Source organism: Streptomyces sp. NPDC033180 (genome assembly GCF_055577645.1).
This window is the reverse complement of sequence record NZ_JBVIPU010000011.1, coordinates 227,428-283,158: the sequence shown is the minus strand read 5'-3', so window position 1 is coordinate 283,158 and position 55,731 is coordinate 227,428. Positions and strand designations below refer to the sequence as shown.

Here is a 55,731-nt window from a genome sequence, read left to right as displayed (position 1 = left end):
TCACCGTACGGTACGTAGGGGACCGAATACCCCGTATGTGCGTCCCTACCGGTGGCCCGCCGACTATCCCCGCAGATCCACCAGCAGCGGTGGCGCGTGCTCACCCCGTACGTCCGTCAGGGAGAGCACGGCGTGACCGGGTGGCAGGGAGTGGGCGAGGTCGGACGCGGACCAGCGTTCGCGCTCGACCTTGCGCACGGTGACGGCGTCGGTCGTGACCGCCTTGCCGGTGACGAGCTTGCGCAGCGAGTGCAGCGCTCGCGTCATGGGCTGATCGGCGAAGACGGTGTGCTGGGCGACTTCCTTGGTCTCGATCCACTCGGTGCCCCAGGCCTCGGTGAAGCGGCGCCCGTCCCAGGTCGTCACGCCGGAGAAGGCCATCCGGCAGCCGACCGCCGCGTAGAGCGGCCCCTGGAGCGGCTCCGGCACCTCGCCGATGGTGCGCAGGCCGAGCACGACGCCGGCGTTCAGCGACCGCAGCCGCTGGATGGCGCGCACGCTCTCGGTGGTGAGGGTGCGCGCGGCGTCGTCCAGGATCAGGCAGGTGAAGTGCGGCCGCCGGGCACGGCCGCGCACGACGTACGCGAACTGGGCGAGCAGCAGCCGGGCGAGGAGCCTGGACGCCTCCTCGTGGCCGTGCTCCGGCAGGTCCACCCGGACCCTGAGCGGGTGGTGGACGACGGCGCGCATCGAGAAGGGGTGTCCGTCGCCGCCGGGGTCGAAGAAGTCGGCGAAGGCGGGCCGGTCGAGCAGACCGAGCCGGTCGGCCAGGGCGGGGCCCGGGTCGTTGGGGGTGCCGGACTGCCGGATACGGGCGTCCAGTTCGCGGCGCATGGCGGTGTGTTCGCCCGCGGCGAGGCCTGTCTGGAGGTCGGCGAGGCCCGTGGGGTCCCCTTCGAGCAGTTCGCGAAGGACGGGAACGGAGGGGAAGCGTCCGTGGAGGAGGCGGTAGGGGCCGAGGAGTTGGGCGAGGGTGGTGGCGGCACGCCGCGTGTCGACGGCTTCGAGGTCGCCGATCAGACCTTCGGCGAGGAAGGCCGCGGCCTCGTCCGCGTCGGCGCAGTCCGCGTACAGGTCGAGGTCGTGCACGGACGCCGGATCGCCCGGCTTGACCACGACGTCGTACGCGTCGTCGGTGCCGAGCGCGGCGCCCACGGCGACGACGGCGCACTGCCCGGTGAGGGCGCCCAGGGCGAGCGACTCGGCCACCGGGCGCATGAGCCGTCCGGTCTTGCCCGCGCCTGAGGGGCCCACCGCGAGCAGCGAGGTGCCGAGCACGGCGGGGTCGAGGGCGGCCTCGGCGTTGCGTACGGCGTAGGGGTTGCGGTCGTCCTTCGCGTACCGGCCGATCCTGACCTGGCCGACGAGCAGGTCGTGGACGGCGGTGCGAGCGGGCAGGTCGCGCTGGCCGGAGGGGTGGGCCCAGGCGGCGCAGCCGTGCCGGGCGACAGTGTCCACGAAGGTGGCGAGCGCTCCCGGGTCGGGGGCCGCCGTGCGCCAGGCGTGGTCCACGCGGGCGCAGTCGACGTCGTTCATGCGTCCGCTGACCAGCTCGGCGGAGAGCAGGTCTGCGGCCTTGTTCTGGCCCGCCGCGCGCAGTTCGGGCCAGTGGGCGCGCGCGGGGGCGCCGGCGGGGCGCGGAGGGGTGACGCGCGGCCGGGCCGCCGCGGCCTTGCGGTCGCGGACCGCCTCCCACCACCCGCCGATCCGGGCGAAGGGCCACAGCACCGCGAGGGTGATCAGGACGTACAGGACATCGGTGAGCACGCGCGATTCGAAGACTTCGTAGCCGCCCGCGACGAGCGCGATCAGAGAGAAGACGGGGTCGGCGACCGGCAGCGGCCGCGCGTCGAGCCCGAGGGCGCTCGGCCAGACGTAGACCAGGGCCGCCACCGCCCCTACCGAGGCGAGCACGGCGCGGGACGGCTGGGGACGCCGGGTCACGAAGTGCCGGATCGCGTCGGGCCATGCACCGAGCCGTCCGACGGTGTACACCACCGCGCCGAAGACCACACCGTCGTAGACGACCCGGGCGTCCTCGGCCTGCCGCTCCTTTGGCTGGGCGCTGCCGCCCCACCACCACTCGCCCGGCGTGAACAGCTTCAGGGGGGCCCACTGATAGGGGATGCTGCCTTGCCGCCACAGCGACCAGAACAGCAGACCGAGCACGGTGGAGATCGCCATCCCGACGATCAGGCGCCGATCAGCGCCTTCGGTCGCGGCCTCGGGCTCGGGGGGCCGGTAGCCGTAGCGCCAGATGCCCGGCGCCGTCTCGGGCCGCGGCGCGGCGAACCAGTCGGCGACGGACGAGGCGCTGTCGCCGCCCGGTGCCCGGCGGGGCATCGGTGGCGCCGCGGGGACGGCGGGCGCCGCCGGACGCGGCACCGGTGTGGCGTGCGTGCCGCGAGCGTCGTGCGTGCCTTCGGAGTCCATGGCCCTTGCCCCCTGACCTGCCGGTCTGTCGGTTCAGCCGTCAATCTAGTGCCCCCACAGGGGTAGTTCACCGGATACGCGGCCGGGACCTGCGGCAATAGCGCGGTGCGGGGCCGGTGAACCGGGTGGGACACGGCTTCCTTGCTCCGCACTCCGATCCACCGCCCTCGGTCGCTATGTCCACCACGGACAAACCGCCACACCCAACAACTCCCCCGTGGAGCATGCCCGCGTCCGCCCTGCGCCCCTAACCTGCGAAAGAAAGAGCATCGAAAGCAAGCATCGAGCGTCCGCCTCGCCCCACCCCCAGGAGCACCCCATGACCGCACTTCCGCAGGAGCGCCGCGTCGTCACCGCCATTCCCGGGCCGAAGTCCCAGGAGCTGCAGGCCCGCCGTACCGCCACGGTCGCCGGCGGCGTGGGTTCCGTGCTGCCTGTCTTCGCGGCGCGCGCGGGTGGCGGCATCATCGAGGACGTCGACGGCAACCGCTTCATCGACTTCGGCTCCGGCATCGCCGTGACGTCGGTGGGCGCCAGCGCCGAGGCCGTCGTACGCCGTGCGACCGCGCAGCTCGCCGACTTCACCCACACCTGCTTCATGGTCACGCCGTACGAGGGGTACGTCGCCGTCGCCGAGCAGCTCGCGGAGCTGACGCCGGGTGACCACGAGAAGAAGTCCGCGCTCTTCAACTCCGGCGCCGAGGCCGTCGAGAACGCCGTCAAGATCGCCCGTGCGCACACCAAGCGCCAGGCCGTCGTCGTCTTCGACCACGGCTACCACGGCCGTACGAACCTCACGATGGCGCTGACCAGCAAGAACATGCCGTACAAGAACGGCTTCGGGCCGTTCGCGCCCGAGGTCTACCGCGTCCCGGTCGCGTACGGCTACCGCTGGCCGACGGGCGAGGAGAACGCCGGACCCGAGGCCGCCAAGCAGGCCATCGACCAGATCAGCAAGCAGGTCGGCGCGGAGAACGTGGCCGCGATCATCATCGAGCCGGTGCTCGGCGAGGGCGGCTTCATCGAGCCCGCGAAGGGCTTCCTGCCCGCGATCGTGGAGTTCGCCCATGACAACGGCATCGTCTTCGTCGCGGACGAGATCCAGTCCGGCTTCTGCCGTACGGGGCAGTGGTTCGCGTGTGAGGACGAGGGCATCGTCCCCGACCTGATCACGACGGCCAAGGGCATCGCGGGCGGCCTGCCGCTCGCCGCCGTCACGGGCCGCGCCGAGATCATGGACGCCGCGCACTCCGGCGGCCTCGGCGGCACCTACGGCGGTAACCCGGTGGCCTGCGCCGGTGCGCTCGGGTCCATCGAGACCATGAAGGAGCTCGACCTCAACGGCAAGGCGAAGGCCATCGAGGCGACGATGAAGGCCCGCCTGAACGCCATCGCGGAGAAGTACGACATCGTCGGCGACGTCCGCGGCCGTGGCGCGATGATCGCCATCGAGCTGGTCAAGGACCGCGCCACGAAGGAGCCGAACCCCGAGGCGACGGCCGCGCTGGCCAAGGCCTGCCACGCGGAGGGGCTGCTCGTCCTCACCTGCGGCACGTACGGCAACGTCCTGCGCTTCCTGCCGCCGCTGGTCATCGGCGACGACCTCCTGAACGAGGGCCTGGACATCATCGAGGCCGCGTTCGCGCGCGTCTGATCACATCCGAGCAGTAGCGCTCACGGGAGCCGGGATCACCCCAAAGGGGGAAGATCCCGGCTCCGTATGTATCCGCACATGCCCTGACGTGTGTGTACAGCGGGCGGTGGCAGGCCCGTGACCTGGGGTGACCGTCAGGGCCTGTGAAGAACGTGTGCGGGACCCATGCCGGGTTGCCGTTCCGCCTGTCGGCCCGACACCACCTGACGTACGGTTTCTGCAGATGAGAGAAACACCCCGCCCACAGGGGACTGTGGGCGACACCGGGACGGAGCCTCCCCAGCCCCGTCCTGGTCGTGCCCTCGCGCACACACCCGGAGCTTCTGGCTTCGGAACTCCTCACCGATCGGATGGCCGCCCGCCCCAAACCCCCCGGGGCGCGCGGCACACCGGTCAGGACGGCCGCCTCGGAACTACCCCCCCTGTTCCGGGGCGGCCGACCGTTTTCCTCTTCTGCCTCTGCGCGCTGCTCTTCGCGCTCATCACCTGGCAAGTGCTCGCCGACGGCCCCCTCCGCCACGCGGACGAGCGGCTCGGCCCCTGGATCACCGGAAGCCGCCTGCCGGACGGCGCCGCCGAACTCCTCGCCGATCTGGGCGGGGTCGCCGTCGCCGCGCCGTTCCTCGCCGTCGCCATCGCCTACGCGGGATGGCGCGGCCACCGGGCCGGTAGGTTCCGCTGGTGGCTGGCCCCGGTCACCGCCGCCGTGGCCTTGGCCGCGGTCCCGGTGCTCGTGATCCCGCTCAAGGAGCTCATCGGCCGCACGGGTCCCCCCGGCATGGACGGCACCGGCTACTACCCGTCGGGGCACACCGCCACCGCCATGGTCGCCTACGGCGGGGCCGCGCTGCTCCTGCTGCCGTACCTGCGCGGCACGTACGCACGGCGTGAACTGGTCATCGCCTGCGCCCTGTTGAACTTCGGGGTCGGGCTCGGCCTCGTGCGCCGCGGGTATCACTGGCCGCTGGATGTGGTGGCCAGTTGGTGTCTGTTCGGGATGGTGCTGCAGGTGGTGGTGCTGGTCGTGGCGCGGTACGGCCGCCGCCCCGACTCTCCGGACTCGACGGACGCGACGGACGCGGCGGACATGGCGGTAGGCCCGCAATCGGAAAGTCCCCCTCAGTGATAGCGACCTGCGCGTTCCCGGTTCGTCTCCCGCGCAGGCCACGGTTTCTCCACGCTGCGTCTGCTCAGGTCTGACCGTTTCACCGGCTGCGTGCTCCGAGCCGGGCCAGTGCGGCGGCGCTCGGCCTGTCCGGTTCAGCCTGGTACATGACCAACCGCAGAGCGGTTCCCGGCAGCAGCAGGGTTTGGCGGATCACCTCCAGGTCGCCCAGTTCGGGGTGGCGCACCACATTGCGCAGCGTGGGTACCGGTCGTTACGTCGTGATCGCGCCAGCCGGCCGCGAATTCCACGCTGTGGGCGGCGAGTTCGTTGATCAGCTCGCCGAGCATGCGGTCGGCGGGGTATCGGACGCCGGACGCCCGCAGCTGCGCGGCGAACTGCCGGGCGAACTCCCCTTCCACGCCCTGCGCCGCCCAGCGCCCACACCCGCACCCGCACCCGCACCCGCACCCGCTGGGCGAACGGATCCGTCGGCACGGCTGCCTGCTCACCGGACCGAGGGCACTGAGTCACGCGGACGCGGCGGCGACCATCGCCACCGGCGCTGGCCGACCGGGGCGGCACCGACGTACTGGGCCTGACCGGCCGCCCGCCGCGCACGTTCACCGCATTCGTCCACCAGCATGCGCGGGAGTGGGCGGTGGCTCAGCCGAAGTAGCCGTCGAAGTTCTTCGAGAACTCCCAGTTGTTGTACCGGTCCCAGTTGATCGACCAGGTCATCAGGCCGCGCAGGCCCGGCCAGGTGCCGTGCGTCGTGTACGAGCCGCAGTTGGCGTTCTTCGTCAGGCAGTCCAGGGCCTTGTCGACCTCGGTCGTGGGGACGTGGCCGTTGCCCGCGTTCGTGGAGGCGGGCATGCCGATGGCCACCTTCTGCGGAGGCAGCGCGGGGAAGACGTTGTTCGCGTCGCCCGCCACCGGGAAGCCGGTGAGCAGCATGTCGGTCATCGCGATGTGGAAGTCCGCGCCGCCCATCGAGTGGTACTGGTTGTCGAGGCCCATGATCGGTCCCGAGTTGTAGTCCTGTACGTGCAACAGCGTGAGGTCGTCGCGCAGGGCGTGGATCACCGGCAGGTAGGCGCCGGCGCGGGGGTCCTGGCCGCCCCACTTGCCGGTCCCGTAGAACTGGTAGCCGAGCTGCACGAAGAAGGTCTCGGGGGCCATCGTGAGCGTGAAGCCGCTGCCGTACTTGGACTTGAGGGTCTGGACGGCCGAGATGAGGTTCACGATCGACGGGGTCTTCGGGTTCTTGAAGTCCGTGTCGTCGGCGTTCAGCGACAGGGAGTGGCCCTCGAAGTCGATGTCCAGGCCGTCGAGTCCGTACTCGTCGATGATCGCGGAGACGGACCGTACGAAGGTGTCGCGGGCCTGCGTCGTCGTCAGCTGGACCTGGCCGTTCTGACCGCCGATGGAGATCAGGACCTTCTTGCCGGCCGCCTGCTTGGCCTGGACCGCGGCCTTGAACTCCTCCTTGGTCTCGACGCCGGGGCATTCGGACTGCGGACAGAGGCTGAAGCGGATGTCGCCGGAGGTGGCGGAGGTCGGTTCGCCGAAGGCGAGGTCGATGATGTCCCAGCTGTCGGGGACGTCCGCGAGCCGGGTGTACCCGGACCCGTTGGCGAAGCTGGTGTGCAGATAGCCGACGAGGGTGTGATCGGCGGCTGCCTGCCGCGCGGACCCCGTAGCGGGACCCGTCGAAGGGCCCGCCGATGCTTCGGTGGCGAGCGGGCCGGACGCTGCGAGCGCGCAGGCCGTGACCACGGCCACGGGAAAGCGCCTCAGGTAACGCGACAAGGAACGGTCCACAACTGCCTCCGGACATGGGGGATGGAGGGTGGATCGCTCAATTTGGTCCAGACCAATCGGCTTGTCAAGGCCCCGTCAAGAATCGGGTGAGTCTCACGAGTCTCCGTCCCGCGGAGGAGCCAGTTGCGCCGCCGCCTCGTGCATCGCGAGTTCCAGAAGTGCCGGATCCGTCAGCGTTCCCGACCCGTCGGGCGGGACGAGCCAGCGGACCCCGCCCGTGGAACGCCCCGGGTAGGGGACCACGATCCACGTGCCGCTCCCCGCGCCCCGTACGCCCGTGCCGATCCAGCGGGCCACCGTGCCCGCCGGGACGAAGAACCCCATGCGGGAGTCGCCGAAGTCCGCGAGCACCGGACCGGGACGGTCGACGCAGCGGGTCAGGACGTCGAGCGTGGGGTAGCCGAGATCGCCGGGAAGGATGAGTACGTCCCAGAGCCTGCCCGCGGGAAGGAGCGCGACCCCCAGGGGATTGCGCTCCCACTCCCAGCGACAGGCCTCCGGATCCGGTGCCACCAACACCAGCCATTCGACCGCGGACCTCGCTCCCGAACCCGAGCCAGCCATGGCGGGACCTCCCTCTCTCCTGTGTTGCGGCTGTGCCTGTCACAGGAGAGAGGGCGTTCGGTCCCGAGCGTTACGCGGGTTCCGGGAACTTGTTGACGAATCGTCGACAGGGGCCCGTTTCAGCCCCGGAGCAGGTCAGCTGTCGAAGCCGAGGCCCAGCTTGTCCATGGTCTTCAGCCACAGATTGCGCCTGCCGCCGTTCTCATCCGCGCGGGCCAGGGACCACTTGGTAAGTGCCACACCCGTCCACGCGAACGGCTCGGGCGGGAACGGCAGCGGCTTCGTGCGCACCATCTCCAGGGACGTGCGCTCGGTGCGCTCGCCGGAGAGCAGGTCCAGCATGACGTCGGCGCCGAAGCGCGTCGCCCCGACACCGAGCCCGGTGTAACCCGCCGCGTACGCGACGCGCCCCGCGTGGGCCGTACCGAAGAACGCCGAGAAGCGCGAGCACGTGTCGATCGCGCCGCCCCACGCGTGCGAGAAGCGGACACCCTCCAACTGCGGGAAACAGGTGAAGAAGTGGCCCGCGAGCTTCGCGTACGTTTCGGGACGGTCGTCGTGCTCGGCGCGCAGCTTGCCGCCGAAGGGGTAGATCGCGTCGTAACCGCCCCACAGGATGCGGTTGTCGGCGGAGAGCCGGAAGTAGTGGAACTGGTTGGCGCTGTCGCCGAGCCCCTGGCGGTTCTTCCAGCCGATGGACTCCAGCTGCTCCTCGGTCAGCGGCTCCGTCATGAGCGCGTAGTCGTAGACCGGGACGGTGTAGGAGCGGATGCGCTTGACCAGCGACGGGAAGATGTTCGTGGCGAGTGCGACCTGGCGGGCGCGGATGCGGCCGTACGGGGTTCTCACGGCCATCCCGGCGCCGGACGAGACGAGTTGGAGCGCGGGCGTGTGCTCGTAGACGCGTACGCCCTTCTCCAGGCAGGCGCGCTTGAGACCCCAGGCGAGCTTCGCCGGGTGGAGCATGGCGACGCCCTCGCGGTCCCAGAGGCCGCCGAGGAAGGTCGGCGAGTCGACGTGCGCGCGCAGGGCGTCCGCGTCGAGCAGCTCGGAGCCGCCCGCGAGGCCGTGCTCCGCCATCTCCTCGTACATCTCGTGCAGTTCGGCGAGCTGGTGCGGCTGCGTTGCCACGTCGATCTCGCCGGTGCGCTCGAAGTCGCAGTCGATGGAGTAGCGCCTGACGGCCGCCTCGATCTCGTCGAGGTTGCGGGCGCCGAGCTCCTCCAGCTTGCCGATCTCGTCGGGCCAGCGGGACAGGCCGTTCGAGATGCCGTGCGTGAGGGACGCGGCGCAGAAGCCGCCGTTGCGGCCGGAGGCGGCCCAGCCCGCCTCCCGGCCCTCGACCAGGACCACATCGCGGTCCGGGTTCCGTTCCTTGGCGATCAGCGCGGTCCACAGGCCGCTGTAGCCACCGCCGACCACGAGCAGATCGCACTGCTCGTCGGCGGTGAGGGCGGGCTCGGCGCGGGGTTTGCCCGGGTCGTCCAGCCAGTACGAGACCGGCTGGGCGTCGGAGAGAGACGTGGTCCAACGGGTCATGGCGCTCGGGGCCATGATTTCCACTCCTTCAGAAACGTAAAGGCGTTACTACGCCTGCTTGTTGCGGCGCTTTCCGACGATCATGCCGCCGAGCACCAGGAGAACGGCGACAAGGAACATCGCCGTACCGATCACATTGATCTGAACGGGCGTACCGCGCTGTGCCGATCCCCAGACGAACATGGGGAAGGTCACGGTGGAGCCCGCGTTGAAATTCGTGATGATGAAATCGTCGAAGGAGAGCGCGAAGGCGAGCAGTGCGCCCGCCGCGATGCCCGGCGCGGCGATCGGCAGCGTGACCCGGACGAAAGTCTGCACGGGGCCCGCGTAGAGGTCCTGCGCGGCCTGCTCAAGGCGCGGGTCCATGGACATCACGCGCGCCTTGACGGCCGTCACCACGAAGCTGAGGCAGAACATGATGTGGGCGATGAGAATCGTCCAGAAGCCGAGCTGCGCGCCCATGTTGAGGAAGAGCGTGAGCAGCGAGGCGGCCATGACGACCTCGGGCATCGCCATCGGCAGGAAGATCAGCGAGCTGACCGAGCCGCGCGCCCGGAAGCGGTAGCGGACCAGCGCGAAGGCGATCATCGTGCCGAGCACGGTCGCGCCGATCGTCGCCCAGGCCGCGATCTGCAGGCTCAGGCTGAGCGAGCCGCACATGTCGGCGACCCCGCAGGGGTCCTTCCAGGCGTCGAGCGAGAAGTCCTGCCAGGCGTAATTGAAGCGCCCCTTCGGCTTGTTGAAGGAGAACACCGTCACGACGACGTTGGGCAGCAGCAGATACGCGAGCGTGAGCAGACCCGCGATCACGACGAATTTGCCGCGGAGCCAGCGGAAGAAGGCAGCCATCAGACGAGATCCTCCGTCCCGGACTTACGGATGTAGACGGTGACCATGACGAGGATCGCCGCCATGAGGATGAAGGAAAGGGCCGCGGCCGTCGGGTAATCCAGAATGCGCAGGAACTGCGTCTGGATGACGTTGCCGACCATGCGGGTGTCGGTGGAGCCGAGCAGATCCGCGTTCACGTAGTCGCCCGCCGCCGGAATGAACGTGAGCAGCGTGCCGGAGACGACACCTGGCATGGAGAGCGGGAAGGTCACCTTGCGGAAGGTCGTGGACGGCTTCGCGTAGAGGTCCCCCGCCGCTTCGTGCAGCCGGCCGTCGATGCGCTCGAGGGACGTGTAGAGCGGCAGGATCATGAACGGCAGGAAGTTGTACGTGAGTCCGCAGATCACCGCGAGGGGTGTGGCGAGGAGCCGGTCGCCCTCCGTCCAGCCGAGCCAGCTGGTGACATCCAGGACGTGCAGCGAGTTCAGGGCGCCCACCAGGGGCCCGCCGTCCGCGAGGATCGTCTTCCACGCCAGCGTACGGATGAGGAAGCTGGTGAAGAACGGCGCGATGACCAGGACGAGGATGAGATTGCGCCAGCGGCCCGCCCGGAACGCGATCAGATACGCGAGCGGATAACCGAGCAGTAGACAAAGAATCGTGGCGGCGCCCGCGTACAGGACCGAGCGCAGGAACTGCGGGTAGTAGTCGCTCAGCGCGTCCCAGTAGGTGGCGAAGTGCCAGGTGACCTTGAAGCCGTCTTCCAGAGAGCCCGTCTGGACGGACGTCGATGCCTGGTAGACCAGCGGCAGCGCGAAGAAGACGACGAGCCACAGGATGCCGGGGAGCAGCAGCCAGTAGGGGACGAGACGGCCGCGCTTGCGGACCTTGCGCGGCGGTGCGTCCGGATCTTTCGTCGGCGGCGCGTCGGTGAGGGTGGTGGTCATGCGGAGGCGTCCTCCTCGACCTTCTCGACGCCCGCTTCGATGTCCTGGGCGGCGTCCAGGCCGAAGGTGTGCGCGGGGTTCCAGTGCAGGACGACGTCGACGCCGGGGACCAGGCGGGTGTCGCGCTCGATGTTCTGGGCGTAGACCTCGAACTCGTCGCAGATCGGGCTGTTGACGACGTACTGCGTCGACACCCCGATGAAGCTGCTGTCGGCGATGCGGCCCGTGATGCGGTTGCGGCCCTCGGGGATCTGCCCCGCGTCGTCGGCGTGCGTGAGGGAGATCTTCTCGGGGCGTACGCCGAGGATGACCTTGCCGCCGGTGGTGGTGGGCGCCGTACATCGCGCGGCGGGCAGGGTGAGCTTGCCGTCGCCCGCCTTGAGGGTGAGGTCGTCGCCGCTGCGGCCCGCGATCTCGGCCTCGATGAAGTTCGACGTGCCGAGGAAGTTGGCGACGAAGGTGGTGCGGGGGTTCTCGTAGAGGTCGGCGGGGGCGCCGAGCTGCTCGACCTGGCCCGCGTTCATCACGGCGACCTGGTCGGCCATCGTCATGGCCTCCTCCTGGTCGTGCGTGACGTGGATGAAGGTGATGCCCACCTCGGTCTGGATGCGCTTGAGTTCGAGCTGCATCTGGCGGCGCAGCTTGAGGTCGAGGGCGCCGAGCGGCTCGTCGAGGAGCAGCACCTTGGGGTGGTTGATCAGGGCGCGGGCGACGGCGACGCGCTGCTGCTGGCCGCCGGAGAGCTGGTGCGGCTTCTTGCGGGCCTGCTCGCCGAGCTGGACGAGGTCGAGCATGTCGCCGACCTTGCCCTTCACGGACTTGATGCCGCGGCGGCGCAGGCCGAAGGCGACGTTCTCGAAGATGTCGAGGTGCGGGAAGAGCGCGTACGACTGGAAGACCGTGTTGACGGGCCGCTTGTACGGCGGCAGCGCCGTGACGTCCTGCTCGCCCAGGTGGACGGTGCCCGTGCTGGGCTCCTCAAGTCCCGCGATCATGCGGAGCGTGGTGGTCTTGCCACAGCCGGACGCGCCGAGCAGCGCGAAGAAGGAGCCCTGCGGCACGGTGAGGTCGAGCGGGCGGACGGCCTTGAAGGAGCCGTACGTCTTGCTGATCCCGGTGAGGCGGACGTCGCCGCCGTGTTCTGTAGCAGTCGTCATGGTGCGTCCAGGGGGTCGAGGGGAGACAGGGGGACTACGAAGGGGCGTGGGAGCGCCGCCTAGGAACCGGTCAGCTTGGCGAACTTCTCCTCGTACGCCGTCTCTTCCTTCGGCGTCAGCGAGCGGAACCCGCGGGACTTCGCGGCCATCTCCTTGTCCGGGAGGATCAGCGGGTTGTCCGCGGCGTCCTTGTCGAGCTTCGCGAGCTCGGGGCGCACACCGTCCACGGGGCACACGTAGTTGATGTACGCGGCGAGGCGCGCGGCGGGCTCGGGCTCGTAGTAGTAGTCGATGAGCCGTTCGGCGTTGCGCTTGTGGCGTGCCTTGTTCGGGACGAGCAGGTTGTCCGTGGACGTGATGTAGCCCTGGTCCGGGATGTGGAAGGCGATGTCGGGGTTGTCGGCCTGGAGCTGGACGATGTCGCCCGCCCAGCCGAGGCATGCCGCGATGTCGCCCTTGGAGAGGTCCGCCGTGTAGTCGTTGCCCGTGAAGCGGCGGATCTGCTTCTTGTCGACGGCCTTCTGGAGGCGGGCGATGGCCGCGTCGAAGTCGTCGTCGGTGAACTTCGAGGGGTCCTTGCCCATGTCGATGAGCGTCATGCCGACGGTGTCGCGCATCTCGGAGAGGAACCCGACGCGCCCCTTGAGCTTGGGGTTGTCCAGGAGCTGCGAGACCGAGGTGATGTCCTCGCCGTCGGTCGCCTTCTTGTTGTACGCGATGACGGTGGAGATGCCGGTCCAGGGATACGAGTAGGCCCGCCCCGGGTCCCAGTCCGGGTTGCGGAACTGGGCGGCCAGGTTGGTGTACGCGTGCGGCAGGTTGGCCGGGTCCAGTTTCTGGACCCAGCCGAAACGGATGAGCCTGGCCGCGAGCCAGTCCGTGACGCAGATGAGGTCGCGTCCGGTGTCCTGGCCCGCCGCGAGCTGCGGCTTGAGCTTCCCGAAGAACTCGACGTTGTCGTTGATGTCCTCGGTGTACTTGACCGTGATCCCGGTGCGCTTGGTGAAGGCGTCCAGGGTGGGGCGACGTTCGTCGTCGTCGACGTCCATGTACTCGGTCCAGTTGGAGAAGGTGATCCGCTTCTCCTTGTCCGAGTGGTCGTCGGACGACACGTCGCCCTGACCCTTGCTCGCTGCCGGGATCCCGCAGGCGCTGAGGGCGCCGAGACCGCCGACGGCGAACGCCCCACTCGTGCCGGCTCGCAGCAGAGAGCGGCGGGTGAGGGAGGCCCTGCCGTTCCTGAGGCTGCGGTGCATGGCGGCCAGTTGGGCCGGGGACTGGGGGTCGGGCTCGTACTGCTCCATGCGCTTGGTTGCCCTTTCGGGAGGATGGGCGGCCACTGGTCGGGCGGCCTTCCAGCTGTCGGCTATCGGTCCCCGAAGACGGTGCGGTGCCAGTCCTTGCGGACGACCGCGGTGTTGTCGAACATGACGTGCTTGATCTGGGTGTACTCGTCGAAGGAGTAGGCGGACATGTCCTTTCCGTAGCCGGATGCCTTGTATCCGCCGTGCGGCATCTCGCTGAGGATCGGGATGTGGTCGTTGACCCACACGCAGCCCGCCTTGATCTCACGCGTTGCGCGGTTCGCGCGGAACACGTCGCGGCTCCAGGCGGAGGCGGCGAGTCCGTAGGGGGTGTCGTTGGCGAGCCTGATCCCTTCGTCGTCGGAGTCGAACGGCAGCACCACGAGAACGGGCCCGAAGATCTCGGCCTGCACGATCTCGCTGTCCTGGGCGGCGTCGGCGATCAGGGTGGGCTTGTAGAACGCCCCGGGGTGTGCGAGGGCCTCACCGCCGGTGACCACGCGCGCGTAGGTGCGTGCCCGGTCGACGAAACCGGCGACGCGGTCGCGGTGGACGTGCGAGATGAGCGGCCCGAGGTCGGTGTCGTCGGCGAAGGGATCACCGAGTCGCACGCTTTCCATGAGCTCGGCGACGCCCTCCACGAAGGCGTCGTACAGCGGCCGCTGCACGTACGCGCGCGTGGCGGCCGTGCAGTCCTGCCCGGTGTTGATGAGCGCGCCGGCGACCGCGCCGTGCACGGCTGCTTCCAGGTCGGCGTCGTCGAAGACGACGAAGGGCGCCTTGCCGCCGAGCTCAAGGTGCAGGCGCTTCACGGTGGAGGTGGCGATCTCGGCGACGCGCTTGCCGACGCCGGTGGACCCGGTGAAGGAGGTCATGGCGACGTCGGGATGCCCGACGAGCCGCTCTCCGGCATCCCGCCCGGCCCCGCTGATGATGTTGACGACACCGTCCGGGATGCCCGCATCGGTGGCCGCCTGCGCGAACAGGAGCGAGGTGAAGGGGGTGAGCTCGGCGGGCTTGAGGACGATCGTGTTGCCCGCGGCGATGGCGGGAAGCACCTTCCACGCGGCCATCTGGAGGGGGTAGTTCCAGGGGGCGATGGAGCCGACGACGCCGATGGGCTCACGCCGTACGTAAGAGGTGTGGTCGCCGCTGTACTCCCCGGCCGACTGGCCCTGGAGGTGGCGGGCGGCTCCCGCGAAGAAGGCGACGTTGTCGATGCTGCCCGGTACGTCGAACTCCCGGCTGAGCTTGATGGGCTTGCCGCACTGGAGCGACTCGGCCTGCGCGAACTCCTCGGCGCGCTCGGCCAGTACGCCGGCGAAGCGGTGCATGGCGTCGGAACGCTCGCCGGGGGTCGCGCCCGCCCACTCGGGGAAGGCCTGCGCGGCGGCGGCGACAGCGGCGTCGACGTCCTGCTCGCCCGCGAGTTGATAGCGGTGGACCTCGTCGCCGGTGGCCGGGTCGACGACGGCGTGAGAGCGCCCTGAGGTGCCCTCGGTCAATCGTCCCGCGATGTACTGCGCGCCTTCCGCGAAGTGGTCCTGCGCCTGGAAGTTGTGCATGACGCTCTCCTCCGCCGTCGTCCCCGTCCCAGGGGGTCGGCGTAGCTCCAGATCGATTTGAGTGCCGATCCTGGCAGAGCGGTGGTACTCCAACAAGTGATTCCGTTGTTGCCTTTTGGTTACGCGACGGAATCTGTCGACCAGGTGTCGAGTCCTCCTGGAAAACCCAGGACGAAGTGTCAGTGGTGCGTGCCAGACTCGCGTGCATGGAGAAGATCGACTCGGTGAACACGCTGGTCGCGGCGGTCCGGGCGGGCGAGCGCGTGAAGTACCTGCACTTCTGGGGCCACCGGCCCCGGCGGGACGGGACGCTCGGTTCGAGCTGCCTGAGTCAGTGGTGGCTGTCGCCCTTCACCGTGGCCGGTGTGGAGTACGGGACGGCTGAGCACTGGATGATGGCCGCCAAGGCCCGCCTCTTCTCCGACGCGGAGGCGGAGGCCGCGGTCCTCGCCGCACGTACGCCCGCGGAGGCGAAGAACGCGGGGCGCCTGGTGCGGGGCTTCGACGAGGCGATATGGGAGCGCGAGCGCTTCGGGATCGTGGTCGAGGGCAGCGTCCACAAGTTCGCGTCGACCGAAGCACTGCGCTCGTTCCTGGCCGGCACGGGGTCGCGGGTCCTGGTCGAGGCGAGCCCGATGGACCGCATCTGGGGGATCGGCCTGGCGGCCGACGACGAGCGCGCGCAGGATCCGGAGAAGTGGCTCGGGCCGAACCTGCTGGGCTTCGCGCTGATGGAGGCCAGGGAAAGGCTCCGCTAGTTGCGGGCTTTGCGGGCCTCCACGCCACCTTGAGCGGCGCCACGCGTGTGCACGTCGCTCACCCCCGGCACCGCCGGGCCATCAGGTGGGTGGGCGGGGAACATCCGCCGCGAAGCGGCGGCTCAGGACTCCGGAGGAAGGCGCCCCCTCCCGGCGAAAGCAGCTCAGTGGCCCGCGGCCACGGAGGCCGAATAGCTGCCGCCCTCCGAAGCCGACCCGTCCTCCTCGAACACGTCGTCCGGCACCACGATCAGCACCACCAGCAGGGCCACGCCCAGGACGATGCCCGCGATCCCGCAGATGATCCCGGCCAGCGCCTGGCCGGGGTTCGTCGCCTCCCCGCGCCGCGCCCTGCTGCGCCCGATCGCCCCGAAGATGACCGCCAGGATGCCGAGCACGATCGCCACGGGCCACAGACAGAAGACGACGGCCGCGATGATCCCGAGGACCAGCGCGGTCACGCCCATTCCGTTGGCGGGGGCCATCGGCATCGCGGGCCAGCCGTATCCGGGCGGGCCCTGCCCCTGGTAGCCCGGGTAGCCGGGATATCCGGGATGACCCTGGTGCCCGGGGTGCCCCTGGGGCCCGGCATGCCCCTGGTACCCGGGGTGCCCCTGCGGCCCGGGGTATCCGTACGGCACCTGCCCAGGCCCTTCGGGCCCGATCGGAGGCGGCGGCACCGGCTCCCCCGAAGCAGCCGCACCCGACGGCGGCGGCGACTGAGGCGCCGCCCACGGGTCCCGCTTCTCCAACGGGACGGGCGCCCCCTGCGGGCCTTGCGAGCCGTACGGTCCCTGCGAAACCTGCGAGCCGTACGGACCCGGCGCCCCATGCGGGGCCGCGTCCTCGGGCGCCGCCCAGGGGTCCCGCTTCTCCGACGGAGCAGACGCCCCCGACGCGCCCTGGGCCCCTTGCGGTCCCTGGGCCCCGTGCCAGCCCTGCGGGCCGTGCGGTCCCTGCACCCCGCTCGCTCCCTGCGCCCCCTGCGCTCCCTGCGACCCCCGCGGAGCCACGTCCTCAGGTGGTGGCGCCCACGGGTCCCGTTCGGGATGGGCGTCCGGTGCGGGCCCCTCGGACTGGGACATGGCGGGTCACCTCTTTTCTACGTTCCGTCATGCTACGGCCCCCGCCCTCGGCCGAGGGCCCGCAGCCTACGATGATTCCGACCCACCCGATCAGCCGATCAATTCCGTTCCTGGGGAGGAAACCGTGACCGACCACCGCACCGCAGAGCAGCCACGCGACCCGCATGCCTTCATCGCAGGACTGCCCAAGGCAGAACTGCACGTGCACCACGTCGGCTCGGCGTCTCCCCGCATCGTCTCGGCCCTCTCCGCCCGCCACCCCGACTCCAAGGTGCCCACGGACGTCGAGGCCCTCGTGGACTTCTTCCAGTTCACGGACTTCGCCCACTTCATCCAGGTGTATCTGTCGGTCGTCGACCTGGTCCGCACTCCGGACGACGTACGCCTACTCACGTACGAGATCGCCCGCGACATGGCCCGGCAGAACATCCGCTACGCCGAGCTGACGGTCACCCCCTACAGCTCCGTGCGCCGCGGCATCGACGACCGCGCCTTCATGGACGCCATCGAGGACGCCCGCAAGTCCGCCGAGGCAGACCTCGGTGTCGTACTGCGCTGGTGCTTCGACATCCCCGGCGAGGCGGGGCTCGAATCCGCCGAGGAGACGGCCCGGCTCGCGACCACCGACAAGCTGCGCCCCGAAGGCCTGGTCTCCTTCGGGCTCGGCGGCCCGGAGATCGGCGTACCGCGGCCGCAGTTCAAGCCGTACTTCGACCGCGCGATCGCGGCGGGCCTGCACTCCGTCCCGCACGCGGGCGAGACCACCGGGCCCGGCACCATCTGGGACGCCCTCACCGACCTGCGCGCCGAGCGCATCGGCCACGGCACGAGCGCCGCCCAGGACCCGGAGCTCCTCGCCCATCTCGCAGAGCACCGCATCCCGCTCGAGGTCTGCCCGACGTCGAACATCGCGACGCGCGCCGTCGCCACCCTCGACGAGCACCCGATCAAGCAGTTCGTCGCCGCCGGGGTCCCGGTCACCATCAACTCCGACGACCCGCCCATGTTCGGCACCGACCTCAACAACGAGTACGCGGTCGCGGCCCGTCTCCTCGACCTCGACGAGCGGGGCATCGCGGCCCTGGCGAAGAACGGCGTCGAGGCGTCGTTCCTCGACCCGGCGGGCAAGGCGAAGATCGTCGCGGAGATCGACACGTACACGCGGACCTGGCTCGCCCCCTAGCGCGGCACCACAATGGGCTCATGCGCACCGTGACAGCCGTGGCCCACCGAGGCGATCCCTACCGCGTCCGCGAGAACACCCTCCCGTCCCTGCGCTCCGCGCTCGACCGGGGCGCGGACGCGGTGGAGATCGACGTCCGGCTCAGCCGTGACGGCGTCCCCGTCCTGCTGCACGACGCGACTCTCAAACGTCTGTGGGAACTCGACCGCCCCTTGGCCGCGCTCTCCGCGGACGAGGTACGCGGCCTCACCGACGGCGGCGTACCCACGCTCGAAGAGGCCATCGCGGCGACCGGAGGACACCGCCTCATGGTGGATCTGCCGGGCGCCACACCGGAGTCCGTACGCGCGGTCGTCGGCGCCATCGCCGACTGCGGGGCTTCGGAGCGGGCGTACTACTGCGCCGGCGCCCGGACCATGCTCACGGTGCGCGCGGCGGACCCCGCCGCCGAGATCGCCCTGACCTGGACGACCCTGGCCCCGCCGCGCCACGCCGTGCTCGAGGCGATCAGGCCCCGCTGGCTCAACTACCGCTTCTCGCTGCTCCGGCGCGAACTGGTCGCGCAGGTACAGCGCCAAGGACTGCTCGTCTCGGCCTGGACCCCGGACACCAAGCGCTCGATGCGCCGCCTCATCGACATCGGCGTCGACTCGATCACGACCAACCGCGTAGACACACTGCACTCCCTCAGGGCGGAGGCCGACGGCGCACTCTCGTAGCCGGGCGCCCCCTCAACTAGCTTGTGGTGCATGGGGAACAGCGACGACGACAAGCGGGAAGAGCCGCTCTTCGTGTACGAACGCGACGAACGGGGCTACCGCGGCCACCGCTTCAATCCGCGGCATCCCGTCGGCCGCATGCTGACCATCGCGCTCCTGGTCGGCATCGTGCTGGTCATCCTGCTGATGGCGAAGTGACGGACCCGGCCCGAGGGGCACCCGCGGCATGGGCGAACGGTGGCGCGATGGCCTGCGCGTCCCCCTCCTCGCCCACCCAGAGCCCGATGAACAGCGCCGCTGTCGCCTCCACCAGACCGGCCCGCTCCAGGCCACCCGCGGCAAACAGCACACACCCGACGTCCTTCACCCGTTGCCGTACGACATCGAGCGCGCCCTCGTCGTCCCCACACACCGGGACCGCGAGCGGCCGGCCGTCGAAGACCGGTGGGTCCATCCGCCACACGTCCTCGTGGCAGAGGTTGAACGCCTTGACGACATGCGCTCCGGGAGCCGCGTCGGCAAGCCGCCGTGCGGCCGACGGCCCGCCCCGCCGCACCCATCCGCACGGCGAGCTCCGCCGCCCGGCCCCCGCCGCGCCCCCCGATCAGCACCTCGTGCCCCGCGCGCGCCCAGTGCGTGCCGAGCGCGCCCGCCATGCCGCCCGTACCGATGCCGCCTATACGCATGTGTGTCTCCTTCTCGTCCCATGCCCCGGCCACCGGGGTACGGGAGGACAGTAGGAAAGCGCTCGGGCACCATTCGGTACGTGCCGAACGACGACCTGCTCGCCGACAGCTGGAACGCGGTGGCGCTCTGGGCCCTGCGGCACGGCCCGCGCCGCCCGGGTGAATGCGCGGCCAGATCGACGGCATCAGCCCCGCCTCGCGTCGAGTACGAACTCACCGACCTGGGACGTACGTTGCTCGCCCCGATCGAAGCCTTCGGGGCGTGGGCGTTCGACCACGGCGACGAGGTGATGGCCGCACAGGAGCACGCCGACCGCGCGGCCGCCGACGCCCCCTAGGGGGAAACCCGTCAACGCCCCTGATGCGCAGGGGTTCTGGTCCCTCAGGGAACACCGGGACCCCATCCTCCCCAGTGAGGATCCACCCCCGCAGGCAAGGTCACCAGGATGGGCAGCACCTCTTCCGTCCCGCATCCCACCTGGAGTCGCGCCGTGCGCTTTCCCGCCCGTACCTCTCTCGCCGCCGCCCTCGTCATCGGCCTCACCGGCGCAGCGACCGTTCCCGCCCTCGCGGATGCGCACGCCCCTGCCGTCGCGGTTTCCACTCAGGGCTCCGCGCCGAACGGCAAGGCACTGCGCGCCGCGATCAAGGGGCTGCCGAACGCCGACGCGACCGCCGCCCTGGTCCGCGTCGGCGGCACGGACGGGACCTGGCGCGGCAGTTCCGGCGTACACGACCTGGTCACGGGGCGTAAGGCCGACCCGCACGGGCGCTTCCGCGCCGGGTCGACGACCAAGATCGTGACCGCGGCCGTGGCGCTGCAACTGGCTGCCGAGGGTGACCTGGACCTCGACAAGCCGGTGCAGCACTACATGCCGGAACTGTTCCCCAGGCAGGAGCGGGATCCGAAGAAGAGGTTCGAGCCGATACCCGTCCGCAGCCTCCTCAACTACACCAGCGGGCTGCGGTCGGGCGACGGCTTCGACGACGAATTCGCCCACCGCTACGACACGTTGGACTACCGGAAGGTCGTCGCTTCGGCCATCTCCAAGGGGCCCGAGCACGACCCCGGCGACCAGCAGCACTACCGCAACATCGGCTACACCGTGCTCGGCATGCTGATCGAGCGGCTCACCGGGGACTCGTACGCCCATCAGGCCGAGCGGCGGATCTTCCGGCCGCTCGGCATGCGCGACACGTACTTCCCCGGCGCCGACCTCCGCATCCGCGGTCCGCACAACCGCGGCTACCAGAGCGTGAAGCAGCCGGACGGGACCACGCGGCTTGTCGACGTCACCGAGTGGAACCAGTACGACCGCTTCGCGGCGGGCGACATGATCTCCTCCACCGCCGACCTGGAGGTCTTCACGCAGGCGCTGTTCGGCGGAGAGGTCGTGCCCCGGCCCCAGTTGAAGGAGATGTTCACCCTGCCGAAGCTGGCACCGGACGTCCCGGAAGCTGTCTTCGGAGCGGGCCTCCAGCGGATGCAGCTGGACGACGACACCGTGGTCTGGCTCAAGACCGGCTCCCGCTACGGCTACACGAACATGATCGCCTCCACCGAGAACGGCTCCCGGACTCTCGCCTACTCGGTCAACGCGACCGACGCCAAGGGGAAGGACATGAACCCGATCGCCGAGCGGATCGCTCTGACGGCCATGGACCGGGGCTGAGGCGGAGCTGAGGCGGGGCTGAGGCGGGGCTGGGTGCCGCGCTTACGCGACGCCCGTCATGCTCGCGAAGACCGTGACGTTGTTGGGGTAGTAGTTGCGGTCCGCGTCGAACTCCCCGCCGCAGGTGATCAGGCGCAGCCCCGCGTGATCGATGTTCTTGTACACGTCCAGGGTGGGGAACTCCTTCTTCGGGTACTCCTCGACACGGTCCACCGCGAAGGTGGCCGTCTTCCCGTCCTCGCGCGTCACCTCGATCGTGTCCCCGGCCTTCATCGTCTTCAGCTTCTTGAAGACGGCGTCCGCGCCGTTCCAGGTGACGTGTCCGGCGATCACCGCCGGGCCCTTGGAGCCGGGGGTGGGGCCCGGCTCGTACCAGCCCGCCAGATCGGGATCCTTCGGCGTCGTCATCGCCCCGTCCCCGCCCTGCCCCAGCGTCTCCAACGCGCTCGACATGCCGAGGGAGGGAATGGCGATCCGCTGCGGGACGGACCGGCCCAGGGGCGCGTCGGCCTGGCCCGCTCCCGTCTCCGTCTCCGTCTCCGCCCCCGTCTCCGGTGGCCGGCTGTCCGCCGTCCCGTCCTGCGCCGCGCTCTGCCGGGGGGCCGCCTGCGAGGCAGCGGTACTGTCCTGACCCGCGCATCCAGCCACCATCAGAGCCGCCGCGACGGCCGCGATCGCAGCGGCGGACGCACGCCTGACCCCGGCCCACGCTCCCCGGACCGAGCGGCTCACGCGGCGCTCCCGGTCTTCACGGTCACGGCACCGGACGCCATCCGCCGACGTGCGAGAACGAGCACACCGGCGGCGGCCGCGGCGGCAGTCCCGGCAGCACCGACCACGACCCCGGAAGGCGTGCCGTCCTCGGCGCCGCCGCTGCCGGTCTCGACCCCGCCGATGGGCACGGACCCGACGGCCGCGCCCTTGACCACACCGCAGTTGGTCGGAGCGGTGGCCTCCTGGGGCAGCTTCGGGTCGAGTTCGCTCTTGCCCGCGCCCTCGAAGTCGTACTTGCCGTTGTCGTTGGGGTCGATGCCGTGCTGCACGATGTGCAGGTCCTTGATGTGCTCGACCACGTCCTGCCCCACGGTGATGGTCCGCTTGTAGGAGACCTTGCCCTGCGCGTCGGCCACCGGCATCCGGTCCACGGCGAGGCCACTGCCCGCGTCGGTGCCGCCGGACTCGGTCAGTGAGATGTTGATGTCCCCGTAGTGGACGGTGGCCTCGGTGTTGTCGAGGATGCCGTCGCCGTTGGTGTCGTCACCGTCGTCGGGGCACTGGAAGTCGTGCCCGTCGGTGGACCCGTGCAGGTGCTGCGCCGATGGCTGTCCCGGCACCATGCCCTCGGACTTGATCCACACGGTCAGGGCGTTGCCGCGCAGGCTCAGGAGGGCCGTTCCCGTGGAGCCGGAGTCGTTCAGCGGCGCCAGGTCGATCTGGTAGGCCGGAGGGTCCGCCGCGAACACCGGGGACGAGACGACCACGGTGAGGAGAGCGGCGGGCAGAGCGGCGAACGCCGCGAGAAGGCCGATTCGCTTGGGCATCACGTTCGTTCCTTTCGGTTACCCATGAAACGCAACGAGACTCGTGGGTGTTCAAATGGAGCACGGAGAGCGGAAAGGGAGCGTGGTCGTGACGACCGGGTGGGACTGGAGCCGCGGCGAGACCCTGCTGCGCGTCGACGACCCCGCCGACTGGGACGCCGCGTACGAACGCGCTGAGTCGCGTCTCGGCACCGCAGCCATCGGGCTGGCTTTCAACTGCCCGCTGGCAGACGCCTCGCCGCGCATCGTCAGGGCGATGCGGCTGGCGGACCGCGGCCAGCGCGGGTTCGCGTTCACCGCGGCGGGCACGGCGGCCCGCCTCAACGGCGAACTGACGCCAGAGCTGTACGCCGCGCTCCGCGCCGAAGGCCACCGCGGCCTCGCCGAGACCGCTGTCGACGACACCCTGACCTTCGTGCCGTTCCAAAAGCTGCCGCTGTGGTTCAAGTGGCGGAAGGTCGCGTCGAAGGTGCGGGACAAGCTGAAGACCTGGCGGCTGAACGTCACGTACGCGATCGAGGACGCCCGGAACTCCCTGCGTCGACGCCGGTCCTGAACACAAGCCCCGCTACAACCCCGCGATCGCGTTCCACCGCTTCGCGAACTCCGTGCGCTCCTCCGACGTGATGTCCCGCGCGATCGCGAGCCGCTTCCGCATCGCGTCGTCCGGGAAGATCAGCGGGTCCTCCGCGAGGGCCGCCAGTTCCTTGTCCTTCGACGAGGCGAGGATGTCGCGGGCCGCGGGGACCGGGCAGACGTAGTTCACCCAGGCGGCGAGCTCAGCGGCCACCTCGGGCTCGTAGTAGTAGTCGATGAGCCGTTCCGCGTTCCGCTTGTGGCGGGCCAGGTTGGGGATCATCAGGGATTCCGCCCACAGTTCGGCGCCCTCCTGCGGCACCACGAACTCGATGTCCGGGTCGTCGGCCTGGAGCTGGATCACGTCGCCGCTGTAGGCCTGGCAGGCCAGGACGTCGCCGCTCGACAGGTCCTTGATGTAGTCGTTGCCGGTGAAGCGGCGGATGTGCTTCGACGCCACCAGCTTCTCCACCCGGTCGCACACCGCGTGGAAGTCGTCGGCCTTCCACTGGGTGATGTCGACCCCGTCGCCCTGCATGAGCAGCGCGAACGACTCGTCGAGCCCGGAGAGCAGCGTGACCCGGCCCTTGAGGTCGTCGGCCCACAGATCGGACACGTGCTTGATCTCCCGGCCGAGCCTGCGCTTGTTGTACGCGATGCCGGTGATGCCGGACTGCCAGGGGACGGTGTGCCCCCGGCCCGGGTCGAAGTGGGGCGAACGCAGCAGCGGGTCCAGGTACCTGGTCACGTTGGGCTGGTGCGCGCGGTCCATTTCCTGGACCCAGCCCAGCCCCACGAAGCGGGCACACATCCAGTCGCTGATGACGATGAGGTCGCGGCCGGTCTCCTGGTGGTTCATCAGGGACGGGCTGATCTTGCCGAAGAACTCGTCGTTGTCGTTGATCTCCTCCGTGTAGCGGACGTCGATGCCGGTCCGCTTCTCGAAGGCGTCGAGCGAGGGCCGCTTCGTCGAGTCATCGTCGTCGGTGTCGATGTACAGCGGCCAGTTGGCGAAGGCCAGCGTCCTGTCCTGCCGGGAGCGGTCCGCGGCGGCGCGCTCGCCGGGGCCTATGTACGCGGCGGGCACGCCACAGCCCGCGAGCGCGCTGACGGCCGCGCCGCCGCCGATGGCACGCAGCAGGGACCGGCGGGAGACTCGGGAGACTGAGGAGGCACTGGGGTTCGCTCGCACTCCGGCAGCATGCGCCTGCGTGTCCCGTACAGGCAATGGACGCTGCGTCGAGCCGAGCGGTCGGGAAGCGACACCCTGTCGATCGCACCTGGCCAACCCGCTGCCGGTCACCCCGGCTCCAGCCACCCCGCCAGGTCCCCCGCGGTGATCCGCTCCAGCGGCGAGGCGTCGACAGGCCCCGGGTAGAGCCGGTACACCGTGCCGGACGCGACAGCCTCCGCGCCCTCCAACTCACCGTGCAGGAGCGCCAGAAGAGAACGGCGGCCCGCGAGCTCCGGCTCGGCCCGCAGCTCGTCCGGCTGCCAGCCGTCGCGGACGCGCAGCGCGAAGTCGGCGCGCGGCTCGTCATCGGCACGGCGGTAGCCCCACAGGACATGGCCACGGCCGCGCACGTACACGGGTCCTTCGGTGCGGGCGGCCGCCGTCCAGCAGGCGAGGTCCCACAGGGTGGCCCGGCCGCACGGCTGGAAGGTGTCGAGCAGGTCGTTGCCCATGCGGCCGAGCTGCTTGCGGTAACGCCACACGTCGTGGTTGCCGTCGCCCGTGGCGAGGGTGACGTCGGCCCACCAGGCGCGGCGCGTCCGCAGGTCGACGATCATCGGCACGCGCAGCGCGGCGTCACCGGCGAGGTCGAAACGCTGACGGACCGTGCGCGGCTCGTACACGGCCCGCTTCGTGCCCTGCACCGCCATGAACCCCGCGAAGGCGTCCGGGAGTTCATCGAAGGGCACGTTGTTGTACGAGAGGACCGCGGGCACCACGAAGCGCACCCCCACGTGGGCAAGACGCGGCAGGTCCAGGTCCAGGTACTCGGTGGCGCCGTTCGGGGCGGGCGCCGATGTCAGGTCCCCGGAGTGCCGGGCGCCGCCCGCGTACGTCAGGTGCGTGTAGTCGCACAGGCCGACGAAGCGCCACAGGTCGTCGTAGAGCGCGACGGACAGGTCGAGGTCGACGCGCACACCCTTGGGCTGCAGCCAGTGCAGGAAGAGCCGCACGGTCTCGCTGTCCGCGGGCATGGGCAGCGAGCTGCCGCGCGGCACCGCGACCAGCGAGGCCGCGGACGCGCGCTCGGCGAACGGCACCGGCAGGTCGGCCAGCGAGGCGTCCAGGACGGCCACGTCGTACCGCTCGCCCTCCGGTTCCCGAGCGGCGAGCCGCCGCACGGCCTCCGCCTCGATCAGCTCACCGGCCCGTCCCGCCACCCGGTACGGCAGCGGCGGCCGCTCGTCGTCGACCGCGTAGGCCTTGGTGACGCGCCCGCGCGGGAAGAAGACTCGGCGGTGCCCCGGCACCGCACGCACCTTCATGCGGCCGTACGCACCGAGCAGCGGTCCGGGACCGGAGCGGGGCAGGACCTCGGCAAGCGCCTCGCCCACGGCCTCCGGCAGGGTCGTCGAACCCGAGCGGGCCAGCAACACGTCGAGCCGGCGCAGGAGTTCACCGGGGCGCTCGCGCAGCAGCCCCGCCGCGGCCGTGGTGTCCCAGCGGCCGATGGCCTCCTCGACGCGCCCCTGCCAAGTGGAGATCCGCAGCCGGTCGCCTTCGATACGGACGTCCTCGTGGCGTGCGGCTTCGGCGAGCAGCACCTCGGAGAGCGTGCTGTCGTCGATGCGGGTCCCGCGCAGGACGGCGAAGGCGAGCGCCACGCGCGCGTGGCGGTGGGCCTGCTCGAAGGGGTGCAGGATCTCACCGACCCGCTTCCAGGCGCGCGGGTTGCGGGCCATGTCCTCGGTGAGGCGTCGCAGGTCGAACCCGTCGAGCAGGGCGAGGAGTTCACGGCGTACGGGACGCGAGAGCCCGCGCAGACGCGGCAGTTCGAGCAGGTCGGGGTCGCCGCCGGACCGTACGACGAGGATGCGCAGCACGTCGGTCGCGGTATCGGCGTGCCGCGTGACCAGCGGGCGCACGTCAGGCACGTCGAGCAGCGGCGCGAGGGCGAGCGCCTTGCTCTCGCGCAGGGGAATCGCGTCCGGAAGCCAGTCGGCGGCGTCGGCCGGGTCCAGCTGCCCCAGAAGCAGCACCAGGTCGTCGTGGTCCTGGGGGTTCAGAGGCGTACGGCGGGCGAGCAGGGCGGCGAGCTCGGCGGCGGCGTCACCCGGCGCCGCCAGGCTCAGCGCGCGCAGGATCTCGCCGCCGTCGCCGCCGAGCCCCGCGCCGGTGTCGAGCCAGGGGTCGGTGGGCCCGTCGGTCTCGTAGCGGTTCTCGCAGATGGCGCAGGCGTACCAGACGCAGCAGTCGTCGCAGCAGCCGTAGTCCTCCTTCTTGCGGTGGCAGTCGTCGCACAGCAGATGCGCGCACGGCGAGAGCGCACGGACGCGGACCTTGGTCCCCGCGCAGTTCATGCAGGGCTGGTGCGGCTGGGCGGCGAGATGCGCGACGACGACGGAGGTGTAGCGGTCGTACGCGTGTTGGTACGGGATCTCGTCGGGGAAGCGCCGGAACAGCGGGGCATGGTGGCGGTCGGAGCCCATCAGCGCGTCGACATCGGCGAGGAGCCGCATGCCGGTCGCGGCGAGGTCGCCGACGGAGAGCGCGGTGAGCGCGCGGCGCAGCGGGGCGGTCAACAGGTGTCCGCGGTCGGCGAGTTCGGCTTCGAGGACGACCACGGCGGCGCCGGTCACAGCGGCGTCGGTTGCGGCGGACCTCGGGGCGCCGGAGGGGACGTACACACTCTGCCGGCGGCGCAGCAGCAGCCCGGCGAGGTCGTCAGCCGTCGTCATCATCAGGTCCCACCCCCGTAGGTACAGAAAAGGCGGGGGCGGAGAGTGCGTGCGCTACGGATCTTTTGCAGAGAAGAGAAAGAAGGAAGCACACAACGGAGCCGCCCCCGCGTACCTGACAGTACGCGGGGGCGGCGGGGCCGGGCATCCCAATTAGCCCGGGGGCGAGGAGACTCAGCCCTCGATCGACGTCATGACGTGCTTGATGCGCGTGTAGTCGTCGAAGCCGTAGGCCGAGAGGTCCTTGCCGTAGCCGGACTTCTTGAAGCCGCCGTGCGGCATCTCCGCTACCAGCGGGATGTGCGTGTTGATCCAGACGCAGCCGAAGTCGAGGACCTTGGCCATGCGCATCGCACGCGCGTGGTTCTGGGTCCAGACCGAGGAGGCCAGGGCGTAGTCCACGCCGTTCGCGTACGACACGGCCTGCGCCTCGTCCGTGAAGGACTGGACGGTGATGACCGGGCCGAAGACCTCGTTCTGGATGATCTCGTCGTCCTGCTTGAGGCCCGAGACGACGGTCGGGGCGTAGAAGAAGCCCTTCTCGCCGACCCGCTGGCCGCCCGCCTCGACCTTGGCGTGCGCCGGAAGGCGGTCGATGAAGCCGGAGACCTGCTTCAGCTGGTTGGCGTTGTTGAGCGGGCCGAAGAGCACGTCCTCGTCGTCCGGCTGGCCGGTCTTCGTGTCGGCCGCGGCCTTGGCGAGCGCGGTCACGAACTCGTCGTGGATGGACTCGTGAACGAGCACGCGCGTGGCCGCCGTACAGTCCTGGCCGGCGTTGAAGAAGCCCGCCACCGAGATGTCCTCGACGGCCTTGGCGATGTCGGCGTCGTCGAAGACGACGACCGGCGCCTTGCCGCCCAGCTCCAGGTGGACCCGCTTGAGGTCCTTGGACGCGGACTCGGCGACCTGCATGCCGGCGCGCACGGAGCCGGTGATGGAGGCCATCGCCGGGGTGTGGTGCTCGACCATCGCGCGGCCGGTGTCACGGTCGCCGCAGACGACGTTGAAGACGCCCTTGGGGACGATCGAGCCGATGATCTCGGCCATCAGGACGGTCGACGCGGGGGTCGTGTCCGAGGGCTTGAGGACGACGGTGTTGCCCGCGGCGAGCGCCGGGGCGAACTTCCATACGCCCATCATCATCGGGTAGTTCCAGGGCGCGACCTGCGCGCAGACGCCGATCGGCTCGCGGCGGATGATGGAGGTCAGACCCTCCATGTACTCGCCGGCCGCGCGGCCTTCGAGCATCCGGGCCGCGCCCGCGAAGAAGCGGATCTGGTCGACCATGGGCGGGATTTCCTCGGACCGGGTGAGCCCGGTCGGCTTGCCCGTGTTCTCGACCTCGGCCGCGATGAGCTCCTCGGCGCGCTCCTCGAAGGCGTCGGCGATCTTCAGCAGGGCCTTCTGACGCTCGGCGGGCGTCAGGTCGCGCCAGGCGGGGAACGCGGCGGCGGCCGCGTCCATGGCGGCATCGACGTCGGCCTGCCCCGACAGGGGCGCGGTGGCGTAGGACTCGCCCGTGGCGGGGTTGACCACCTCGGTGGTCCGCCCGTCGGCGGCGTCCCGGAATTCGCCGTTGATGTAGTTACGCAGACGGCGCAGCTCGGTGGTCACTTCCGGCCCTCCAGTCAGATGTCCAGTGGATGAGACACCCACCCTAGTCGTTGTACCGACGCTTTCAACATACCCGGAGGCCCATAACTGCGAAATCCGTGACGTTCGAAGCTCCAGACAACGAATTTCATCGATCTGACCTTGCGGAACTGTCGAGTCCTGTGCACCATGGGGTCGTGGCCAGTCGCAGCGCAGATTCCAGCAGTTCCCGACACGGGAACGGTTCTTCGTCCATCGACGCCGTCTCCCTGGCGATCATCGAACAGCTTCAGGAGGACGGACGCCGTCCGTACGCCGCCATCGGCAAGGCCGTGGGCCTGTCCGAAGCGGCCGTGCGGCAACGCGTCCAGAAGCTGCTCGACCAGGGCGTGATGCAGATCGTCGCCGTCACCGACCCGCTCACCGTGGGTTTCCGACGCCAGGCGATGGTCGGCATCAACGTCGAGGGCGATCTGGATCCCGTCGCGGAGGCGCTGACGGCCATGGCCGAGTGTGAGTACGTGGTGATGACCGCGGGCTCCTTCGACCTGATGGTGGAGGTCGTCTGCGAGGACGACGACCACCTTCTCGACGTGATCAACAAGCGCATCCGCGCCCTCCCCGGCGTGCGCTCCACCGAGAGCTTCGTCTATCTGAAGCTCAAGAAGCAGACCTATATGTGGGGAACCCGATAGCCGTGAGCAAGGACCTCAGCCGAACCGCGTACGACCACTTGTGGATGCACTTCACCCGCATGTCGGACTACGAGAACGCACCCGTGCCCACCATCGTGCGTGGCGAAGGCACCTACATCTACGACGACAAGGGCAAGAGGTACCTCGACGGCCTCTCCGGCCTGTTCGTGGTCAACGCCGGACACGGTCGTCACGAGCTCGCCGAGACCGCCTACAAGCAGGCTCAGGAGCTGGCCTTCTTCCCGGTGTGGAGCTACGCCCACCCGAAGGCCGTCCAGCTCGCGGAGCGCCTCGCGGACTACGCGCCCGGCGACCTCAACAAGGTCTTCTTCACCACCGGTGGCGGCGAGGCCGTCGAGACCGCGTGGAAGCTGACGAAGCAGTACCACAAGCTCACCGGCAACCACACGAAGTACAAGGTCATCTCCCGCGCGGTCGCCTACCACGGCACCCCGCAGGGCGCCCTGTCCATCACCGGCCTGCCCGCGCTCAAGGCCCCCTTCGAGCCGCTCGTCCCGGGCGCGCACAAGGTGCCGAACACGAACATCTACCGCGCCCCGATCCACGGCGACGACCCCGAGGCCTTCGGCCGCTGGGCCGCCGACCAGATCGAGCAGGAGATCCTCTTCGAGGGTCCCGAGACGGTCGCGGCCGTGTTCCTCGAGCCGGTGCAGAACGCCGGTGGCTGCTTCCCGCCGCCGCCCGGGTACTTCCAGCGCGTGCGCGAGATCTGCGACAAGTACGACGTGCTGCTCGTCTCTGACGAGGTCATCTGCGCCTTCGGCCGCCTCGGCACGATGTTCGCCTGTGACAAGTTCGGCTACGTCCCGGACATGATCACCTGCGCCAAGGGCATGACGTCGGGCTACTCCCCGATAGGCGCCTGCATCATCTCGGACAAGCTCGCCGAGCCGTTCTACAAGGGTGACAACACCTTCCTGCACGGCTACACCTTCGGCGGCCACCCCGTGTCCGCCGCTGTCGGCCTCGCCAACATCGACATCTTCGAGAAGGAGGGCCTGAACCAGCACGTCCTCGACAACGAGGACGCGTTCTACCAGACCCTCCGCAAGCTGCACGACCTGCCGATCGTCGGCGACGTCCGCGGCAACGGCTTCTTCTACGGCATCGAGCTCGTGAAGGACAAGGCCACCAAGGAGACGTTCAACGACGAGGAGACCGAGCGCGTCCTGTACGGCTTCCTCTCCAAGGCGCTGTACGAGAACGGTCTGTACTGCCGCGCCGACGACCGTGGCGACCCGGTCGTCCAGCTCGCCCCGCCGCTGATCTCCACCCAGGAGACCTTCGACGAGATCGAGGGCATCCTGCGCCAGGTCCTCACGGAGGCCTGGACGAAGCTCTGATCCGCAGGGCTCTGATCCCCAGAGCCCATAGTGTGATCGAGTGATCAACACCGGCCCCGGGGGCGCCCGTTCGAGTGAGAACGGGCGCCCCCGGGCCGCGTCGTTTCCAGGCAGCGCGGCCTGGATCCCTAGCGTGCCCAGTGACCGATCGGCCCCGCCTTCGTTCCCCCGTACGGGGGAGGCAAACTGATCTGAACCGAGGTGTACGTGATGGTGGCCCCGCCGGACAACGACGTGCTGTGGGCACGCGCCCTCCACGTGACACACAACGGCTCGCCCGCGCTCACCGGCGTATCGCTCGGTGTCCGCGAGGGCGAGATCCTCGCCGTCACCGGCCCGCGCGGCAGCGGCAAAACGACTCTCCTGCGCTGTCTGTCCGGACAGCTCCTGCCCCACGAGGGCGAGGTCTGGTTCAACAGCACGCCGGTGCACACGATGGGCCCCGTGATCCGCGAACGCCTGCGCCGCGACCGCTTCGGCTGGATCGACCCGGAGCCGCACCTCGTGCCCGAGCTCACTGGCTGGGAGAACGTCGCGATGCCGCTGATGCTGCGCGGCGCCTCGCACCGCGTCGCCAAGACCACGGCCCAGGAATGGCTCGACCGGCTCGACATCGGTGACTGCGCCCGCAAGCGGCCGCACGCGCTGCTCCAGGCCCAGCGCCAGCGCATCGCCATCGCCCGCGCCCTGGTCACCATGCCGTCCGTGATCTTCGCCGACGAGCCGACCGCCCCGCTGCACCGCGCCGACCGCGCCCACGTCCTTCGTACGCTGACGACCGCGGCCCACTCCCACGGCATCACCGTGCTCCTCGCCACGCATGACGCGGAGGTCGCCGCCCTCGCCGACCGGACGGTCACGCTGCTCGACGGGAGGCGCGTGAACACGGTGCATCTGCCGGGGACGGACGAGATCGCGTCGGCGGAGGGTGGCGCGGACACCCCCGAGGCCCCGGGCCCTGCCTCGGCCGAGGGCTCCGGCAAAGCGGCCACCGAGGGCGATTCCGACGATGCGGAAGGCCGGGCCGCGTGCTCGCTCTCCGTCTAGCCCGCGGGGCCCATCCCCTGGTCCAGCTGCGCAGGCTGCTCGTCGCCGCGGCCTCGGCCGGCACCGGCTTCCTGCTCCTGTGCACGCTGGGGTACGCGATGAGCCACCCGGACGCGTCCGGCGGAGCCGTGCTGCGCCTCTCCTGGTGCGTCGCGCCGATCGCCGCCACCGTGTACTTCGCCGTCACCGTCGCGCGCACCGACCCGGGCACCCGGCCGCGCTCCGGGCTCTCCGCGGTAGGGCTCGGTCCTGCCAGGCTCACCGTGCTCGCGACGATCTCCACAGCCGTGGCGTGCACGCTCGGCTCGATGATCGCGCTCCTGCTCTTCCTGCACCTGCGCGGCGACCTGACGGGCCTGCCCTTCGACGGCGCCTCGACCGAACTGCTCGCCGCCGGGCAGCCGTTGCCCCTCCCCGCGGCGCTCACCCTGCTCGCCCTGGTCCCGCTGACCGCCTCCGCGGCCAGCGCTGCCGTACTGCGGCCCCGGACCGCGAAGCCCGGTGGCAAGCGCGGCACCGAACAGAAAGAACCGGCGGACCCGAACGCACCGGCCGCCCCGCCGAGCGGGCTGCCCTGGGGGGTCGCGCTCCTCGCGGCGGGCCTCGCCGTCGAGACGTACGCGAGCCGCTCCCCCGGCACTTCGGACCTGCGAATGCCGGGCGGTCTGACCGGCAGCCCCGCGGGTGTGCTCGCCGGGTGGGCACTCACGGCGCTCGGCCTCGCCATCGCCGGGCCCGGCCTCACGTATCTGTGCGGGCGGATCCTGCAGGCGGCCAGGCCCGGCGCGATGCGGCTCCTGGCCGGGCGGGGGCTGCAGGAGGAGGCCCGGCGGATCGGACGGCCGCTCGGGGTGCTCTGTGTGGTGGGCTCCGGGGCGTACGCGGCGCTCACCCTCTACTCCGGTGACCGGCCCGGGGTCGGCCCGCTGACCACGCTCGGCTCGCTGCTCGTCGCGGGCTGCGCGGTCCTCACCCTGGCCACGGCCGCGATCGAGGCCAAGCACGCGCGCTCGGACACGACGTCGGCGCTGCTCCAGCTCGGGGCACCGGCGTCGATGCTGCGCGGCACCGCCGTACTGCGGGCAGGCGCGCTCGCGGCCGTGTTCGGTCCGCTGACCTGGATCGTCGCGGAGCTGGCCGCGGTGCCGCTCGCCGGCTGAGGAGCCCTCGTCGGACGCCGCGGAAAATCTTCCGCGAGGGGCGATGAGTTCTGCGTCGAACGTGCGTCTACCCCTCCGTAAGCCGCGGAACGCACGCGCCACGCAGAACTCACGCAGGACTCACAGCATCGGGAGACGTTTCATGTACCAGCAGATGATCTTCGTGAACCTCGCCGTGAACGACGTCGACAGCTCGAAGAAGTTCTTCACGGAGCTCGGCTACACGATCAATCCCCAGTTCTCGACGGACGACTGCGCCTGCGTCGTAATCAGCGACACGATCGTCGCGATGCTGCTGAGCAGGCCGCGCTACCAGGACTTCACGAAGAAGCAGATCGCGGACTCGACGACGACCAGCGAGACGCTGCTCTGTCTGAGCGCCGAGAGCCGCGAGAAGGTCGACGAGCTGGTCGACAAGGCCGTGGCGGCCGGCGCCACGGCGGGCAGGACGCAGGACTACGGCATGATGTACGGCCGCGCCTTCGACGACCTGGACGGCCACACCTGGGAAATCATGTGGATGGACGAGTCCGAGGTCCAGGGCTGAGGGTCCGAGGGGTCGGGGGCGGGTCCGAGGGGTCGGGGGCGGGTCCGAGGGGTCGGGGGCGGGCCCGAAGGGGGTCGGGGTGGCGGGCCCGAAGGGTCGGGGCTGAGGCGGCCAAGGGGCTGATTGACGAGCCCGAGGGGGCGGGGTGAGGGGCCCGAGGGTTCAAGGCGCGCGGTCAAGCGACCGGCTGACGAGCCCGAGGGGCGGGGTGACGAGCCCGACGGCCCAGGGCTGACAGGCCCGAGGGACCGGCCTGACAAGCCCGCCGACCCAGGGCTGACAGGCCCGAGGGCCCGGGGTGACAAGCCCGCCGACCCCGGGCCGACGGGTCCGAGAAACCGGGGTGACAAGCCCGACGGCCCAGGGCTGACAGGCCCGAGGGCCCGGGGTGACAAGCCCGCCGACCCCGGGCCGACGGGTCCGAGAAACCGGGGTGACAAGCCCGCCGACCCCGGGCCGACGCGACCGAATGACCGGCCTGACAAGCCCGCCGACCCCGGGCCGACGCGACCGAATGACCGGTCTCACAAGCCCGCCGACCCCGGGCCGACGCGACCGAATGACCGGTCTCACAAGCCCGCCGACCCCGGGCCGACGCGACCGAATGACCGGCCTGACAAGCCCGCCGACCCCGGGCCGACGGGTCCGAGGTCAAGGGCTGACGGCCGACGCCCCGCTCCCGGCTCCCGGCTCCCGGCTCCCGGCTCCCGGCTCCCGGCTCAGCCTGCTTAGCATGGGCGGATGCAGCCGACTCCCGAACCCGCATCCGCCCCCAGGCCCTCACCCCGACTCCCGGGCGGCGACCGCGAGATCGAGTCGCTCGACGAGTTCGACGCGATCGCGGCGAGCGGCTCACTCGCCGGGTGCCGCGTCCAGTCCATAGACCTGACGGCTCGTACGTCCGCGTTGCGGGCCTGCGACGCCACGGGGACGGTGTTCCTCGGTTGCCTCATGGAGCCGAGCGCGGCGGACGCGATGCGGGCCGCAGGGGCGCTGGTGTTCCCACCCGTCCCCGGCCTGCCGTTCGACCCGTACCGCGGTCTTCTCCACACGCCGGAAGAACTTTTCGCGGGACTCAACGAGGGTGGCTACGAGGCGACTCCTGACGCCCGTGCGTACGAGTGGTTCCAGGAGACCAAGGCCGACGGCGACGTCTTCTCCTCGATGCTCCGCGCGATCCACGACGACTCGATCTCGGACGCCCTCGACGAACTGCTCGTCAGCGCACGGGTGGTGGGCGTGATGGGCGGCCACGCGATGGCCCGCGGCACTCAGGCGTACGAGGGCGCGGCCCGGCTCGGCCGCTCGCTCGCCCGAGCCGGGTTCACGGTCGCCACAGGGGGCGGCCCCGGCGCGATGGAGGCGGCGAACCTGGGCGCGTACGCGTCCGTGTTCCGTGACGAGATGCTGGACGAGGCGCTCGAACTCCTCGCCAAGGCACCGTCGTTCACCCCGTCGGTCACCGAGTGGGCACGGGCGGCGTTCGACGTGCGCGAGCGCTGGCCGGCCGGCGGCGCGTCGGTGGGCATCCCCACGTGGTTCTACGGCCACGAGCCGCCGAACGCCTTCGCCACCCACCTGGCCAAGTACTTCGCCAACGCCACCCGCGAAGACGGCCTCCTGGCCCGCTCGAACGCGGGCGTGATCTTCCTCCCGGGCGCGGCGGGCACGCTCCAGGAGATCTTCGACGCGGCCACCCCGAACTACTACGAGTCCCGCGGCGAACCGGCCCCCATGATCCTGGTGAACCGCGAACACTGGACGGAACGCCTTCCGGCATGGCCGCTGCTGCAGGCGCTCGCGCGGGGCCGCTCGATGGAGTCGAGGATCGCGCTGGTGGACGGGGTGGAGGAGGCCCCGGACACACTGCACGGCTTCAGCACGTCCGGCGCCTGAGGACGAACTCGGCGGAGCCGGTGACCACAGGGCGTACGAGGCCCGGCGCACCACCCAACCCGTCCAGCGCCTCAGGACGAACTCGGCGAAGCCGGTGATGACGGCACGCAAGGCAAGGCTTCGGCGCACCGGCACCCACCCGACACACACCCCCGCACCCCCACCCAGCCCGAGGCTCCGGCGCAGCCGGTTTTCGGGAAGGGGCGGGTTTGGGGAAAGATCACGCAAACGAAGCCCGCTCCAGCCAGAAGTCCAGCAACTCCCGCTCCCCCAGCACCTCCACGGCCCCACCGTCCAACGGCCGCCGCCGATAGAACGCGAGCAGCACCTCGGTCAGCGGCCCCCGCAGAGCAACCGTCGCCTTCTCATGCCCCCGCCGCCAGCTGAAGCCTTCCTCACCGAACTCGATGAGCCACTCGGCGTTCAGCTCCGAAGGCGCATCAGTCGCGTGGAGATGAATGCTCCGCCCCGCCCCGCGCAACTCGGCGGCACTGTCCCCGGGGTCGGACCGCTGCACGTACCGCACGATCTCCAGCCACTCGTCAATCGCGTCGGCGGCGACATCCGGCGCAACCACATACGGAACGCCCGCGGCAATCGCCGCGTCCGCCCGATGCACCGCCACCTCATGCGTCATGCGCCGCGCCCAGAACCCGGCGTCGTGACGATCGGACCAGGACCACACCGACGTACCGGCCTGCGCTCCAACCATCGTCCCCACAAAGAGCTCGGCAGTCTCCGCCAGCCACGCGTCGAGGTCCGCGGGATCGTCCCCCTCCGGACCACGGATTCCGGGGACCTCCTCCTCCGGGATGTCCCCCGTGGCCCGCGTGCCCACCAGCCGCTCGGCCCAGCGCACGGCGCCACCCACATGCCGGGCGAGGTAGCCAAGGGTCCACTCCGGGCACGTCGGCACGGTGGCCGTCAGGTCGGCCCCGACCAGCGTTTCCCTCAAGAGGCCCAGCTGGAGAGCGACTTCGGCGCGGTGGCGGTCGTACTCCAATGTCGTCATGGGCGAAACCCTAGGCAGAACCCCGGGCCACCCACACCTCAATTACACGCGGCCCACGCCGGACCAGAACCGTGTCTGCCCGGAAAGACGTCAGCCCAGCACCACAACATCCCCCACATCAAACGCGACCCCCACCGTCTCCCCCACCCCAGGCGCATCCCGCAGCGCACAGGCCGCCTCGAGCCGCGGCCCCACCCCAGGCTCCAGATGAACGGCGACATGCGTACCCCGGAAGGTACGCGCCGTCACCACGCACGGCAGCCCCTCATCAGCGGGCACGAGCCGCACCCCGGCCGGCCGCACCAGGAGCCGGCACCGCCCGTCCGCCGCGCCCCCAGCCGCGCCCCCAGCGCCCTCCGACACCGGAACCTTGCCCCAGGCGGTGTCGGCCACGTCGCCGGCCACCATCGCGTCGACGATGTTGTCGAAGCCGAGGAACCGCGCGACGAACTCGTCCACCGGCTGCCGCCAGACCTCAAGTGGCGTACCGGACTGGGCGATTCGCCCCTCCCGCATCACCACCACCCGGTCCGCGAGCGCGAACGCCTCGCCCTGGTCGTGCGTGACCGCGAGCACCGTCGTACCCAACTCGTCGAAGAGCTCACGGAGTTCGACGACAAGGCGCTCCCGCAGCGAACGGTCGAGCTGCCCGAGCGGCTCGTCCAGCATGAGCAGGCGCGGCCTCGGCGCGAGCGCACGCGCGAGGGCGACCCGCTGTTGCTCGCCGCCCGAGAGCGAGGCGACGGCCCGGCGGTGCGCACCCGGAAGGCCCACGAGTTCGAGCAACTCGGCCACCCGGTTGGCCTGTTCACCCCGCGAAGCGCCGTGCATCCGCAGCCCGAAGGCGACATTGCCCGCCACGTCGCGCTGCGGGAAAAGCTGGTGGTCCTGGAACATCAGACCGACCCCACGCTTGTGCGCGGGCACACCACGCTGATCCTTCCCGCCAAGGAGGACCTGCCCGCCGTCGAGATCCTGGAGCCCGGCGACCGCACGCAGCAGTGTCGACTTGCCGCTGCCGCTCGGCCCGAGCACGCACAGGATCTCGTGCTCCTCGACCTCCAGAGCGACACCGTCGAGGACGGCCCGCGCCCCGAACCGCACGGTCGCATCCGCCAGCGTCAGCAAGGCCATCAGAACTCCCCAGTCGTGCGATCGGTACGGAGACGTTCGAGCAGCAGCAGCGACACCGCGCACACCACCATCAAGATCGTCGAAAGTGCCATCGCCTGCCCGTAGTTGAGCTCCCCGGCCCGCCCCAGGAGCCGTGCCACCGCGACCGGAAGCGTCGGGTTGTCCGGCCGCGCGATGAACACGGTCGCGCCGAACTCCCCCAGGGACACGGCGAAGGCGAACCCGGCGGCGATCAGCAGCGCGCGCCGCACCATCGGCAGGTCGACCTCCCGCCACGCCCGCAGCGGCGACGCCCCGAGCACGGCGGCCGCCTCGCGCAGGCGTCCGTCCACCGCGCGCAGGACGGGAAGCATGGTGCGTACGACGAAGGGCACGCCCACCAGAGCTTGTGCGAGCGGCACCAGAATCCACGTCGAGCGCAGGTCGAGCGGCGGCTTGTCCAGCGTGATCAGGAACCCGAAGCCGACCGTCACCGCTGACACCCCGAGCGGCAGCATCATGAGCGCGTCGAAGCCGCGCACCAGACGGCCGGCCTTCCGGGTGAGCGCCGCGGCGGCGAGACCGCCGATCACCAGGGCGATGGCGGTGGCGGCGAGCGCGTACTGGAGCGAATTCCAGACCGCCTCGATCGGCGGGACGAGGAACGCCCCGCCCTCCGCCGATGTCAGCTCCCTGTAGTACGTGAAGCCGTAGCCGTCGAAGCCGCTCAACGATCGCTCGATCAGCACTCCGAGCGGCAGCAGTATCAGCACGGCGATCGTGATCATGACCCCGCCGAGGAGCGACCACTGCCCCGCGCCGCGCGGGCGCCGCGCGACCGCCGAGGCGTCGACCAGCTTCAGCGCGGTCTCCCCGCGGCGCACGGTCCACGCGTGCACGGCGAGGATCGCGCCGACCGCCGCGAACTGCACGATCGTCAGGACAGCGGCCGTCGACAGGTCGAGAAGCTGGGCGGTCTGCCGGTAGATCTCCACTTCGAGTGTCGAGTACGCGGGTCCGCCGAGGATCTGCACGACGCCGAAGGAGGTGAACGTGAACAGGAAGACCATGAGGCACGCCGCGGCGACCGCGGGGCCGAGCGCGGGCAGCGTCACGGTCCGCCAGGCGGTCCACCGCGAGGCGCCGAGCATCCGCGCGGCCTCCTCCTGACGCGGGTCGAGCTGCGACCAGAGTCCGCCCACGGTCCGTACGACGACGGCGTAGTTGAAGAAGACGTGCGCGAGCAGGATCGCCCACACGGTCGTGTCGAGCCGCACGCCCCACATCTCGTCGAGCAGCCCGCCACGGCCGAGCAGCGCGAGGAACGCCGTTCCGACGACGACCGTCGGCAGCACGAACGGCACCGTGACGGCCGCGCGGAGAACCTGCTTGCCCCTGAACTCGAAGCGCGCGAAGACGTACGCGCCGGGGAGCGCGACAAGGAGCGTGAGCGCCGTCGACGCGAGCGCCTGCCAGGTGGTGAACCACAGCACGTGCCGGACGTCGGACTGCCCGACGACGTCCGCGATCCGCCCGAACTGCCACTGGCCGCCGGCCTTCAGGCCGCGCGCGACGATCGCGGCGACCGGATAGGCGAAGAAGACCGCGAAGAACGCGACGGGCACGGCCATGAGACCGAGCCGCGTCGCGCTCCCGCGCGAGAGCCCCTTACGGGACTTCCCTACTTCAGTACGAGCGAGGTCCACGACTTGACCCACTGCTCGCGGTTGTCGGCGATCTTCTTCGGAGCCATGGTCTCCGGCTTGTCGACCGTCACGCCGTGCTCGGTGAACAGCTCGGGCAGCTTGCTGCCCTCACGCACCGGGTTCACGAACATGTTCAGCGGCATGTCCTCCTGGAACTCGGCACTGATCAGGAAGTCGAGGAGCGCCTTGCCGCCCTTCTCGTTCTTGGCGTTGCCGAGCAGACCCGCGTACTCGACCTGCCGGAAGCAGGTGCCGGTCGCGACGCCGGTCGGCGCCTCCTTGGGCTGCGGCTTGGCGTAGAGCACCTCGACGGGCGGCGACGAGGCGTAGGAGACGACGAGCGGCCGGTCCCCCTTGGCCTTCTTGCCCCCGGCGGACCCGGAGAACTCCTCGTTGTAGGCCTGCTCCCAGCCGTCGACGACCTTGACGCCGTTGTCCTTGAGCTTCTTCCAGTAGCCCTGCCAGCCCCCATCGCCGTACTGGGCGGCGGTGCCGAGCAGGAAGCCGAGGCCGGGCGACGAGGTCGAGGCGTTCTCGGTGACCAACAGATCCTTGTACGCGGGCTTGGTCAGATCCGCGAAGGACTTCGGCGGCGCCAGCTTCTTGTCGGCGAAGTACTTCTTGTCGTAGTTGACGCAGATGTCGCCGCTGTCGACGGGCGTGACCCGGTGCTTTTCCTGATCAACGCGGAACTGCGAGGCGACCTTGTCCGAGCCCTCGGCCTCGTACGACTGGAAGAGCCCGTTGTCGAGCGCACGCGACAGAAGCGTGTTGTCGACGCCGAAGAAGACGTCACCCTGTGGGTTGTCCTTCGACAGGATCGCCTTGTTCACGGCGGCACCGGCGTCCCCGTCCTTGAGGACGTCGACCTTGTAGCCGGAGCTCTTCTCGAACGCCTTCAGTACGTCCTTGGAGACATTGAAGGAGTCATGGCTGACGAGCGTCACGCTCTTGGAATCGGCCTTGTCGCCGCTGTCGGACGAGCTACCGCACGCGGAGAGCGCGACAAGCCCGATGGCCGCCGCGACCGCGGTGACCGTGACCTTCTTGGTGGTGCTCACTGAGTTCATTCCTCCTGGAGTGACCAGGAAGAGACGCGGCCCTGCCCGCAGGACCGGAGGGTCCGCGGGCAGGGCGCAACAGCTTGAGTGGTGTCCGAACTTCCTACCCGGAATGACCCGGGCAAGGTTCAGAGGGTCTGCGGCCAACCTGTCCTTGGCTGCCGCACTCTCAGCGCTGTGGCGCTCCCCTGTCGGAATATGAAGATGTGTTCCGTCCATGCAGTTGTGCACTGCCTGTGAAGTTGTGTTTCGGCCAGCCTAACGCTCTGCCGCGGCGAGCTGACCGCACGCCCCGTCGATCTCCTGGCCACGGGTGTCACGAACCGTGACAGGCACCCCATGAGCGGCGATGGCGTTCACGAAGGCCTTTTCGTCCTCCGGCCGCGATGCCGTCCACTTCGAGCCAGGCGTCGGGTTCAGCGGGATCAGGTTCACGTGCACGGGCTTGTTCTTGAGCAGCCGCCCGAGCCGGTCACCGCGCCACGCGTGGTCGTTGATGTCCCGGATCAGCGCGTACTCGATGGACAGGCGGCGCCCCGACTTGGCGGCGTACTCCCAGCCCGCGTCGAGGACCTCACGCACGTTCCAGCGCGTATTGACGGGTACGAGGGTGTCGCGGAGCTCGTCGTCGGGCGCGTGCAGCGAGATGGCGAGGCGGCACTTGAAGCCCTCGTCGGCGAACCGGTGGATGGCGGGCACCAGACCGACGGTCGACACGGTGATGCCACGCTGCGAGAGGCCCACCCCGTCCGGCTCGGGGTCGGTCAGCCTGCGAATGGCACCGGTCACACGGTTGTAGTTGGCGAGCGGCTCACCCATCCCCATGAAGACGATGTTGGAGAGCCGAGCGGGCCCACCCGGGATCTCGCCGTCCCTGAGCGCCCGCATCCCGTCCACGATCTGGTGGACGATCTCGGCGGTCGACAGATTCCGGTCGAGACCGGCCTGCCCCGTCGCGCAGAACGGGCAGTTCATCCCGCAACCGGCCTGCGACGAGATGCACATCGTCACGCGGTCCGGATAGCGCATGAGCACGGATTCGACGAGCGTCCCGTCGAAGAGGCGCCACAGCGTCTTGCGCGTGGTGTCGTCGTCACAGCTGATGTGCCGCACCACGGACATCAGCTCGGGAAGCAACGCCTCCTGGAGCTTCCCGCGGGACCCGGCAGGAATGTCGGTCCACTGCTCCGGATCGTGCGCGTACCGCGCGAAGTAGTGCTGCGAGAGCTGCTTGGCGCGAAACGGTTTCTCGCCGGCGGCGACGACGGCTTCCTTGCGCTCGGCGGGCGTGAGGTCGGCGAGATGCCGCGGCGGCTTCTTGGCTCCGCGGGGCGCGACGAAGGTGAGTTCTCCGGGTACAGGCATGGTTCTTCCAGTGTCGCAGACGACAGGAGTGCCACCTGGTCGGCGTCCGTAGGCGGCGGTGGCCCTTGATCCGGCGGTCTGCCGATCTGTCGAAGTCGGTCGACAGGGCCTATCACAGTGCGCCATCATGTGGTCACACAAGGTAAAAGCAGAGTGTCGATCGACTTCCCGGCGAGGGGGCCCAGTGGAACCGTCCGACGCACCCATCGCCCTCGACCGCGATGTGTTCATGCGCAGCCTCATCCGTGAACTGGCACGCGTCCTTGAGGACGTGGTCGGCCTGGAGGAAGCGGCGGGCTACGTCAGCCTTGTCAGTCAGACCATCGGCGACGACATCAACAGCCAGTACACCAAGGCGCTCTCGGTCGACCGTCTCGACCGTACGCAGGTGGCGCAGGTCATGGTCGATCTCAAGAAACGGCTCGGCGGGGGCTTCTTCGTCGTCGAGGAGAACGACCGGCGCATCGTCCTCGGGAACCGCGTCTGCCCGTTCGGAGAGAAGGTTCTGGGCCGTCCCTCCATGTGCATGATGACGTCGAACATCTTCGGGACCATCGCCGCGGGCAACCTCGGCTACGCCCGCGTGGAGCTGGAGAAGACCATCGCCCGCTGGGACGTGGGCTGCCGCGTCGTGGTGCACCTCCGCCCGCCTTCCGAATCGGAACAGACCACAGGGCGTGAGTACTACGGCGATGCCCTGTGACCGCCGATGACCCCCTGACGCTCTTCCGGAAGATCACTGGTCTGCTCACGGAGCCCGTGCTGCTCATCTCAGCCGATACGCGCGTGCTGGCCGCGAATCCCTCGGCGGTCCGGATGCTTCCGGGTGTCGAGGACGACATACCCCTGAGCGCGATGGTCTCCGAAGCCGCCGAGGATGTCGCCAAGTACGTCCGGCAGTGGCTGCGCACCGGCCATCCGACACCGGCCGGCCTCACCCTGCACGGCTACGACGGCGCACGCGTCCGCTGCCGCTGCTTCGGCGCCCGTGCCCAGTGGATGCCCACCCTCGCCGTGCATCTACGGGCCGTCCGCATCGACCCCGGCGACCGCTTCCTGACCGTCAAGGAGCGCGTCAACGCCCTTGAGCGCGAGCGCACGTTCCGCTTCCGCGCCACCGAGGACCGCATGCGGCTCACCGCGTCCCTGACCGCCGCCCACGCCCGGTTCGACCACCTGCACGCGCTCGTCCGGTCGGTCGCCACGTCCAGCACGACAGCGGCCCTGGCCCAGTCGGTGGCCAAGCACGTACCCCCGGCCCTCGGCTGCACGGAAGCCGCTCTGCACCTCACCCCTGTGGCGCGCGATCGCGTCCGCCTCCACGTCCCCGTCGAGCCGCACGCCACCCTCGTCCTCACCACGGACCACCCGCCCCCGGCGGAACACCTGGAGTCGGTGACGGCACTGATCGGCGGCGCGCTCAGGTCCTTCGCGGGCGCGTAGACCCTCCAGTTCCGGACACGGAAAAGGGCCCGCCGCCCCACGGGCAGCGAGCCCCTCACGTACAGCAGCGCGCAGGTCAGCCGGACCCCACGAAGATGACGAGCAGCAGCCAGACCACCGGCGCCGTGGGCAGCAGCGAGTCGAGGCGATCCATGATGCCGCCGTGACCCGGCAGCAGCGTGCCCATGTCCTTGATGCCGAGGTCACGCTTGATCATCGACTCACCGAGGTCCCCGAGCGTCGCGCTCGCGGCAACCGCGAGGCCGATGAGCAGCCCCTGCCACCACGTGCCGCCGTCGATCAGGAACTCCATGCACAGCGCGCCCGCGGCCATCGCGAACGTCACCGCGCCGACCAGGCCCTCGCGGGTCTTGCCGGGGCTGATGCGCGGGGCCAGCTTGTGCTTGCCGAAGCGCCAGCCGATCGCGTACGCCCCGGTGTCGCTGACCACCGTCAGGAGCAGGAACGTGAGCACCCGCATCGAGCCGTCGTCCGCGGTGAGCATCAACGCCACGAACGTGGCGAGGAACGGGACGTAGAACGCCGCGAAGACGCCCGCCGTGACGTCCTTCAGATAGCCCTCGGGCGGCTCGGTCATCCGCCAGACGAGCACCGCGAGCGCGGTGAGCGCCATGGCGACCCAGGCGCCCTCGGGCCCGCGGACGTACCCGGCGACGACCATCGCGGCGCCGCCCACCGCGAGCGGGACCAGCGGCGCCTTGATGCCCTTGCGCTCCTGGAGCCGTGAGGTGAGCTCCCAGAGACCGACCACAACGGCGACCGCTATGACGCCGATGAAGACGGCCTTCACGATGAAGAGCGACGCGACGATCACCGCGCCGAGCCCCACGCCGACTCCTATGGCCGCCCCGAGGTCACGGCCCGCGCTCTTCTTCTGCGGCGCCTTGGGCGCTTGAGGCGCTTGAGGCGTCTGAGGCGTGCGCGGCGCCTCGGGGGCGGGCTGTGATGCGCTGGGCATGGGCTCCCGGGGTACTTCAGGCATGTCAGGCACGATGGGCATGGGCTGCGTCTCTGCTGGATACAGGGCGTCATGCGCATCGTACGCGGGACCTGCCGGGGCAGCCCCTTGAGCAGGGCCCTGGTCGGACGGCCCCCAGTACCCGGCTCTGGGAGGCGCCCCCCAGGAAGAGTCGTTCACGGATCGGATTCCTCAGTCCTCAGACTTCGAGCCCTCAGACCTCGAGCAGCTCGGCTTCCTTGTGCTTGAGCAGCTCGTCCACCTGAGCGACGTACTTCGCGGTGGTGTCGTCGAGCTCCTTCTCCGCGCGACGGCCCTCGTCCTCGCCGATGTCGCCGTCCTTGATCGCCTTGTCGATCGCTTCCTTGGCCTTGCGGCGGATGGAGCGGATCGAGATCTTGGAGTCCTCGGCCTTGGTCTTGGCGACCTTGATGAACTCCTTGCGGCGGTCCTGCGTCAGCTCGGGGAACGTCACCCGGATGATGTTTCCATCATTGCTGGGGTTGACGCCGAGGTCGGAGTCGCGGATCGCCTGCTCGATGTTGCGCAGCGCGCTCTTGTCGAACGGGGTCACCACGGCCATCCGCGGCTCGGGCACCGAGAACGAGGCCAGCTGATTGATCGGCGTAAGGGCGCCGTAGTAGTCGGCCACGATCTTGTTGAACATCGCCGGGTGCGCACGGCCTGTGCGAATCGCGGCGAAGTCCTCCTTGGCGACCACGACGGCCTTCTCCATCTTCTCCTCGGCCTCGAGGAGGGTCTCTTCGATCACCACTTGCTCCTGGTGTTGTGAGTGGGCTGGGGGCGCCCCCACACGGTGAAGTAGGGGGAGTCCATGGGGCGTCGGCTGCGTCGCGTCTCTTTCCCTGCACCGTGTCCGACCGGCAGGGCTTTGTCCATCCCTCGTGGCCCTCGGGGGGCCGTCCCCGAGGTCAGGAGCGGGTGCCCTCGTCGCCCACGAGCGTGCCGATCTTCTCACCCTTGACGGCACGCGCGATATTGCCGGTGGAGAGCAACTCGAAGACCAGGATGGGCAGCTTGTTGTCGCGGCACAGCGTGATCGCGGTCATGTCGGCGACCTTCAGGTCGCGGGTGATGACCTCGCCGTAGCCGAGCGCGTCGTACTTCACCGCGTCCGGGTTGGTCTTGGGGTCGGAGTCGTAGACCCCGTCGACACCGTTCTTGCCCATGAGCAGGGCCTCGGCGTCGATCTCCAGGGCGCGCTGCGCCGCGGTCGTGTCGGTGGAGAAGTACGGCATGCCCATGCCGGCGCCGAAGATGACCACGCGGCCCTTCTCCAGGTGCCGGACGGCGCGCAGCGGGATGTACGGCTCGGCGACCTGGCCCATCGTGATGGCGGTCTGCACGCGGCACTCGATGCCTTCCTTCTCCAGGAAGTCCTGCAGGGCGAGGCAGTTCATGACCGTGCCGAGCATGCCCATGTAGTCGGAGCGGGCCCGGTCCATGCCGCGCTGCTGGAGCTCGGCGCCGCGGAAGAAGTTGCCGCCACCGATGACGGCCGCGATCTGGGCGCCGTCACGGACGACCGCGGCGATCTCCTTGGCGATCGCGTGCACCACGTCAGGGTCGACGCCAAGGCCGCCCCCGCCGGCGAACGCCTCACCGGAGAGCTTCAGCAGGAAACGACCGGGGACTTTATCGTCGCCACTGTTTGTGTCGGCCTTGGTGGTCATGGAGTACTCGCTTCTTTTTGCTCGGCGCACATACGAAGAAGGCCACTGCCGGTGGGGTGTTGTTCGCATCCCATGCTCGGCAATGGCCTCCTCGTCAGATCCTGCGGTCGTACGTCGCGTACGGGTGTGTACGCGGGCGACCGCTGTCGACCCTAGCGGGGTCTACCGTCGATCGCGGTACGGACTCAGATGCCGACCTTGATGCGCGAGAAGCGCTTCAGGGTGACACCGGCCTCGTCCAGGACCTTCTGAACGGACTTCTTGTTGTCGAGCGCGTACGGCTGACCGAGGAGGGTGGCCTCCTTGAAGAAGCCGTTGACGCGACCCTCGACGATCTTGGGCAGCGCGGCCTCGGGCTTGCCCTCGGCGCGGGTGGTCTCCTCGGCGACGCGACGCTCGGACTCGACGACCTCGGCCGGGACGTCCTCGCGGGAGAGGTACTTCGGCGCGAAGGCGGCGATGTGCTGGGCGATGCCCTTGGCCAGGTCGGCGTCGGCCTTGTCCAGCTCGACCAGAACACCGATCTGCGGGGGCAGGTCGGGCATGGTGCGGTGCATGTACGCGGTGACGTACGTGCCCGCGAACTGGGCGAAGCGGTCCAGGACGATCTTCTCGCCGAGGTTGGCGTTGGCCTCGTCGACGTACGCCTGGACGGTCTTGCCGGCCTCGATCTCGGACGCGAGCAGCGCCTCGAGGTCGGCCGGGGACGTCTTGGCGACGTGGGCGGCGAGCGAGTTGGCGACGGCCTGGAACTTCTCGCCCTTGGCGACGAAGTCCGTCTCGCACTTCAGCTCGACGATCACGCCGGAGGTGTTGTCGTCGGCGATGAGGGAGACCACGGCACCGTTCTCGGCGGAGCGGCCCTCGCGCTTGGCGACGCCCTTCTGGCCCTTGATGCGCAGGGCCTCGACGGCCTTGTCGACGCTGCCGTCGGCCTCGTCGAGCGCCTTCTTGCAGTCCATCATGCCGGCGCCCGTGAGCTCACGGAGCTTCTTGACGTCAGCGGCGGTGTAGTTCGCCATGATCCTGAAATTCTCTTTCGGAGGTCTGAAAGATCTACGGGTGAACGGCGGGGGCCTGTGGGCCCCCGCCGTCAACTACCGAACCTGTGAAGGTCAGGCCTGCTCGGTCTCCGCGGCGGGGGCCTCGGCGGCGGCAACCTCGGCGGGGGCCTCGGCCTGCTCGGCGTCGGCGGCCTTCTCCGTCTCGGCGGACTTCTGAACCTCGGCCTCGACGGCCTTCGGCTCATCGGCCGTGGGCTCGTCGGCCTTGGGCTCGTCGGCCTTCTTCTCGCCCTCGAGCAGGTCGCGCTCCCACTCGGCGAGCGGCTCGCCGGCGGTCTTCTCGCCCGGCTTCTGGTCGCCCGTGGCGACGCCGGAACGGGCGATGAGGCCCTCGGCGACGGCGTCGGCGATCACGCGGGTGAGCAGGGTGACGGAGCGGATCGCGTCGTCGTTGCCCGGGATCTTGTAGTCGACCTCGTCGGGGTCACAGTTGGTGTCGAGGATGGCGACGACCGGGATGTTGAGCTTCCGGGCCTCGCCGACCGCGATGTGCTCCTTCTTGGTGTCCACGATCCAGACGGCGCTGGGCACCTTGGACATCTCGCGGATACCACCGAGGGTCTTCTCCAGCTTGGCCTTCTCACGCGAGAGGACCAGGAGCTCCTTCTTGGTGAGGCCGGACGCGGCCACATCCTCGAAGTCGATCTGCTCGAGCTCCTTGAGGCGCTGCAGACGCTTGTAGACGGTCGAGAAGTTGGTGAGCATGCCGCCCAGCCAGCGCTGGTTCACGTAGGGCATGCCGACGCGGGTCGCCTGCTCGGCGATGGCCTCCTGCGCCTGCTTCTTCGTGCCGACGAACATGACCGTGCCGCCGTGGGCGACGGTCTCCTTGACGAACTCGTAGGCGCGGTCGATGTACGACAGCGACTGGAGCAGGTCGATGATGTAGATGCCGTTGCGCTCCGTGAAGATGAAGCGCTTCATCTTCGGGTTCCAACGACGGGTCTGGTGACCGAAGTGGACGCCGCTTTCCAGCAGCTCCCGCATCGTGACGACGGCCATGGCCGTACTCCTTGGTGTTCTCGGTTGTGCCGCGTCCGCCGGATGGCAGTCGCGCCTGACGCCCGCGATGCGCCGTGCCACAAAGGACCGAGAGGCGCTGGCACCTGGCTTTTCATGGCCTGGTGTCGGGGCGTGCGAAGTCGACCCGGTGACCCGGATCGCCACAAGAAGTGTACGGGACCCGCGAGGCCGCGGGTGACGCCGATGTCCACAAGCGGCTGGTCATCCACAGATCCGCGCCATGATCCCCGCGGTCCTGCCCGACGCGGGACGGTTCTGGCATGTCTCACATGCGACGAAAGCTGAGCCTGGCCCTTTTGACCGTGGCGCTGATCACGGCGGTGGTGCTGCCCGCGGGCGCCCTCGACAGGCCGGGGGCGCAGGCGACCGGCGGACCGCCGGTGCCGAAGGTGGGAGGTGCGTGGCCCGTGGGGGCGCGGCCTCCTGTCATACGGGGCTGGGAGCCCCCGGCGACGGAGTACGGCCGGGGCCACCGGGGTGTGGACCTCGCTGCGCCGCCGGGAGCGGTGGTCCGGGCGGCGGCTGCGGGCAGGGTCTCCTTCGCGGGCCGCGTGGCGGGCCGCGGGGTGGTCGCGGTGGAGCTGACGGGCACGGGCACCCCTCCCCTGCGCACGACGTACGAGCCGGTGCGGGCCACGCTCAAGAAGGGCGCCGAGGTTTCGGCGGGCGGAGCACTGGGGGTGCTGGAACTGCCCAGGGCCCACTGCCCGAGCAGCTGCCTCCACTGGGGGCTACTGAGGGGCGACACATATCTCGACCCCCTGTCGCTACTGCCCCCGTGGCTACTGCGGCACGGGGCGTCCCGCTTACTGCCGGTGATCGACGTGCCGAGGCCGCGGGTACTCGCGCCTGGGAGGGGGGTGCTGGTGCTCGCGGCGCGGAGGGGGGAGCTCGCACCGCGTCCGGGGGTGTTGGTGCTCGCGGGGCGGATTGTTCGCACCGCGTCCGGGGGTGCTGGTGCTCGCGGGGCGGACGGGTTATTGGCACCGCGTCCGGGGGTACTGGTGCTCGCGGGGCGGAGGGGGGAGCTCGCCGCGCAGAGGGGAGAGCTCGCGCCGGACGAGCTCGCCGCGCAGAGGGGAGAGCTCGCCCCGGACGGGAATGCCCGCCGCGCTGATGGGGTGGTCACGGCCCGGAAGGGGTGGTCGCGGCTCGGAAGGGGGAGCTCGCGGCCCGGACGAGGGAGCTCGCCGCACAGACAGGAGACCTCGCGCCCCGGACGGGAATGCCCGCCGCGCTCACGGGGCGGTCGCGCCCCGTACCGGGGAGCTCGCGGCCCGGAAGGGAACGCCCGCCGCACAGACAGGAGACCTCGCGCCCCGGACGGGAATGCCCGCCGCGCTGACGGGGTGGTCGCGCCCCGGTAGGGGGAGCTCGCGGCCCGGGAGGGAGAGCTCGCCCCGGACGAGAATGCCCGCCGCACAGACAGGAGTGCTCGCGCCTCGGACGGGAATTTCGCCGCACAGACAGGGGAGCTCGGCCCTGGACGGGAATGGCTGCCGCGCGGACGGGCGTGCTTGCGGCACAGACGGGGGCGTTCGTGGCGCGGACGGGCCTTGCGCCGCCGACTGTCGGCGGCTGGGTCCTCAGCCCCGCACGCCCCGCAGCGCCATGGCGACCGCTGCCTCCGTGATGGCGGTCGGCTCCTCGGCGACACCGAGCTCGATCCGCCGCACCGCGGCGTCGACGATGCCCTGCAGCAGCATCGCCGCCATGCGGGGCTGCTCGTGCCCCAACGTCTCGAGCGCCTCAACGATGATGGCGATCAGACCCCCGTGGGCGGCACGGATCTTCTCCCTCGCCCCGGCGTCCAGCTCACTGGCCGAGATGGCGACCACCGCGCGGTGCCGCCGGTCCCCGACCAGGGCCAGTTGCCGCCGGACATACGCCTCGACCTTGCCCTCGGCGGAGTCGGCCCCCTCCATCGCGGCGGAGACCTCCGCCGCCCAGACGGGGAAGTCGACCTCGCACAGCTCCTCCACGACCGCGGCACGCGACCGGAAGTACTCGTACACGGATGACCGTGCGAGCCCCGTGCGTTCAGCGAGGGCGGGGAAGGTCAACGCCTCCGTACCGCCCTCGGACAACAGGGACCGGGCAGCGTCCAGCAGGGCGCCGCGCTGCATCGACCGGTGCTCGGCCACAGAGGCCGCTCGAATCCTTGGCACGCCCTCCACTCTACGGACGTGACCGCCAGGACGGGAGTCGATACACCGCCGAGAACCGCGAGCCCGGACCGCGCGGCGGGGGACGGGGGCAGGGACGATTCAGCGGGCTCAGCGGCCGAAACTCGCCAGCTTCGCGCGCAGCTGGAGCACGGATTTCGTATGGATCTGACTCACCCGGCTCTCCGTCACCCCGAGCACGTTGCCGATCTCGGCGAGCGTGAGACCTTCGTAGTAGTAAAGCGTGACGACCGTCTTCTCCCGCTCCGGCAGCGTGTTGATCGCGCGCGCGAGCAGCCGCCGCAGCTCGCGGTCCTCGGCGACCTCCACGGGGTTGTCCGCCGCGGTGTCCTCGAGCGTGTCCATCAGGCTCAGCCGGTTGCCGCCCTCACCGCCGACGTGCAGCAGCTCCTCCAGGGCCACCACGTTCGCCAGCGACAACTGGCTGAAAATGGCGTGCAGTTCCTCAGTCGCGATCCCCATCTCGTGGGCGACCTCGTTCTCCGACGGCGTGCGCCGCAGCTGCGCCTCGAGCGTGGCGTAGGCCCGCTCGACGTTGCGGGCCTTCTGCCGCACGGACCGGGGAATCCAGTCGAGCGCCCGGAGTTCGTCGATCATCGCGCCACGGATACGGGTGATCGCGTACGTCTCGAACTTGATCGACCGCTCGATGTCGAACTTCTCGATCGCGTCGATGAGACCGAACACCCCGGACGACACGAAGTCCGCCTGCTCGACATTGGGCGGAAGCCCGACGCTGACCCGGCCCGCGACGTACTTCACCAGCGGCGAGTAGTGCAGGATCAACTGCTCGCGCAGCCGCCCGTCCCCCGTGTCCTTGTACGACCGCCACAGCTCGTCCAGCGACGAGGGTGCGGGGGGCCGCTCCCGCTCGCCGCTACGGGCGGCGGGGGGAACCGCCGCCCGATCGGACCCTGAGGTGTGCTGGGGCATTTGTTGCCTTGAGCCGTTCTGCCGTGAACCGGTGGTGTCGTGCGAGCCGACGGATGGGTCCGCGCCCGCGAGGTGGTGAGTTTGCGTGAAGTGAATGAGGTTGTCCGTCTGCTTGCCTGTGGTTGCCTGTCCGCGTCGGAATCCTTGTGAGCGTAGCGTGACTGAAGTGTCGCAGTGTGCGAACAGTAGGGGATCCCGCGTACGCAGATACGTTCCGCTGGGCGCCCCGCCGAGTACCCCTCGTCGCCGTGCGTGACGACCGCGAAGCGTCAACTGCGGCCATTCCCAAGGCCGTCGGGGGTTCATCCAGACGGCCGAACACGGTCGGTCACGAACTGTCTCCCTTCGGCAAGACCGACACAATCGCCTGGCGTGTCAACTGCCAGCCGTCGCCGTGTCGTTCGACGAACCCCAGAGAGCGCAACTCGTACAGCCGACCGATCGCCGCGTCCACCACCGTGCCGGCGCCGAGTGCGATCTCCCGAGGTGACGCGCTGCCCCGGCCGGGCAGCGCCGCCAGGACGCGGGCGGCGTCCGGGGCGAGCAGATCCCGCGGCACGACGGGGCCGCGCCGCTCCGGGGCCAGCTCGCCCATGTCGCCCACCAGCTCGACGATTTCCGCCGCGTCGGTCACCAGAACTCCGTCACGTCGAAGGAGTTCGTGCACCCCCGCCGAGAGCCCGCTCGTCGCGGGTCCGGGCACCCCCATCGTGAACCGTCCGAGCTCCCGCGCACTGCGCGCCGTGGCGAGCGCCCCGCTGCGGTACGCGGCCTCGACGACGACACTCCCCCGGGTGAGAGCGGCGATCACGCGGTTACGGAGGATGAATCTGCTCGGTGTGGGATGGTCCCCGGGCGGCAACTCCCCCACCAGGAGACCCTGTTCCGCGATCCTCCTGAGCAACTCGGCGTGTCCTCGCGGGTAGGCCCGGTCGACTCCGCACGCGAGCACCGCGACCGTGGCCCCGCCGGCGCCCAGCGCTCCCCTGTGCGCGGCCCCGTCCACCCCATACGCACCGCCCGACACGACCACCCAGCCCCGCTCGGCCAACCCCGCGCCCAGACCGGCCGCCATGTGCGCGCCGTACTCCGTGCAGGCCCGCGAGCCGACCACGGCCACCGACCGCAGGGCCCATATCCGCAGGCTGGGCTGTCCCCGCACCCACAGCCCCACGGGCCGTGCGTCCCCGAGGTCGTCCAACTGGACGGGCCACTCCGCCTCCCCCGGGCACACGAACCGCACCCCCGCATCCAGCGCCACCGCCAGGTCCCGCTCGGGCCGCGCCTTGTCAGCCCGCGCCCGCAGCCCTTCCCACCGGGCCGGTGTCACCCCGCCGAGGCGCTCCTCCCCCTCCGCAAGCCGCCGCACCACTTCGGCGGCCCCTGTCTCGCGCAACCACCGCCCGCCCACCTCGTCCCCCGGTTCGAGAATCCGGGTCAGGGCTGCCCTCGCCAGCCGCTCTTCCTCCGGGGCGGCGCCCGGGGCCGAGGTCATGTCAGCGCCCCGATCGCCATCGGAGCACCCCTCGCCACCCCCGTACGCAACTGCAGAGCCAGGGCGACGTCCTGCGCCGCAGGCCGGTCACGGCCGGCGAGGTCCGCGACCGTCCAAGCGACCCGCAGGACACGGTCGAGCCCTCGGGCGGTCAGGAAGCCGCGCTCCAGGTCGAGCTCGGCTGCGTCCAGGGCACCCGGCTCGGCGGGCCACCGCGTGCGCAGGGCGTGTCCCGGCACTTCGCTGTTCGTCCGCCAGCCGGTGCCGGCCAGCCTGGCCGCCGCCCGCTCCCTGGCGGCGCGCACCCGGTCGGCGACCGTCTGCGTGGAGTCCCCCGGAGTGCCGTACCCGGCCAGTTCGGATCGCGTGACGGGCTCCACCTCGACCTTCAGGTCGACCCTGTCGAGCAGCGGGCCCGAGAGCCGCGCCTGGTAGCGGCGGATGGCGGACGCCGGGCATTCGCAGCCTTCACCCAGCAGTGTGTGGCGACCGCACGGACAGGGGTTGGCCGCGAGCACCATCAGGAACTTCGCGGGCAGGCGCACCACTCCCGCGCTGCGAGCGATCACCACATGGCCCGATTCCAAGGGCTGTCGCAAGGAGTCCAGGGTCTGGCTGCTGAACTCCGGCGCCTCGTCGAGGAAAAGCACTCCCCGATGAGCCAACGAAACTGCCCCCGGCCGGGCGATTCCCTTGCCGCCGCCCACCAGCGACTGCATCGTCGCGGAGTGGTGCGGCGCGCAGTACGGCGCTGCGTCCACCAACGGCTTGCCCGGTGGCAGCATGCCCGCCACGGAGTGGACGGCCGTCACCTCCAAGGACTCCTCCCGGGTCAGCCGGGGAAGGATCGCCGGCAGCCGCTCCGCGAGCATCGTCTTTCCCGCGCCCGGCGGTCCCTGCAGAAAGAGGTGATGCCCACCCGTCGCCGCCACTTCCACCGCGGTCCGGGCCGAGGCCTGTCCGACGACATCGGCGAGGTCCAGGGCAAGGGCGTCGTCCGTGCCGCCGCTGAGCCCCGTGCCCACGCCGGTCCCGGGCACACAGAGCCCCGCGAGCATCGGGTCGGGCCGCCCCGGTTCGTCCGGCTCCTCCTCGGGCACCGGCTCATCGGTCAGCACGGCGACCAGCTGGCGCAGACTGCGCACCCCGAGCACCGAGACCCCCGGCACCAGCGTGGCCTCGGCTGCCGTGCACTCCGGGACGACGACCTGCTCATAGCCCGCGTCCGCCGCCGCGAGCACCGCGGGCAGCACTCCCCTGACCGGTCGCACCCGCCCGTCGAGCCCCAGTTCACCGATCATCACGATGTCGGTGAGAGTCCGCGGATCGATCCGCTCCGCCGCCCCGAGCACCGCGCAGGCGATCGCGAGATCGAAGCCGCTGCCACTCTTGGGCACCGATGCGGGGCTGAGGCCCACCGTGAGCTTCTTCTGGGGCCATTCCCCGCCGGAGTTGACCACCGCGGCCCTGACCCGGTCCTTGCTCTCCGTCAGGCTCTTGTCCGGGAGCCCGACCAGTGTGAACGCCGCGACGCCGGGCTCCAGATCGGCCTGCACCTCGACGACCACGCCCTCGACGCCCACCAGCGCCACGGAACACGTACGTGCGAAACCCATCAGGCCACCCCCCGCGCGTGCTCCACGACGGGGGCGCCGCGGCGCGGGACCAGCACGCCGACGAGGTCGATCCGCACTCCGCCCGGCGGTGGGCCTCCGCGTTCCTCGATCCAGCGTTCGGCCAGGCGCCGCAGCCGCTCCGCCTTGGTCCGGCCCACGGCGGCCATCGGATGCTGATAGATCCCCGAGCCGACCAGACCGGCTCGCCGCGTCTTGACCTCACAGACGACCAGCGCTTCGCCGTCCATGGCCACAATGTCGATCTCGCCGGTTCTGCCACCGCGCCAATTGCGCTCCAGAACCGTCATGCCGGCTTCGCCCAGCCGCCGTGCGGCCAGATCTTCGCCGTACCGCCCGAGTGCCCCACGTGCGTTCATGTCGGAACCACCTCCGACACCCACACTGGGGCTCAGCCCCGAGCGTTGTGGATCTTGGTGGACGACTCACGCGTTGTGGATAACTCGCTCACCCGTGACGGTGAAGGAGACGGGAAGCTGGCAGCCCGAGGCGGTGAACTCAGCCTCCCGGCAGCTCGAGATCGCTCTTGTTGAGCTCCTCGATATTCACGTCCTTGAACGTGAGGACACGCACCTGCTTCACGAACCGTGCGGGCCTGTACATGTCCCACACCCAGGCGTCCGCCATGGACACCTCGAAGAAAACCTCACCCTGGACGGAGTGCACCTGCATCTCGTAGTCGTTGGTGAGGTAGAAGCGCCGTTCGGTCTCGATCACGTATTTGAACAGACCGACGACATCGCGGTACTCCCGGTAGAGCTTCAGCTCCATCTCGGTCTCGTACTTCTCGAGGTCCTCGGCGCTCATGGCATGTTCCCCTTCAGCCGTGCGTCCCCCTATTGTGCGTCAGCCCCTGGAGCCTCTACACGATTTCCGTGTCGAGGGTCTCGGGCCGGCTCGGAGGACCCTCGTCGAGCAGCTTGCGAAGCAACTCGGCGAGCCTGGTCGGATACACCGTCTCATGTGCCTCGGTCAGTTCCTGGCACGTCCACCAACGCGCTCCCGCGACACTCCGTCGTTCCAGCTCCGTCAGCCCTGCGGCCCGCGAGAACGTCTGTGACGTACGCGCCAGGAAGTACCGCTCGTCCTGGTCCCAGCGCCGTCCGGCGAAGGGGAAGGAGCAGAACCTCTGCCACAGGGCGGGACCGAGCTCGACCTCGGTGATGCCCGTCTCTTCCATCAGTTCACGCAGCGCGGCCTGTTCATGCGTCTCGTCGCCCTCCAGACCGCCGCCGGGCGTGAACCACCAGTCGTCCCCCACATCCTCCGGCTCATGGCCGTGCAGCAGGAGAATCCGGTCCTGCGGGTCCAGCAGCACCACCCGCGCGACCCTCCGCGGCGCTTCCGGCTCCGACTCCCCCGAGGGCTCGGACTGCGGCTGCGGCCGCGGCTCAGCCGACATGAGCCGTCGCCCCCGAGCGGTCACGACTCTGCGGGCGCTCACGTCCGCGCCGCATCCGCCTGGCCACCGGGCCGTACGCGGCGCCGCCCAAGACGAGGGCCGCGCCGGCCACCACCGACCACACCATGAGCCGCAGGGGCCCGGGGGCGGAGATGCCGCCCGTCATGTCCGCGAAGCCGTCAGGGCGCTCCAGCGTCCCGAACCTCTCCGCCGGCCAGGCCACCGCGTCGACCCTGCCCTCCACCGCACTGCGCGGCACGGAG

General features: G+C 70.2%; 50 protein-coding genes and 4 pseudogenes (1 of these 54 only partly in view). 18 read left to right on the top strand and 36 right to left on the bottom strand.

Annotated features, from left to right (window positions below):
• Window positions 1-63: 63 nt before the first annotated feature.
• Window positions 64-2,433, bottom strand: coding sequence for an ATP/GTP-binding protein (locus ACZ5WE_RS27580; protein WP_467692844.1), 2,370 nt, complete (start codon window positions 2,431-2,433; stop codon window positions 64-66).
• Window positions 2,434-2,752: 319 nt separating this feature from the next.
• Here ACZ5WE_RS27580 and gabT point away from each other — a divergent pair, with 319 nt between their 5' ends.
• The gene (gabT, locus tag ACZ5WE_RS27575; protein ID WP_467692846.1) at window positions 2,753-4,087 is read left to right on the top strand and encodes a 4-aminobutyrate--2-oxoglutarate transaminase; all 1,335 of its coding nucleotides are present in this window, start codon (window positions 2,753-2,755) and stop codon (window positions 4,085-4,087) included.
• A 493-nt stretch (window positions 4,088-4,580) separates the two neighbouring features.
• A complete protein-coding gene (locus tag ACZ5WE_RS27570) occupies window positions 4,581-5,213 on the top strand; it encodes a phosphatase PAP2 family protein (RefSeq protein WP_467692847.1) in 633 nt (210 codons plus the stop codon).
• 79 nt (window positions 5,214-5,292) lie between these two features.
• Here the strand turns inward: ACZ5WE_RS27570 and ACZ5WE_RS27565 are convergent, their stop codons facing one another.
• The 10 genes and pseudogenes from ACZ5WE_RS27565 to ACZ5WE_RS27520 form a co-directional block, all read right to left on the bottom strand.
• Entirely contained in the window at window positions 5,293-5,442 is a 150-nt protein-coding gene (locus ACZ5WE_RS27565; protein WP_467692848.1) for an MmyB family transcriptional regulator, read from the bottom strand.
• Window positions 5,443-5,509: 67 nt separating this feature from the next.
• Window positions 5,510-5,614 (bottom strand): annotated as a pseudogene (locus ACZ5WE_RS27560) (transcriptional regulator); the annotation flags it as partial.
• Between the two features lie 244 nt (window positions 5,615-5,858).
• Window positions 5,859-6,863: pseudogene (locus tag ACZ5WE_RS27555) on the bottom strand (chitinase); the annotation flags it as partial.
• Between the two features lie 246 nt (window positions 6,864-7,109).
• The gene (locus tag ACZ5WE_RS27550) at window positions 7,110-7,580 is read right to left on the bottom strand and encodes a hypothetical protein (protein ID WP_467692850.1); all 471 of its coding nucleotides are present in this window, start codon (window positions 7,578-7,580) and stop codon (window positions 7,110-7,112) included.
• Window positions 7,581-7,715: 135 nt separating this feature from the next.
• Window positions 7,716-9,134 (bottom strand): NAD(P)/FAD-dependent oxidoreductase, encoded by a 1,419-nt coding sequence (locus ACZ5WE_RS27545; protein ID WP_467692852.1) that lies wholly within the window; start codon window positions 9,132-9,134, stop codon window positions 7,716-7,718.
• Between the two features lie 33 nt (window positions 9,135-9,167).
• A complete protein-coding gene (locus ACZ5WE_RS27540; RefSeq protein ID WP_467692854.1) occupies window positions 9,168-9,968 on the bottom strand; it encodes an ABC transporter permease in 801 nt (266 codons plus the stop codon).
• The gene (locus ACZ5WE_RS27535) at window positions 9,968-10,897 is read right to left on the bottom strand and encodes an ABC transporter permease (RefSeq protein WP_467692856.1); all 930 of its coding nucleotides are present in this window, start codon (window positions 10,895-10,897) and stop codon (window positions 9,968-9,970) included. Before ACZ5WE_RS27535 ends, ACZ5WE_RS27540 begins: the two co-directional genes overlap by 1 nt.
• Window positions 10,894-12,054, bottom strand: a complete 1,161-nt coding sequence (locus ACZ5WE_RS27530) for an ABC transporter ATP-binding protein (protein ID WP_467692857.1) — start codon at window positions 12,052-12,054, stop codon at window positions 10,894-10,896. Before ACZ5WE_RS27530 ends, ACZ5WE_RS27535 begins: the two co-directional genes overlap by 4 nt.
• Before the next feature lie 59 nt (window positions 12,055-12,113).
• Entirely contained in the window at window positions 12,114-13,358 is a 1,245-nt protein-coding gene (locus ACZ5WE_RS27525) for an ABC transporter substrate-binding protein (RefSeq protein ID WP_467692859.1), read from the bottom strand.
• Window positions 13,359-13,420: 62 nt separating this feature from the next.
• Window positions 13,421-14,923 (bottom strand): gamma-aminobutyraldehyde dehydrogenase, encoded by a 1,503-nt coding sequence (locus ACZ5WE_RS27520; RefSeq protein WP_467692861.1) that lies wholly within the window; start codon window positions 14,921-14,923, stop codon window positions 13,421-13,423.
• 176 nt (window positions 14,924-15,099) lie between these two features.
• Here ACZ5WE_RS27520 and ACZ5WE_RS27515 point away from each other — a divergent pair, with 176 nt between their 5' ends.
• Window positions 15,100-15,681, top strand: coding sequence for an NADAR family protein (locus ACZ5WE_RS27515; protein WP_467692863.1), 582 nt, complete (start codon window positions 15,100-15,102; stop codon window positions 15,679-15,681).
• Window positions 15,682-15,845: 164 nt separating this feature from the next.
• Here the strand turns inward: ACZ5WE_RS27515 and ACZ5WE_RS27510 are convergent, their stop codons facing one another.
• On the bottom strand, window positions 15,846-16,766 hold the full coding sequence (locus ACZ5WE_RS27510; RefSeq protein ID WP_467692865.1) for a DUF4190 domain-containing protein: 921 nt from the start codon (window positions 16,764-16,766) through the stop codon (window positions 15,846-15,848).
• A 124-nt stretch (window positions 16,767-16,890) separates the two neighbouring features.
• On the opposite strand from ACZ5WE_RS27510, the gene ACZ5WE_RS27505 reads away from it, so the two are divergent.
• The 3 genes from ACZ5WE_RS27505 to ACZ5WE_RS27495 are packed head-to-tail and all read left to right on the top strand — an operon-like array spanning window position 16,891 to window position 18,866.
• Complete coding sequence (locus tag ACZ5WE_RS27505) at window positions 16,891-17,949, top strand: adenosine deaminase (protein WP_467692866.1); 1,059 nt, start codon at window positions 16,891-16,893, stop codon at window positions 17,947-17,949.
• Window positions 17,950-17,969: 20 nt separating this feature from the next.
• Entirely contained in the window at window positions 17,970-18,668 is a 699-nt protein-coding gene (locus ACZ5WE_RS27500; protein ID WP_467692868.1) for a glycerophosphodiester phosphodiesterase, read from the top strand.
• Between the two features lie 30 nt (window positions 18,669-18,698).
• On the top strand, window positions 18,699-18,866 hold the full coding sequence (locus ACZ5WE_RS27495; protein WP_344522440.1) for a hypothetical protein: 168 nt from the start codon (window positions 18,699-18,701) through the stop codon (window positions 18,864-18,866).
• Here ACZ5WE_RS27495 and ACZ5WE_RS27490 read toward each other — a convergent pair.
• Window positions 18,844-19,354, bottom strand: a pseudogene (locus ACZ5WE_RS27490) (NAD(P)-binding domain-containing protein). The gene ACZ5WE_RS27495 and the pseudogene ACZ5WE_RS27490 sit on opposite strands and share 23 nt — an antisense overlap.
• Window positions 19,355-19,425: 71 nt before the next feature.
• On the opposite strand from ACZ5WE_RS27490, the gene ACZ5WE_RS27485 reads away from it, so the two are divergent.
• Entirely contained in the window at window positions 19,426-19,692 is a 267-nt protein-coding gene (locus ACZ5WE_RS27485; RefSeq protein WP_467693215.1) for a winged helix-turn-helix transcriptional regulator, read from the top strand.
• Between the two features lie 108 nt (window positions 19,693-19,800).
• On the top strand, window positions 19,801-21,027 hold the full coding sequence (locus tag ACZ5WE_RS27480) for a serine hydrolase domain-containing protein (protein ID WP_467692870.1): 1,227 nt from the start codon (window positions 19,801-19,803) through the stop codon (window positions 21,025-21,027).
• A 42-nt stretch (window positions 21,028-21,069) separates the two neighbouring features.
• Here ACZ5WE_RS27480 and ACZ5WE_RS27475 read toward each other — a convergent pair whose 3' ends face one another.
• Together ACZ5WE_RS27475 and ACZ5WE_RS27470 are read right to left on the bottom strand one after the other, a co-directional pair.
• Complete coding sequence (locus ACZ5WE_RS27475) at window positions 21,070-21,759, bottom strand: class F sortase (RefSeq protein ID WP_467692872.1); 690 nt, start codon at window positions 21,757-21,759, stop codon at window positions 21,070-21,072.
• Complete coding sequence (locus ACZ5WE_RS27470) at window positions 21,756-22,571, bottom strand: hypothetical protein (RefSeq protein ID WP_467692874.1); 816 nt, start codon at window positions 22,569-22,571, stop codon at window positions 21,756-21,758. The genes ACZ5WE_RS27475 and ACZ5WE_RS27470 overlap by 4 nt, the downstream gene beginning before the upstream one ends.
• Before the next feature lie 85 nt (window positions 22,572-22,656).
• On the opposite strand from ACZ5WE_RS27470, the gene ACZ5WE_RS27465 reads away from it, so the two are divergent.
• Window positions 22,657-23,124: a hypothetical protein gene (locus ACZ5WE_RS27465; protein WP_467692876.1), complete on the top strand. Its 468-nt coding sequence runs from the start codon at window positions 22,657-22,659 to the stop codon at window positions 23,122-23,124.
• A gap of 12 nt (window positions 23,125-23,136) precedes the next feature.
• Here ACZ5WE_RS27465 and ACZ5WE_RS27460 read toward each other — a convergent pair whose 3' ends face one another.
• The 3 genes from ACZ5WE_RS27460 to ACZ5WE_RS27450 all read right to left on the bottom strand — a co-directional run bounded on the left by ACZ5WE_RS27460 (window position 23,137) and on the right by ACZ5WE_RS27450 (window position 28,670).
• A complete protein-coding gene (locus ACZ5WE_RS27460) occupies window positions 23,137-24,336 on the bottom strand; it encodes a polyamine ABC transporter substrate-binding protein (RefSeq protein ID WP_467692878.1) in 1,200 nt (399 codons plus the stop codon).
• 107 nt (window positions 24,337-24,443) lie between these two features.
• Window positions 24,444-27,059, bottom strand: coding sequence for an MXAN_6230/SCO0854 family RING domain-containing protein (locus tag ACZ5WE_RS27455; protein ID WP_467692880.1), 2,616 nt, complete (start codon window positions 27,057-27,059; stop codon window positions 24,444-24,446).
• A 171-nt stretch (window positions 27,060-27,230) separates the two neighbouring features.
• Window positions 27,231-28,670 carry a gamma-aminobutyraldehyde dehydrogenase gene (locus ACZ5WE_RS27450; RefSeq protein ID WP_467692882.1) on the bottom strand — a complete coding sequence of 480 codons (1,440 nt, stop codon included), beginning with the start codon at window positions 28,668-28,670 and terminating at the stop codon, window positions 27,231-27,233.
• 161 nt (window positions 28,671-28,831) lie between these two features.
• Here ACZ5WE_RS27450 and ACZ5WE_RS27445 point away from each other — a divergent pair, with 161 nt between their 5' ends.
• The 6 genes from ACZ5WE_RS27445 to ACZ5WE_RS27420 all read left to right on the top strand — a co-directional run bounded on the left by ACZ5WE_RS27445 (window position 28,832) and on the right by ACZ5WE_RS27420 (window position 35,358).
• Complete coding sequence (locus tag ACZ5WE_RS27445; protein ID WP_367049304.1) at window positions 28,832-29,344, top strand: Lrp/AsnC family transcriptional regulator; 513 nt, start codon at window positions 28,832-28,834, stop codon at window positions 29,342-29,344.
• Entirely contained in the window at window positions 29,329-30,708 is a 1,380-nt protein-coding gene (locus tag ACZ5WE_RS27440) for an aspartate aminotransferase family protein (RefSeq protein WP_467692884.1), read from the top strand. The genes ACZ5WE_RS27445 and ACZ5WE_RS27440 overlap by 16 nt, the downstream gene beginning before the upstream one ends.
• 210 nt (window positions 30,709-30,918) lie before the next feature.
• Window positions 30,919-31,755 (top strand): ABC transporter ATP-binding protein, encoded by an 837-nt coding sequence (locus ACZ5WE_RS27435; RefSeq protein ID WP_467692886.1) that lies wholly within the window; start codon window positions 30,919-30,921, stop codon window positions 31,753-31,755.
• Window positions 31,737-32,915 (top strand): hypothetical protein, encoded by a 1,179-nt coding sequence (locus ACZ5WE_RS27430; RefSeq protein WP_467692888.1) that lies wholly within the window; start codon window positions 31,737-31,739, stop codon window positions 32,913-32,915. The genes ACZ5WE_RS27435 and ACZ5WE_RS27430 overlap by 19 nt, the downstream gene beginning before the upstream one ends.
• Window positions 32,916-33,057: 142 nt before the next feature.
• Window positions 33,058-33,462, top strand: a complete 405-nt coding sequence (locus tag ACZ5WE_RS27425) for a VOC family protein (RefSeq protein ID WP_467692890.1) — start codon at window positions 33,058-33,060, stop codon at window positions 33,460-33,462.
• 741 nt (window positions 33,463-34,203) lie between these two features.
• Window positions 34,204-35,358: an LOG family protein gene (locus ACZ5WE_RS27420; protein ID WP_467692892.1), complete on the top strand. Its 1,155-nt coding sequence runs from the start codon at window positions 34,204-34,206 to the stop codon at window positions 35,356-35,358.
• 220 nt (window positions 35,359-35,578) lie between these two features.
• Here the strand turns inward: ACZ5WE_RS27420 and ACZ5WE_RS27415 are convergent, their stop codons facing one another.
• The 5 genes from ACZ5WE_RS27415 to rlmN all read right to left on the bottom strand — a co-directional run bounded on the left by ACZ5WE_RS27415 (window position 35,579) and on the right by rlmN (window position 41,615).
• Window positions 35,579-36,370 carry a maleylpyruvate isomerase family mycothiol-dependent enzyme gene (locus tag ACZ5WE_RS27415; RefSeq protein ID WP_467692894.1) on the bottom strand — a complete coding sequence of 264 codons (792 nt, stop codon included), beginning with the start codon at window positions 36,368-36,370 and terminating at the stop codon, window positions 35,579-35,581.
• 90 nt (window positions 36,371-36,460) lie between these two features.
• Window positions 36,461-37,504 carry an ABC transporter ATP-binding protein gene (locus ACZ5WE_RS27410; RefSeq protein WP_467692896.1) on the bottom strand — a complete coding sequence of 348 codons (1,044 nt, stop codon included), beginning with the start codon at window positions 37,502-37,504 and terminating at the stop codon, window positions 36,461-36,463.
• On the bottom strand, window positions 37,504-39,114 hold the full coding sequence (locus ACZ5WE_RS27405) for an ABC transporter permease (protein WP_467692898.1): 1,611 nt from the start codon (window positions 39,112-39,114) through the stop codon (window positions 37,504-37,506). The genes ACZ5WE_RS27410 and ACZ5WE_RS27405 overlap by 1 nt, the downstream gene beginning before the upstream one ends.
• A gap of 50 nt (window positions 39,115-39,164) precedes the next feature.
• Complete coding sequence (locus ACZ5WE_RS27400) at window positions 39,165-40,259, bottom strand: thiamine ABC transporter substrate-binding protein (protein ID WP_467692900.1); 1,095 nt, start codon at window positions 40,257-40,259, stop codon at window positions 39,165-39,167.
• A 249-nt stretch (window positions 40,260-40,508) separates the two neighbouring features.
• Entirely contained in the window at window positions 40,509-41,615 is a 1,107-nt protein-coding gene (gene rlmN, locus ACZ5WE_RS27395) for a dual-specificity RNA methyltransferase RlmN (RefSeq protein ID WP_467692902.1), read from the bottom strand.
• A gap of 184 nt (window positions 41,616-41,799) precedes the next feature.
• Between rlmN and ACZ5WE_RS27390 the strand changes: the two genes are divergently transcribed.
• Both ACZ5WE_RS27390 and ACZ5WE_RS27385 read left to right on the top strand, forming a co-directional pair.
• Window positions 41,800-42,318, top strand: coding sequence for a methanogen output domain 1-containing protein (locus tag ACZ5WE_RS27390; protein ID WP_467692904.1), 519 nt, complete (start codon window positions 41,800-41,802; stop codon window positions 42,316-42,318).
• Window positions 42,315-43,058, top strand: a complete 744-nt coding sequence (locus ACZ5WE_RS27385; protein ID WP_467692906.1) for a hypothetical protein — start codon at window positions 42,315-42,317, stop codon at window positions 43,056-43,058. Before ACZ5WE_RS27390 ends, ACZ5WE_RS27385 begins: the two co-directional genes overlap by 4 nt.
• Before the next feature lie 76 nt (window positions 43,059-43,134).
• Here the strand turns inward: ACZ5WE_RS27385 and ACZ5WE_RS27380 are convergent, their stop codons facing one another.
• From ACZ5WE_RS27380 to rpsB, 5 genes are all read right to left on the bottom strand, one after another.
• Window positions 43,135-44,217 (bottom strand): phosphatidate cytidylyltransferase, encoded by a 1,083-nt coding sequence (locus ACZ5WE_RS27380; protein WP_467692907.1) that lies wholly within the window; start codon window positions 44,215-44,217, stop codon window positions 43,135-43,137.
• A gap of 34 nt (window positions 44,218-44,251) precedes the next feature.
• Window positions 44,252-44,809, bottom strand: a complete 558-nt coding sequence (gene frr / locus ACZ5WE_RS27375) for a ribosome recycling factor (RefSeq protein ID WP_361401054.1) — start codon at window positions 44,807-44,809, stop codon at window positions 44,252-44,254.
• A gap of 160 nt (window positions 44,810-44,969) precedes the next feature.
• On the bottom strand, window positions 44,970-45,731 hold the full coding sequence (pyrH, locus tag ACZ5WE_RS27370) for a UMP kinase (protein WP_363212546.1): 762 nt from the start codon (window positions 45,729-45,731) through the stop codon (window positions 44,970-44,972).
• Window positions 45,732-45,916: 185 nt separating this feature from the next.
• On the bottom strand, window positions 45,917-46,753 hold the full coding sequence (tsf, locus tag ACZ5WE_RS27365) for a translation elongation factor Ts (RefSeq protein WP_467692909.1): 837 nt from the start codon (window positions 46,751-46,753) through the stop codon (window positions 45,917-45,919).
• Between the two features lie 93 nt (window positions 46,754-46,846).
• On the bottom strand, window positions 46,847-47,797 hold the full coding sequence (rpsB, locus tag ACZ5WE_RS27360; RefSeq protein WP_467692911.1) for a 30S ribosomal protein S2: 951 nt from the start codon (window positions 47,795-47,797) through the stop codon (window positions 46,847-46,849).
• 281 nt (window positions 47,798-48,078) lie between these two features.
• Here rpsB and ACZ5WE_RS27355 point away from each other — a divergent pair.
• Window positions 48,079-48,657: pseudogene (locus ACZ5WE_RS27355) on the top strand (peptidoglycan DD-metalloendopeptidase family protein); the annotation flags it as partial.
• 747 nt (window positions 48,658-49,404) lie between these two features.
• Here ACZ5WE_RS27355 and ACZ5WE_RS27350 read toward each other — a convergent pair.
• The 8 genes from ACZ5WE_RS27350 to lepB all read right to left on the bottom strand — a co-directional run.
• Complete coding sequence (locus ACZ5WE_RS27350) at window positions 49,405-49,962, bottom strand: TetR/AcrR family transcriptional regulator (RefSeq protein ID WP_351165709.1); 558 nt, start codon at window positions 49,960-49,962, stop codon at window positions 49,405-49,407.
• 132 nt (window positions 49,963-50,094) lie between these two features.
• A complete protein-coding gene (gene whiG, locus ACZ5WE_RS27345) occupies window positions 50,095-50,937 on the bottom strand; it encodes an RNA polymerase sigma factor WhiG (protein ID WP_467692913.1) in 843 nt (280 codons plus the stop codon).
• A gap of 328 nt (window positions 50,938-51,265) precedes the next feature.
• The gene (gene dprA / locus ACZ5WE_RS27340; protein WP_467692915.1) at window positions 51,266-52,432 is read right to left on the bottom strand and encodes a DNA-processing protein DprA; all 1,167 of its coding nucleotides are present in this window, start codon (window positions 52,430-52,432) and stop codon (window positions 51,266-51,268) included.
• A complete protein-coding gene (locus tag ACZ5WE_RS27335; RefSeq protein WP_467692917.1) occupies window positions 52,429-54,048 on the bottom strand; it encodes a YifB family Mg chelatase-like AAA ATPase in 1,620 nt (539 codons plus the stop codon). The genes dprA and ACZ5WE_RS27335 overlap by 4 nt, the downstream gene beginning before the upstream one ends.
• Window positions 54,048-54,425 (bottom strand): YraN family protein, encoded by a 378-nt coding sequence (locus ACZ5WE_RS27330; protein WP_467692919.1) that lies wholly within the window; start codon window positions 54,423-54,425, stop codon window positions 54,048-54,050. The genes ACZ5WE_RS27335 and ACZ5WE_RS27330 overlap by 1 nt, the downstream gene beginning before the upstream one ends.
• Before the next feature lie 139 nt (window positions 54,426-54,564).
• A complete protein-coding gene (locus ACZ5WE_RS27325; protein WP_003965949.1) occupies window positions 54,565-54,873 on the bottom strand; it encodes a DUF2469 domain-containing protein in 309 nt (102 codons plus the stop codon).
• Between the two features lie 55 nt (window positions 54,874-54,928).
• On the bottom strand, window positions 54,929-55,468 hold the full coding sequence (locus ACZ5WE_RS27320; RefSeq protein ID WP_467692921.1) for an NUDIX hydrolase: 540 nt from the start codon (window positions 55,466-55,468) through the stop codon (window positions 54,929-54,931).
• Window positions 55,458-55,731: the 3' portion of a signal peptidase I gene (gene lepB / locus ACZ5WE_RS27315; protein WP_467692923.1), read on the bottom strand. It continues 494 nt past the right edge of the window; only the last 274 of its 768 coding nucleotides appear in the window; the start codon falls outside the window, past its right edge; it ends in the stop codon at window positions 55,458-55,460. The genes ACZ5WE_RS27320 and lepB overlap by 11 nt, the downstream gene beginning before the upstream one ends.

What these genes read in the sequence shown, in the direction of transcription:
- ACZ5WE_RS27580 (WP_467692844.1), bottom strand. Translation starts at nt 2,433, where the DNA reads ATGGACTCCGAAGGCACGCACGACGCTCGCGGCACGCACGCCACACCG.
- gabT (WP_467692846.1), top strand. Translation starts at nt 2,753, where the DNA reads ATGACCGCACTTCCGCAGGAGCGCCGCGTCGTCACCGCCATTCCCGGG.
- ACZ5WE_RS27550 (WP_467692850.1), bottom strand. Translation starts at nt 7,580, where the DNA reads ATGGCTGGCTCGGGTTCGGGAGCGAGGTCCGCGGTCGAATGGCTGGTG.
- ACZ5WE_RS27545 (WP_467692852.1), bottom strand. Translation starts at nt 9,134, where the DNA reads ATGGCCCCGAGCGCCATGACCCGTTGGACCACGTCTCTCTCCGACGCC.
- ACZ5WE_RS27540 (WP_467692854.1), bottom strand. Translation starts at nt 9,968, where the DNA reads ATGGCTGCCTTCTTCCGCTGGCTCCGCGGCAAATTCGTCGTGATCGCG.
- ACZ5WE_RS27535 (WP_467692856.1), bottom strand. Translation starts at nt 10,897, where the DNA reads ATGACCACCACCCTCACCGACGCGCCGCCGACGAAAGATCCGGACGCA.
- ACZ5WE_RS27530 (WP_467692857.1), bottom strand. Translation starts at nt 12,054, where the DNA reads ATGACGACTGCTACAGAACACGGCGGCGACGTCCGCCTCACCGGGATC.
- ACZ5WE_RS27525 (WP_467692859.1), bottom strand. Translation starts at nt 13,358, where the DNA reads ATGGAGCAGTACGAGCCCGACCCCCAGTCCCCGGCCCAACTGGCCGCC.
- ACZ5WE_RS27520 (WP_467692861.1), bottom strand. Translation starts at nt 14,923, where the DNA reads ATGCACAACTTCCAGGCGCAGGACCACTTCGCGGAAGGCGCGCAGTAC.
- ACZ5WE_RS27510 (WP_467692865.1), bottom strand. Translation starts at nt 16,766, where the DNA reads ATGTCCCAGTCCGAGGGGCCCGCACCGGACGCCCATCCCGAACGGGAC.
- ACZ5WE_RS27500 (WP_467692868.1), top strand. Translation starts at nt 17,970, where the DNA reads ATGCGCACCGTGACAGCCGTGGCCCACCGAGGCGATCCCTACCGCGTC.
- ACZ5WE_RS27495 (WP_344522440.1), top strand. Translation starts at nt 18,699, where the DNA reads ATGGGGAACAGCGACGACGACAAGCGGGAAGAGCCGCTCTTCGTGTAC.
- ACZ5WE_RS27480 (WP_467692870.1), top strand. Translation starts at nt 19,801, where the DNA reads ATGGGCAGCACCTCTTCCGTCCCGCATCCCACCTGGAGTCGCGCCGTG.
- ACZ5WE_RS27455 (WP_467692880.1), bottom strand. Translation starts at nt 27,059, where the DNA reads ATGATGACGACGGCTGACGACCTCGCCGGGCTGCTGCTGCGCCGCCGG.
- ACZ5WE_RS27435 (WP_467692886.1), top strand. Translation starts at nt 30,919, where the DNA reads ATGGTGGCCCCGCCGGACAACGACGTGCTGTGGGCACGCGCCCTCCAC.
- ACZ5WE_RS27425 (WP_467692890.1), top strand. Translation starts at nt 33,058, where the DNA reads ATGTACCAGCAGATGATCTTCGTGAACCTCGCCGTGAACGACGTCGAC.
- ACZ5WE_RS27420 (WP_467692892.1), top strand. Translation starts at nt 34,204, where the DNA reads ATGCAGCCGACTCCCGAACCCGCATCCGCCCCCAGGCCCTCACCCCGA.
- ACZ5WE_RS27415 (WP_467692894.1), bottom strand. Translation starts at nt 36,370, where the DNA reads ATGACGACATTGGAGTACGACCGCCACCGCGCCGAAGTCGCTCTCCAG.
- ACZ5WE_RS27410 (WP_467692896.1), bottom strand. Translation starts at nt 37,504, where the DNA reads ATGGCCTTGCTGACGCTGGCGGATGCGACCGTGCGGTTCGGGGCGCGG.
- ACZ5WE_RS27405 (WP_467692898.1), bottom strand. Translation starts at nt 39,114, where the DNA reads ATGGCCGTGCCCGTCGCGTTCTTCGCGGTCTTCTTCGCCTATCCGGTC.
- ACZ5WE_RS27400 (WP_467692900.1), bottom strand. Translation starts at nt 40,259, where the DNA reads ATGAACTCAGTGAGCACCACCAAGAAGGTCACGGTCACCGCGGTCGCG.
- rlmN (WP_467692902.1), bottom strand. Translation starts at nt 41,615, where the DNA reads ATGCCTGTACCCGGAGAACTCACCTTCGTCGCGCCCCGCGGAGCCAAG.
- pyrH (WP_363212546.1), bottom strand. Translation starts at nt 45,731, where the DNA reads ATGACCACCAAGGCCGACACAAACAGTGGCGACGATAAAGTCCCCGGT.
- tsf (WP_467692909.1), bottom strand. Translation starts at nt 46,753, where the DNA reads ATGGCGAACTACACCGCCGCTGACGTCAAGAAGCTCCGTGAGCTCACG.
- rpsB (WP_467692911.1), bottom strand. Translation starts at nt 47,797, where the DNA reads ATGGCCGTCGTCACGATGCGGGAGCTGCTGGAAAGCGGCGTCCACTTC.
- whiG (WP_467692913.1), bottom strand. Translation starts at nt 50,937, where the DNA reads ATGCCCCAGCACACCTCAGGGTCCGATCGGGCGGCGGTTCCCCCCGCC.
- dprA (WP_467692915.1), bottom strand. Translation starts at nt 52,432, where the DNA reads ATGACCTCGGCCCCGGGCGCCGCCCCGGAGGAAGAGCGGCTGGCGAGG.
- ACZ5WE_RS27335 (WP_467692917.1), bottom strand. Translation starts at nt 54,048, where the DNA reads ATGGGTTTCGCACGTACGTGTTCCGTGGCGCTGGTGGGCGTCGAGGGC.
- ACZ5WE_RS27330 (WP_467692919.1), bottom strand. Translation starts at nt 54,425, where the DNA reads ATGAACGCACGTGGGGCACTCGGGCGGTACGGCGAAGATCTGGCCGCA.
- ACZ5WE_RS27325 (WP_003965949.1), bottom strand. Translation starts at nt 54,873, where the DNA reads ATGAGCGCCGAGGACCTCGAGAAGTACGAGACCGAGATGGAGCTGAAG.
- ACZ5WE_RS27320 (WP_467692921.1), bottom strand. Translation starts at nt 55,468, where the DNA reads ATGTCGGCTGAGCCGCGGCCGCAGCCGCAGTCCGAGCCCTCGGGGGAG.